We start from the raw sequence: 57,671 nt of genomic DNA, 5'->3' as shown, positions 1-57,671 counted from the left end.
TACCTGTCACAGGGTCGACCACATTCACCCAGTCACTATTAGCAAGTGGCGATTCCCCAGTCCCAGATGGTTTTATTTCCGTCATAACAGGAAGCTCTAGAGGCAATTCCTCTTCTGGAACGGTAGTTATTGTTCCATCTTCCCAATGAATAACTGGAATTGGTTCACCCCAATAACGTTGTCTAGAGAATAACCAATCACGAAGGCGGTATGTTACTTTCTTTTCCCCTACCCTCTTCTCTTCAAGCCATTCAATCATTTTAGAAATTGCTTCTTCTTTATTTAGATCATTTAGAAAATCTGAGTTTACGTGCTTTCCATCTCCTGTATAGGCTTCCTTCGAAATATCGCCACCTGCTACTACTTCTCTAATCGGTAACTTAAATTTAGTAGCAAATTCGTAATCTCGTTCATCATGTGCAGGAACAGCCATGATTGCACCAGTACCATAGGACATTAGCACATAATCTGCGATCCAAATAGGCATTTTCTCTTGATTCACAGGATTAATAGCATATGCACCACTAAATACACCAGTTTTATCCTTTGCTAAATCTGTTCTTTCAAGGTCCGACTTCGTTTGAACATTCTCCAAATATTGTTGAACTGCTTGTTCTTGATCAGGAGAAGTAATTTTCGCTACTAGTGGGTGTTCTGGTGCAAGAACAGCATAGGTTGCGCCAAACAACGTATCAGGTCTTGTAGTAAACACTGTAAATGTCCCGTCATGTCCTTCTATATGAAACGTTACTTCTGCACCTTCCGAGCGACCAATCCAATTACGTTGCATGTCTTTAATGCTTTCTGGCCAATCCACCTCATCTAAATCTTCTAGAAGTCTATCGGCATATGCTGTAATTTTCAACATCCATTGTTTCATTGGCTTACGAATTACGGGGTGTCCACCACGTTCACTTTTCCCATCAATAACCTCTTCATTAGCAAGAACGGTCCCAAGAGCCGGACACCAATTCACTGCTACTTCATCGATATAAGCCAGACCTTTTTCATAAAGTTTTGTAAAGATCCATTGAGTCCACTTGTAATAATAAGGGTCTGTTGTACTAATTTCTCGATCCCAATCATAAGAGAAACCAAGTTCTTGAATCTGTCTTTTGAAGGTATTGATATTCTGTTGTGTAAATTCTGCTGGGCTATTTCCGGTATCTAGTGCATATTGTTCAGCAGGAAGCCCGAATGCATCCCACCCCATTGGATGAAGAACCTCGTAGCCTTGCATACGCTTCATTCGAGAAATAATGTCTGTAGCAGTGTATCCTTCTGGATGACCAACGTGAAGGCCCGCTCCAGATGGATATGGGAACATGTCTAATGCATAAAATTTCTTCTTGTCTGTATTCGTGTTCGTCTTAAAAGTTTTGTTCTCTAGCCAATATTTCTGCCATTTCTTTTCAATTTCATGATGATGAAAACTCATTACTTTTCCTCCTTTTATTGTGGGTTTTTCGTACTTTCCTTCAGTTACTATCTTAGAAAATGCAAATACAACATCATCTAATAAACCGAAAAAATAAAAAAAGCCCCTCATCCCTATAAAGGGACGAGAAGCTGTATTTCCCGCGGTACCACCCAAATTAACGAATTCATTCGTTCACTCGTATCCTTAACGCGGATTAACGGCAGGAACTACTTGGGTTCACTCCTGCAGCATTAAAGGCGAGTTCGCAACTTCTCAGGGACAATTCACACCAACCATTGTCTCTCTTAGCCTGAGTACCATTACTACTACTCCTTCGCATCGCATTTCCATATTTACATAAAATTTTAATGAATACTATTAGCTTTGTCAAGATATTCCTTTTTTATTATAGTATTAGATGAACTATTACAAACTAATTACATGGCATATAAGTTTTTAAAAGTGTTTTTACGTGCTATTCTAAACACAGACTCAATTTATGCATAAGGGGACCCGAGGATGAAAAGCATTTTAAACTACTCACATCATTTATTAGAAGAAATCATTTCTCCTGGAGAGACCGTTATTGATGCAACATGTGGTAACGGAAATGATACATTATTTTTAAGTAAGCTAGTAGGAGACACCGGAGAAGTTATTGCCTTAGATATTCAAGAACAAGCTATTGATAATACCGATCGATTATTAATGGAGCACAACTGCTCCAATGTATCACTTGTATTAGACAGTCATGAGAATATTGGCGATTATTTATTTCATGATATTGAAATAGGTGGTGCTATCTTTAACTTAGGCTACTTACCGAAAAGTGATAAGTCTATCATTACAAAAGGGGAGTCCACCGTAAAAGCTATTGATACCATATTAAAGTACCTTAAAAAAAATGGTCGAATTATTTTAGTAGTATACTATGGACACGAAGGCGGGCAAGATGAAAAAAATACGATATTAAAGCACGTCATTTCCCTGGATCAAAAACAATATAGTGTACTGCAATATGGATTTATTAATCAAAAGAATAATCCACCATTTATCATAGCAATACAGAAAAAATAGTCAAGGAGGGATATTGAGTGATTCATCATTATCAAAATATCGCACCTAAGATACATCCGACCGTTTTTATTGCAAAAGACGCAGTAGTAATTGGAGATGTCACAATTGAAGAAGAAACTAGTATTTGGTTTAAAACTGTTATCCGAGGAGACGTTGCTCCAACTAGAATCGGTAAACGAGTTAGTATTCAAGATTTATCTATGCTACATCAAAGTCCTAATAATCCTCTTATCATTGAAGATGATGTTACTGTAGGACACCAAGTTACCCTTCATTCTTCTATTATACGAAAAAATGCTTTAATCGGTATGGGGTCGATTATCTTAGACGGGGCAGAAATTGGGGAACATGCTTTTGTTGGTGCGGGAAGTCTAATTCCACCTGGCAAAAAAATTCCACCTCATACATTAGTTATGGGACGCCCTGCCAAAGTAGTTCGCGAATTAACGGACACGGATTATCAAGAGATGGAACGAGTTCGCAAATCCTATGTCGAAAAAGGACATTATTATAAGTACCATACTGATTTAGGGCTTGATTTTTCCTAATAGCAAAGGCTTAGAACACTGGGTTCTAAGCCTTTTAAATACATTATTTAACTTGTGCTAATAACGCGTCTACTTTATCGGTTTTTTCCCAAGGAAATTCTACATCTGTTCTACCGAAATGACCATATGCTGCAGTTTGCTTATAGATAGGTCTTTGTAAATCTAGCATGCGGATAATTCCAGCTGGACGTAAATCAAATATATCGCGAACAGCATTAACTAATACCTCTTCGCTTACTACTCCGGTACCAAACGTATTAATGGAAATGGAAACCGGTTCTGCAACACCGATTGCATATGCAAGCTGAACTTCACATGAATCAGCTAATTTAGCAGCTACAATATTTTTCGCCACATAACGAGCAGCATAAGCAGCTGAACGGTCTACTTTTGTAGGATCCTTCCCACTAAAAGCACCCCCACCATGGCGTGCATAGCCACCATACGTATCGACAATTATTTTTCTACCAGTTAAACCTGCATCCCCTTGTGGACCTCCAATAACGAATCTTCCAGTCGGGTTAATAAAGTATTTCGTTTCATCATCTAATAATTCTGCAGGTACTACTGGCTTAATGACGTGCTCGATCAAGTCTTTTTCAATCTGTTCTAAAGTAACACTTTGTGAATGCTGTGTAGAAATGACAATCGTATCAACTCTTACTGGATGATCCTCTTCATCATATTCAATGGTTACTTGTGTTTTTCCATCTGGACGAAGATAAGCTAGCGTACTGTCTTTTCTAACATCACTTAGCCGTTTAGAAAGTTGATGCGCTAAAGAAATTGGTAACGGCATTAATTCTTTTGTTTCGTTACAAGCAAAACCAAACATCAATCCTTGGTCTCCTGCTCCGATTGCATCAATTTCACTCTCTGTCATTTTTCCAAGACGTGCTTCTAACGCTTGGTTTACCCCGCTTGCGATATCTGGTGATTGCTCATCAATAGCAGTTAGAACTGCACAAGTATCAGCATCAAATCCATATTTCGCACGAGTGTAACCGATATCTTTAACGGTTTGTCTAACAACCTGTGGGATATCAACATAGGTAGATGTGGTAATCTCTCCAGCAACAAGTACTAATCCTGTTGTTACGGTCGTTTCACACGCAACCCTAGCTAGCGGGTCCTTTTTTAAAATTTCATCTAAAATTGCATCGGAAATTTGGTCACATATTTTATCTGGGTGACCTTCTGTTACTGACTCAGAAGTAAATAATCGACGATTCTTAGCCATTTGGCTAAATCCTCCCTCTATTTCTTTGTTACGGAACTCAAATATCTATCAGATAGTATATCCTTAATCAATAAAAAAAGCCTTTCCTTCTTACATGAGGAAAGGGTTTACTAGCCTTTCGCTCTTATTGTTCAAGGAATTTTCCTTGCTTCAGGTTAGCACCTTTTCACAAATGTGATGGTTGCCGGGTTTCATCGGGTCTGTCCCTCCACCAACTCTGAATAAGAGAGTATCCGCTCTATTGTAGATTAACTGAAGCAATTGTCCTATGTCAACTGTATAATACACTGTCACGTAATTTTAATAAAATAATACAATAAAAACAACGAATAGTATGGACTATTAATTTAAATGTGTTATACTAATAATTAATTTCAGGAAATAAATGTATTGAATCTCATAAATAAAGGTAGGTAATTTTAATGAATACAGTAATGAAAACCTCATTATTGGAAGAACTTCTGTCCCAGCAAACTACAAAGAAAAACTTATCTGTTGCTAGATTAGTTGAAAAAGTCCTTTCACGAAATGAAGGGGTCTTATCAAATACAGGAGCTGTGCTCGCTACTACCGGTAAATATACTGGCCGTTCCCCAGAGGATAAGTTCATTGTAAAGGATTCCATATCCGAAAGTAAAGTAGACTGGGGTACTGTAAATCAACCTATTGAAGAAAAAGTATTTGAATCCTTATATACAAAAGTAATGGAGCACCTAAAGCAAAAAGATGAAGTTTTTGTATTTAATGGATTTGCTGGAGCTGATCACAACTATCAATTACCAATTCAAGTAATCAACGAATTTGCTTGGCATAATTTATTTGCGAAACAATTATTCATTCGTCCAACAGAGGAGCAATTAGCAAATCATCAAGCAGAATTTACTGTAATCTCTGCCCCAACCTTTAAGGCTGATCCGAGTATTGATGGTACTAACTCAGAGGCATTTATCATTGTATCGTTCAAGCACAAAGTCATCTTAATCGGTGGAACAGAGTATGCAGGTGAAATCAAAAAGTCCATCTTCTCTATCATGAACTTTTTATTACCAGAGCAAAACATATTATCCATGCACTGCTCAGCAAACGTAGGTAATGAGGGGGATGTTGCTTTATTCTTCGGTTTATCTGGAACTGGAAAAACAACATTATCAGCTGATCCTTACCGCAAGCTAATCGGTGATGATGAGCATGCCTGGAGTTCTAGTGGTGTGTTTAATATAGAAGGTGGCTGTTATGCAAAGTGTATCAACCTATCGGAAGAAAAGGAACCACAAATATACAACGCCATTAAGTTTGGTTCTGTATTAGAGAATGTAGTATTAGATGAAGAAACACGTATCCCTAATTTCGATAATACTTCCTTAACAGAAAATACTAGAGCTGCATATCCATTAGAACATATAGATAATATTGTAAATCCAAGCATTGCAGGACATCCGAATACCATTGTATTCCTAACTGCTGATGCATCTGGTACGTTACCACCTATTAGTAAACTAACAAAAGAACAAGCAATGTATCATTTCTTAAGTGGGTATACTAGTAAACTAGCTGGAACAGAACGTGGTGTAACAGAACCGCAAGCAACATTTTCAGCCTGCTTTGGAGCACCTTTCCTTCCATTATCGCCTGCAACATATGCAACGATGCTAGGTGAAAAAATTGATTTATATAATACAAATGTATTCCTAATTAATACTGGATGGACTGGTGGATCCTATGGTGTAGGAAATCGAATTAGGCTCTCTTATACTCGTGCAATGGTTCATGCTGCATTAGAAGGAGAACTAAATAACGTCGAAACAATTAAAGATGAAATCTTTGGCTTGGAAATCCCTGCTCATGTTGCTGGTGTTCCTGATGAACTACTTATTCCAAGAAATACATGGGAAGACAAAGAGGCATATGACGAAACAGCAAGAAATCTGGCTAAGAAGTTCCATGATAATTTCAAAAAATTTACTCATGTTAGCCCAGAAATCGCTGCAGCAGGACCTAATTTTAAATAACACTATCCTGTCCTCATCCCAAGAGGGTTTATATACTATATTCTTATACAGGCAGGAAAGACTTTTTGCCTACTGTAAAACCGACCTTACTTTTAGAGGTCGGTTTTCTACTTAGTTGATGATTCCCCCCTACTCCCGCGCGCGAGGTTCCTTCTGTCGCGCGAGTTCTTCTTATTGCCGCGCGAAATTTCTTATAGTTCGCGCGATTTTTCCCCTTTCTCGCGCGAAACTTACTCCAGCCTCGCGCGAAGTCTACTCCGACGACTAGGAGCGAGAATCACTCCTCTCGCGTCAAAACCCTCCCTGCAAGACGTAAAATATAACATATAAAAACTAGGCATTCACACATTTTTCATTCAAAGCATACTATGTGGTTGAAGTAATTTTGGTATTCTCATACTCTACTTGAGAACGACTATTCAAACTTTATTACAAATCGGGAAGATATACTTTCCTTTTTGCATAAAAAATTTTCGAAATGGAAAGGGTCGTAAAGAATGAGAAAAATGAAAATTTTTGGGGTTATATTATGTTTTACACTTCTTTTCCTTTCTGCTTGTGGTTCTAATGAAAATACAACTATTAAATTAGGAGAGGTTACCCGCTCTCTCTTCTATGCACCTCAATATGTAGCAATTGAGAAAGGATTCTTTGAAGAGGAAGGATTAGATGTAGAGCTTCAAACACTTTGGGGTGGAGATAAAACGATGACAGGCTTATTATCAGATGGAATTGATGTTGCATTAGTAGGATCAGAAACATCGATCTATGTTTATGCGCAGGATTCCAATGATTACGCAGTTAACTTTGCTCAGCTTACCCAAACAGATGGGACATTCTTAGTAGCAAAAGAAGCACATTCTGATTTTAAATGGGAAGATTTAAAGGGTTCTAATTTTCTTGGACAACGTAAAGGTGGAATGCCGCAGATGGTTGGCGAATTTGTACTAAAGCAGCACGGAATAGATCCACATAACGATTTAAGCTTACACCAGAATATTGATTTTGCGAATATTCCAGGTGCCTTCCTATCAGGAGACTATGAATATGTACAGCTATTTGAACCAACTGCCAGTGTTATGGAAAAAGAAGGGAATGGCCATGTCATCGCTTCCTTTGGTGAAGAATCGGGTCATGTACCATACACTGTTTTTATGGCTAAGCAGAGTTATCTAGTAGATAACAAAGAAAACATTGAAAAATTCACTAGAGCGATATATAAAGCACAACAATGGGTACAGGAAACAGATTCTGCAGAAATTGCTGAGACTATTCAATCCTATTTTGAAGATGTAGATTTAGATATATTAACTTCCTCGATTGAGCGCTATAAGAGCCAAGGATCGTTCGCAACAGACCCAATCTTAGATGAGGAAGAATGGAATAACTTAACGAACATCATAGAAGAGGCAGGGGAAATACCAGATGGCGAGATTTCTTATGAAGAGCTAGTAAATACAGAGATTGCAGAGGAAGTCATCAATCAATAAGGAGGGAAAACATGTCCTTTCTAACCTTAGAAAATGTCACCCACCACTATTTCACAAAAAATGATTATACCAAAGCATTGGACGACATTTCTTTTTCAGTAAAAGAGGGAGAGTTTATCTCCTTACTAGGGCCAAGTGGCTGTGGTAAATCAACGATTCTTTCTATCGTTTCAGGGATATTGAAACATACGTCAGGTAAAGTCCTTTTAAATAATAAAGCAATTGATGAATCTGAATTAGCTATTGGTTATATGTTACAGCAAGATTATTTATTTCCTTGGAAAACGATTTTAGATAACGTATTAATCGGTCCGACCATTCAGAGAAAGGCAAATGAATACGTAAAAGAAAAAGCAATCGAGCTTTTACATGAGGTTGGTTTAAATAATGTGGAAAATCAATACCCCTCATCCCTTTCTGGTGGAATGAGGCAGCGCGTTGCACTCGTCAGAACATTAATTACGGATCCAAAAATTCTACTATTAGACGAACCCTTTTCAGCTCTAGATTTCCAAACGAAGCTAAAATTAGAAGACCTTGTTTACAAACTGTTACACGCCTACCATAAGACAGCAATATTAGTAACCCACGATATCGGGGAAGCGATTGCGATGAGTGATCGCATAATCGTTATGAGTGCAAATCCAGGTAAAATAGCTAAAAGCTTTGAAGTACCAATAGAACTTCGAAATGAATTGCCATTTTTAGTTCGTAGACACCCTAAGTACCAATCTATATTCGATAAAGTTTGGGAGGAGTTAAACAAAAATGAAACGAAAACCGTTTAACCCTTCGATAGAAAGGGGATATCACCATGTCCCATCATGAAGACCAGCAATTATTTGAAACGCATAAGCAAAAACTCATACGTGAGAAACGGATTGTATTCATTTGGCAAGCTCTTATTTTAATTGGATTTTTTGGCCTTTGGGAGCTTGCTAGTAGAATGAGATGGATTGACCCGTTATTATTCAGCTCACCAACTAGAGTATTCAATCTATTAGTCGAAAAATTCTCAGATGGCTCGATGATTTCTCATACGTATGTCACATTATTTGAAACGTTACTAGGCTTTATGATTGGTACAATACTCGGTATTATACTCGCATCATTGTTATGGTCTTCTACCCGATTTTCAAAAATTATGGATCCTTATTTAGTAATTTTAAATGCAATGCCTAAAGTCGCCTTAGGGCCAATCATTATTGTCGCTTTAGGACCAGGTTATGTATCGATTATTGCCATGGGAGCTATCATTTCCGTTATTATTACAACAATTGTTGTCTACACAGGATTTAGAGAAGTTGATCCAAACTATGAGAAGGTACTAAAAAGCTTCGGTGCAACCCGCTGGCAATGCTTTAAATCAGCTGTATTTCCAGCAAATCTCCCTGTCATGATTTCAACGTTAAAAGTAAATGTCGGGTTATCTTGGGTCGGGGTTATCGTAGGAGAGTTTCTTGTTTCCAAAGAAGGATTAGGCTATTTGATTGTATATGGCTTCCAGGTCTTTGACTTTACTTTAGTTATGGCAGCATTAATTCTAATTGCTATCTTTGCTGCAATCATGTATAAGGTCGTTGAAAGAATGGAACGTTGGTTGATTAAGCATACGACATAGTAGAAATATTTTATAAAATAACGTTTCTCCTAATAAGTCTCAGCATCTCTTTATTTATGGGAATGACTACTTGAACTAAACATCTCCCATCCGATGGCTGGTGAGACTCCTCGCTTATTAAGGTGAGGTCTCACCGAAGCTATCTCCAATAAGGGTACGTATATTTTCTCGGTTGAATTGTACAATTCACTATATGCAGTACATTTAACTATGAGCTAATCTTTTTAAATAAGCCTTTCAACGTTCTCGAGTTACCTGGACTATTATAGTTTACGTACAATAGTCTTGAACAATCTGTAATAATCTACTCGAATCTTCTGTCGGTACAAATTCTGCTAATCTCGCTCCCGCTATAATCGGGGCCCATTCTAATATATCTTCTTTGCTGATGCCGCTTTTTTCAGTATAAAGATTTAAATATTCCTCAGCAATTTCTGGGTAATGCTGTGCGTAAAGTAGATAAGTACGGTAGACATCCGCACGAACATCGCCAACACTAGCATCCACCCAATCTATAATTGCAACATGACGACCCGTCTGAATAAGATTAAAGACATGTAAATCCCCGTGACACAATCTATTTTCAAAAGTGATTTGATTCATTTTTTCGATAAGACACGCTTTTTGCTTTTCATTTAACTTCTCAGCAAATTCGATTTGGCGCTTTAATTTTAACGTCATTGGTTCTATGGAGTCTGTTTTAACTAAGTGTATCTTCCGTTGTATATCAACTGCTATATTCAAATAATACCTAGCCTCATGTATATTATCTAACATTAGCTCCCCTAATGTAGAGCCATTTACATACTCCATTATAATGGCTGGGTTCCCATCTAATGAAGTAACTTCTATGATCTTAGGTACCGGTAATCCACTAGAATATGCGACTTCTTGCTTAGCCGCTTCATATCTCGCTTCACTTTTCGGAAAGTACGCATGAAAGACTTTAACTACTTGATTATTTCGTAAATAAATCGTAGCGGTATTACCTTCTGCAATCTTGGTAAGCTGTTCGATCTTCCTCACTCCTCTAATAATGATACTTCTATCTTTATTGGTACACATTATGTTGGAACGAAAACATTTTGTTATACAATTATCCAACATATTCACCTATGTACAATTCAATGAAAGCTTCATCTTGAACAGAATTATATTATACTCCGGTTTCTCTTGTGCCACTTTTTTTCACTCTTACTTCTCACTTCATCTAGTAAGATTTGCTGTCTCTTATATACTCTTCCGTTAAACTAAAGTGATGTTGTTCATGAATTGCCAGTAAATGAACACTTTGAATAACGTTTGGATAATATGCAACTGGATCTGGAAAGCGAATGAGACCTGCTACTGGTTCCTCTAATTCGGCTACTAAATTCTTAAATTTTTTCGTCTCGTTTACAAGTAACTGTTGAATATCGAGAAGCGTGTATGTTTGATTAAGATTCTTTGGTGGTGTTAATACACAAGGGGCTTTCATAGGACCTTTTTTCTTCTGATTATATTCCACATAAATATTATGTATCGAAGTTTGATAGTGGTGATGTTTACGTATTCTAGCAATCGGTTTTGCAAGGGGAAAATAAATGGTGGAAAACCTTCTAACTAACCTCACCATTAGATATAAATGATATAACGTTTCTCCAACCGACCATTTATCTGGTAAAGGACGATTCCATAATCCAATATGAGACTTAGAAACCAATTGATAAAAAACCGCTCTTTGCTTTTCTACTAGATTAAAGTAGTTTTCTATGTAAGTACTTTTCAAAAATCACACACACCTTTTCGGTTTTTTCAATTATATACTAACAAAACAGGCACGAATAGTCATACTTTTCAAGCAAAAAACACCTCCCATGCAGGAGGTGTCGTACGGCTATTAGAATTTATCAATTCCTGGAAATTCTCTTTAAACAATACGTTAAAACATCATCCTTCATAATAAAGCTATATTTCTTATTTGTTTTCACTTTTTTAGGAATTTCCGATAGGAGGACAGGGCCTTCTGTTTCATAATAGGTATCTTGCTCTACTAAGGTATCAACTTCAGCATAATAAACATTCTTAATCACATGCTCCGCTTTTCCTGCAACATGGTATTGTCCAACATACTGTAGTTGCTTTATAATTCCCCCAGTCTCTTCCATTACCTCTCGATATGCCGCTTCTTCAGCACTTTCTCCTTCTTCTACCTTTCCACCTGGAAACTCCAAGCCTCGGTCCTTATGTTTGGTTAATAGCCATTTACCCTCAAAACGGCAAATGACCCATACATGCTTTGGTTCCTTCGAAAAGGGGTGATCAAGAAAAGACAATCGTATCTCATTATGATAAAAATCTCGAAATGTTAACATATGTCAGCTACCTTTTACTATTCATCATAGATGTGTTATTTTTGTGATTTTCCATTCTTGGTCTAGATACGTAAACTCTAATTCAATTCCGTATTCACCGTAAAATTCGGATTGATTGTCCTGCTTAACCAAGAACGTGTTCTTATCTAATTGTACCACATCGTATGCATTCTGTTTATCGAACCATGGTGGTGTTTCTGTTGGAACAAGATATAATGCCCCATTTTCTTCATAAAAATAGTAATCGACATATCCTTTCACAACATTTTCCGTCGTAATATGCTTAAAAGCATCCACAATAGATTGCTTATCAGGATATTCTAGTACCCGATAATTCTCACCCGTTTCTTGTACAAGTGTATGCATAAACAGATCGGTCAATTGAACAATGTCATCATGTTTAATCGCTTTCGCTTGTTTCGCATTCTGTTGGCTAACTGGTACTGCTTGATTATTTGTAGTAGACACGGTTGATAGAACAAGGGCAATACCGATACTAATTCCAATAGCTACGAATCGTATTCTCATCACATATCCTCCGACTAGTTTCTCTAGTATTACTATTCCCGATAATCTACTGATACTAAACAAAGAAAAAGGAATAAGATAGTATATCCTATTCCTAACTTTGTTTACATATGTTTTTCATCCAATATTCCGATACTTTCAATATGTTTTTTGGTTGTATGATCACCAAGATCATGTAACAATTGATATGCCTCCACCATTTCCGAATCATAGCTATCATTTGATTTATCATTATGATAGGGCATTATTGGTACATGTGCTCTCCAGAAACTATTATAGGAAGCATCATGCATATTGGCTAACTTAGCACGTAGTATTGCAACCTCTTCATCTGTAGCATAAATCGTGAAACTATCGTTATTATGGTACTTTATCTGTGATATTTCACCACTACCTATTTCCACATAATATTTCTTTTTCTCCATTCACACCCACCTCCTGTTTTTTAATCTGTCTTAAAAGAGGAAAAGCATGTATCGAGAATAGAGATATTTTATAGTAAATCTAATAATTGATTTCGAACTAATTTATTGGAAGCATTTCGTGGTAGTCGTTCGACAAAGTGAATTTCTTTCGGTAGTTTATATTTGGCCAAATGCTTTTTAGCATAGCCCAATATAGCTTCTTCACTAACTTCATGCTTGTCTGATACAACAAAGGCGATTGGTACCTGCCCCCAATAGTCATCTGGTTTACCAGTCACTCCCACTTCTCGTATGCCATCATATGCAGACAAAACACTCTCAATTTCAGATGGATAGATATTTTCCCCTCCGGAAATAATTAAATCTTTTCTCCGATCTACTACATATAGAAAACCTTCTTCATCTAGGTAACCTAAGTCACCTGTAGAAAGCCAGCCATCTTGGAAACTCTTCTCATTTGCTTCTGAGTTATTGTAATAACCCTTGGTTACCATTGGCCCCTTTACATATATCTCCCCAATTTCCATAGGAATTCCTGTATCAATTCTGATTTGTGCAGGAAATAAGGCCTTTCCAGCTGATCCAATTTTCCGAAACGCATCCTTTGGACTCAATGTTACGATTTGGGATGAAGTTTCTGTCATACCGAATGACTGAAAGACTGGGATGTTTCGGTTGGTTGCTTTTTCTAATAATGGAACAGGAGCTGGTCCACCCCCTAATAGCATACAGCGAAAATGACTAGGAAATGGTCGATCCCCTTGTACATCCATAATCCGTTGTACCATTACTGTGACCACAGAAGCTATCGTTACACCATGATGATAAATCGCGTCAAGAACTACTTGTTCATGAAACTTCTCAACCAAATATACCGGCATTCCATAAATAACACTCTTAAAGAAAATAGATAATCCGCCAACATGAAAAAACGGAAGAACAGCTAGCCATTTATCTTTTTCTGATAACCCCAGATTTAATGCAGAGCCAATTGCGCTCCACCAGTGATTACCATACGTATGAATAACACCTTTTGGAAATCCTGTCGTTCCCGACGTATAGATGATGGTGAATGGATCATCAAGGTTAATTTCAGTAACAAGCGTAATATTTAATGGGTTCTCCCTTTCTAATGCAGTAAATCCTATTAATTGATTTACGTTTAATTGGTTAGCCTTTTCCAATAAGTCATCTTGACTAATGACTGTCTTAATCATGGCATCGTTTACTTGATAATTTAACTCTTCCTTAGTTAATCGTGTATTTAATAATACAGCGACGGCTCCTAAGTAGCTTAGGGCATGTACTAGCCGTATCATTGTTGGGTTATTATTGGATAAAATGCCTACATGGCTTCCTTTTTCAATTCCATAATTGGCTATTTTTTTTGCTAATTCCTTACTTTGCTGCATTAATTCATAGAATGTAATCACTGAACCGTCGACCATTTCGATAGCGGGTCGATTGGGTGAAAGGGTTGCCTGCTTGGTAAGCCAGTGCGGCATAATTTCCGCCATAAAATCACCTCTTGAAAGAAGAACCTTTGCCATATAGCAAAGGTTCTTCTATGCTTCATTGCTTATTATCCATCGTTACTTGCAAACTAATGTACCATCCTCCACTTTATTAAGGGAAACGTGGGAATTGATCGAAGTCTGGTTTTCTTTTTTCTTTGAATGCATCTCGACCCTCTTTTGCTTCATCTGTTGTATAGTAAAGAAGGGTTGCATCCCCAGCAAATTGCTGTAAACCAGCTAAGCCATCTGTAGCAGCATTAAATGATGCTTTTAAGAAACGTAGTGCTGTTGGTGACTTCTCAAGAATTTCTTCACACCACTGTAAAGTCTCTTCTTCTAATTTCTCTAAAGGTACTACTTTATTTACTAATCCCATTTCATATGCTTCTTCTGCATTGTATTGGCGACATAGGTACCAAATTTCACGAGCTCGCTTTTGGCCGACCATTTCTGCCAATAATCCGGCACCATAACCAGCATCAAAGCTTCCTACTTTTGGTCCAGTTTGTCCAAATTTAGCATTATCTGCCGCAATTGTTAAGTCACACACAATGTGAAGAACATGTCCACCACCAATAGCGTAACCAGCAACCATTGCAATAACAGGCTTTGGAATTGTGCGGATTAAACGCTGTAAGTCAAGAACGTTTAAGCGAGGGATTTGATCTTCTCCTACATATCCACCATGTCCACGAACAGACTGGTCACCGCCAGAACAAAATGCTAAGTCTCCTGCTCCAGTAAGAATAATTACACCTACAGATGAATCATCACGTGCATCGGCAAATGCATCAATCATTTCATTTACCGTTAGTGGCGTAAAGGCATTACGCTTTTCTGGCCGGTTAATGGTGATTTTGGCAACACCATTATATTTTTCATAAATTATTTCTTCGTAATCACGAGCTTTTTCCCATTGTACAGCCATGATACTCCTCCTTAAAATACTATGTAATAAAGTTAAAAACCATCATGTAACGAATGAATTTTTCTTATGCAGATGTATAAGTTAGCTATTCTATCTTATCTGCTAAAATAAACTCCTTTACTATTGTACCAAAAATAAAGGGTTCTTCCACATGAATTGCATGTCCAACTTTTTTCACAATCCGCATTTCGCTATTAGGTAAGTATTCACACATCTTCTGGTTAATCCGTATAAACTTATCATCTAGCTCCCCAACTATCAATAGTACAGGTTTTTGAAAGGTAGCTAAATTCGTCCACCAGCTCGGTTGACTTCCAGTTCCCATTCCTCTTAGCGATAACGCTAAACCTTCCTTAGACTGTCCAAGTCTTTCCTGTCGAATCGCCTCTTTGACCTTAGGAGGTAGCGCTTTTTGTGATTGAAATAAAGGTATGTTTTCCCAAAAATCAACAAAAGCTCTTACACCTTCTCGCTCGATTTTCTGTACCAGATTCTCATCGTTCGCCTTCCGGTTGTTGCGTTCTTCTTCCGACGAAAGACCAGGTGAGGCACTCTCTAGAATGAGTGATGTTAGCTGCTCTGGATAAAACATCGAATACGATAATGCTGTTCGCCCTCCCATCGAATACCCCAATAAGTGGAATTGCTGTATACCGATTTCATTTAATAGTACATGAATGTCATGACAGCACTGCTCCATTGAGGTGATGGATGGTGTTAAAGTTTGTCCATGGCCGGGTAAATCAATCACAATAATTTTAAACTGGTGCTGATACGTTTCTATAAATTGGTTCCAGGTATTTGTACTACCAGTAAATCCATGCAATAGTACAATAGCCTCCCCCTCCCCGTATACTTCATACCAATAACTAGCATCTCTTATTCGTACTCTCACTCCATCACCGTCTTCAGAATTTCATGCTCAATTCCACTCCACAGTTTTTTATGCCAATGAAAATTATCTGTTCTATCCGTTTTCACTTCTACAACCGATAATCCTTTCTCTTTATAGCTAGACTGTAATGCTTCTTTTAGTTCCATAGCAGTTGTAGGATTATAATAGGAACCCCCATACATATCTATAGCCTTTTGAAATTCAATATGTAATGGCGTACCAAACAATGCCTCAAAATGCTTTTCATTAGACGCCTGTGGCAAAAATGAGAAGATACCTCCACCATTATTATTTACGACTAAAATGGTTATATTGAGATTATAATGTTTAGCTGTTAATAAGCCGTTCATATCATGATAGAAGGATAGATCGCCTAATAATAAGGTGACGGGTTGTCCTGAGGCTGCTGCTCCAACTCCACTAGACACCATTCCATCGATACCATTTGCCCCTCGATTCGCTAAAAGCGTGAGTTTTTTCTTACTTGTCATTAAGAATGTATCAACATCACGAATCGCCATACTATTCCCTACGTATAAACTGCTATTATCCGGGATTATCTCCACAAGCGTCTTGACTGCTTCACCCTCGGTTAGTGATCCATCCGCTACCTTTGCTATATGCTTTTTCACAACCTCATTCATCTGCTTCCATTGTGCTAACCACTCATTATCTTCAGCAATAATCGTGGGAGCTTCTTCTAGAAGATCTGAACAGAACGAAACTGAATCCGCAAGAATAAATTCAGTTGGATTCCCTACTGGTTCTCTGTAACCTTCATGATGTTCTACCACGTATTGATTAACATCGATATGGTCTTTTACATAAAAAAGGTATGCTTTGGAAACAGGCATTGCTCCAAAACGGAGAATATAATCTGGCTTTAATGCATTCCTTACTTTCTCATTACGTAAAAATGCATCATATCCTTCGATTATATTATTAGTAGCATGTTCACCTGTCCTTACTTGTGAAAGCGGGTCCGCTATAATTGGTAATCCAAACGATTCAGCAAGGAGAGATACTGCTTCTGCTAATTCTTCCTTAACTTGGGGACCACAGACAATCACCCCTTTTTTAAAGGAGGATAATTTGGCTGCAAATTGTTTCATAAAGCTGTCAGACAGCCGCTTTTGTCCCTCGTGCCATATCGTATACGGCTCCTGTAAAGGTTCACCCCAGAGATTTTCTAATGAAAAGTCAGGAATTAATGGCTCACGGAATGGGAAATTCAAATGAACTGGACCTGCATTACCTGTTAATGCTTCATTTGCCGCTCGAGCTGCTCTTGTCCTAGCATACTGTAGCATAGAAGGAATTGATTCTGGTAGTGCCATTTCATGGAAACTCTTAACATAATCGCCAAACAGTTTGATTTGATCAATTGCTTGTGGAGCACCAACATCTCGCAGTTCATGTGGCCTGTCAGCAGTTAATGCTAGTAATGGAACCCTGCTTTGATGTGCTTCCACTATGGCTGGAAAATAATTAGCTGCAGCTGTTCCTGATGAACAAACAAGTGCCACTGGACGTTTCGTTTGCTTTGCTAATCCTAGTCCAAAATAGGCCGCAGAGCGTTCATCCAGTACAATCCATTCTTTAATGTCTGGGTGTTCTGCAAAGGTCATCGCAAGCGGTGTTGATCGTGATCCAGGAGAAATAACGACGTCGGTCAAACCACTTTTAGAAAGCTCATCTACAAAGTTAGCTATATATCTAGTTAAGTTTTCAATATGATTCATGTATGTTACCCTCCTAGGACATTCAGCATCGGTAAAAATTTAATACCTGTTTCTTCCAATTCGGCTTCCGGATCCGACTCTTTTACTACACCACAACCCGCAAATAAAGAAGCCTTGTCTCCTTTAAGAAGACCGGAACGTATAGCAACCGCAAATTCTCCATTTTGATTACTATCCACCCAGCCAATAGGCGCTCCATACCATCCTCGATCTAGTAACTCATGCTCTCGAATGAACTGTAGAGCTGCTTCTCGAGGCTCTCCTCCTAAGGCAGGTGTAGGGTGTAATTTTTCAACCACATCAAAGACACTATTTCCTTCTTTAAAAATCCCTTTAACCGGTGTATATAAATGCTGCAAATTTTTTAGTTTATATAGTACTGGTTTATCTGGGACTTGCATTTCCTTACAAAATTCCTTTAATGATTTTTTAATCATTTGAACTACAAAATCATGCTCTTCACGATTTTTTGGATCATACAGCAGCTGCTCCCCAATCGCTTGGTCCTCTTCATCTGTCTTACCTCGAGGTGCTGTTCCAGCCAAACAAGTAGACAATAACGCATCCTTCTCCACTTTCACTAATCGCTCTGGTGTGGCACCTATAAAACAGTCACCCGCTTTTTCAAAGGCAAAGATGTAACTTGTCGGTTGCGATACAATTAGGTCCTGTATGACCGTAGTAACATGAATAGGCTCTTTAAATTCTAGCTTTAGCTCTCGAGCTAATACTACTTTATTAGCATGACCAGAGGATATAAATTCCGTACCTTTACGAACAGTCTGTTTCCAATTGGTCCGATTTACTTCTTCTTTCGAGACAAGACTTGGTTTACACAATCCATCCCCTCGATAGGACGTGAGGAACCTTTCTTTTTCACCTAGCTGCTTTGCAATTACTTCAGGATTATCTTCTCCATTGACATATACCGTTATAGTTAAATAAACACTGTCTTCTTTCTCCATTAATAGGAAAGTTGGAATACACAGTTCGTTGGTCGCAAATTTATCCCATAAAACGGTTCTCGGCTTTAATGGATCAAAATCCATTCCGCCGATTGCAGTTATACCTGTTCCTGGTACGTGATAAGGATTATTAATAATGGCCATTTGTACCAAAGCATCCCATTTCTCCTTCAATTTATGGGAATGATTTGCTTGAATTGCATATGCAGTCCCAATTCCGACTAGTGTAAACTTATCTAATGTACTTTTCCAGAAAGAACGATCCATATGTAAATTTGTACCCGCTTCAAAAAAATGAAGGGGATCAATATATTTTATTCTCTTTGTGAAACTTACTAGTCTTGATTCAGAGGGAAGCAAGTCTTGTATTACTTTTCTTAAAGTAGATTCAATTGTTTCCTCTTTAACCTCTATCATTTGATTGCCCTCCGTTAGTACGTAATAGTCCCATTTTATTCTATTCCTTTTTTTCTCGTTTCTCAAGAAATCAAGTGCCAAACTACTATATTGGTTCTGAAAGGTAGTAGATATGGATTACTTCCATATTATATTGTGACACTTTATTCGATAAGACTTTTCCTTTATTGTTATCCGATTAGACCACATTCACTACTTATTTCTATTATAAGACTCTTAACTTCGTTGACACTCCCTCGCTTTTTGCCTAAACTTATAGTGATATTGAAAGATAAGGGGATTACAATTATGGCAACCAACAAAGATCATATCAAGAAAGCCTTAAATGAGCGTGATGGCTTTCAGGTATGGTGGAGACTACTTAGACCACACACATTAACAGCTTCTTTCGTACCTGTATTTATCGGTACAATGATTGCATTAAATACAGATGGTATTCAAATTCTAGTATTTCTAGCAATGTTATTAGCCTCTATCTTAATTCAGGCTGCTACTAATATGTTTAATGAGTACTATGATTATGTTCGGGGATTAGACTCCGAAGAATCAGTTGGTATTGGTGGTACTATTGTCCGTGACGGAATTAATCCAAAAACTGTACTACGCTTAGCTTTAGTATTTTATGGTATTGCACTTTTATTAGGAATTTATATTTGTATGGTATCGAGCTGGTGGATTGCTGTTATTGGTCTTGTTTGTATGCTATTCGGCTATCTATATACAGGTGGGCCGCTACCAATTTCGACTACACCGTTTGGAGAGTTGTTTTCTGGACTATTAATGGGTACCGTAATTATTGGAATCAGTTACTTCATTCAAACTGGAGAAATAAATAGTCTTGTTATTTTTATCTCCTTTCCAGTCGCTATCTTTATTGGCTGTATTATGCTAGCTAATAATATTCGTGATTTAGATGGGGATGAAAAAGGAGGACGTAAAACACTTGCCATTCTACTAGGTCGAAAGAATGCAGTGCGCTTTTTAGGATTACTATTTTTTGTTGCATTTTATTTTACCGCATATTTAATTATCGTAGGATTTTTACCTTTATGGTCACTCCTAACCTTAATCGCTGTTATACCTGCGATTAAAGTATTGAAAGGATTTAAAGGGAAAACAGAGCCTCTAGAAATGATGCCTGCTATGCAGTTAACTGCTAAGACAAATACGATATACGGGTTCTTACTAGGTTTATCTTTATTAATACATTATTTCATCTAAGAACTACTTAAAATTAAGATAAGGGGGAGAGTTCAGATGGAATTAACGAATACATTAATGGAGTCACTTGGCATTGAAACAGTGTCGATGGAGAAGGAACTAGTCGTCATGACGATGCCAGTCGATAAACGAACACATCAGCCATTAGGTTTTCTTCATGGAGGGGCTAGTGTTGCACTAGCGGAATCTGCAGCAAGCCTAGGGGCGTGTTTACATGTTGACTTGGAGAAATATCATGTATTTGGTATTGAAATAAATGCCAACCATGTTAAAAGTAAGCGTGACGGAATCGTAACGGCAAAAGCAAAACCCTTGCATGTAGGTAGATCCTATATGGTATGGGAGGTTAATATTGTTGATGAAGAAGAAAATTTAATCTGTGTATCTAGATGTACGGTAGGAGTAGTACCAAAGAAAGGCTGATCCAAGAGGATCAGCCTTTTTAGATTATGCAAATTTAGCTTGTTGTTGTTCTATCCAACGTCGCATTTTAATAAATACGGGCACAAATAATGCACCGATAATAATTCCTTTTATTACATTGAACGGTAGGATACCAACTAACACCATACCTAACTTCACAGAATGGGTCATCTCTCCCCACCCCATCATTAATCCATACACCGGTAAAAGTATAAAGTAATTAAACACACTTAAACCAATCGCCATAATAATAGTTCCTGTAATTAAGCCAGATACAACGCTCTTTACATTTTTAAACTTATGATAAAGAATACCAATCGGTAATACGAGTAACACACCTGCTAAAAAGTTAGCTGTGACTCCTACAATTTCTCCCCCACCTATTGCTAGGTATAATACATTTTTTATCGCAACAACGATTACTCCTGCAAGTGGCGAGAAGATAAGGGATGCCATAATAGCTGGCACATCACTAAAATCAATCTTTAAATAACTTGGTAATAGCGGAAGTGGGAAATTAAGAAAGAATAATAATAAGGACACCGCTCCAAGTAAGGATAAAATAATAAGTCTTGCTAAGTTGGATGATTGCATCGTTGTTTTTTGCATCATCAATACCTCCTTCATCTAGTTATCGATTCCAATCGTGATGAAGGATAGCCTAATCCTAAATATTAAAAACCCTAAAGCCAGACCTAATCGGGGCTTTAGGGTTCATCATAATCAATAGGAAATAAAGGCACATAAACTGTACCATGATTCGGCTCGACCTCTTCTCCCATCCAGACTTTAACTGTCGGTCCTGGATTTTCACCAGGTCAACCATTTAAAAAAACACAAACGGCTCACGGACTTAGAACATTTGTTCATTACCGTCGGTCGGGAATTACACCCTGCCCCGAAGTGGAATCGATATGAAATTTATATAACCATATTAACGTAACAGTGGCAAATTGGCAACACTTCTGCTTCAATTAACTCGTTCTATTTTACGGTAATTAATAATAGCAGTCTAAATGGTCACGTAAAACCATCAGACTGCTATAAGAGTATATCATATTCCTAGGTGAGCATCCTTCAAAGCAAGTGGCCTAGATTAACTTAATCTAGAGGGTTTAAACTTTCTTCACCGGTTAAATCCGCAATCATCTCTACTAATAATGCAATTTCCTGATCCATATCTTGTAGACTTGCTGTTTCTACTGGTGAATGCATGTACCTAAGTGGTAAGGATACTAATGATACTGGTACACCCTTACCAGTATAACGCATCTTGTCTGCATCTGTTCCAGTATGACGAGGTGTTAATTCATATTGAACATCCATCTTTAGCTTTTTAGCTGCCCTTTCTAATAATTCGTTCATTTTACGGTTTATCGGGGCTCCTTTTGCTAATACTGGCCCTTTTTCTAGGCGAATATCCCCATATTTATTCGTATTGACACCAGGATAGTCTGTAGCAAATGTCACATCACATGCAATAGCCATCGTTGGTTCTATTCCTGCTGCAGCGAAATATGCACCACCCATATTAGTTTCCTCATTTACAGTGCTTGCAGCATATACTCCAACCTGACATCCTTTTTTCTTTAGTTGTCTTAACACTTCTGCCACAATAAAAGCACCAGTTCGATTATCTAAGCCTCTTCCAGAAACATAGCGATCCATTAGAATTTCAGGTTCGGTTTTATAAACAACTAAATCCCCTATTTGGACTAATTGCTCCGCTTCCTCTTTTGTGCTGAAGCCACAATCGATGAATAAATCCCCTAAGCCAAAATCGCTTTTCAATCCGCCATGGTGTTGAGCATTCACTCCTATAACTCCTGTCACCGTTTTACCGTAGCCTAATACTGTCGTCTTCATACCAACAGCTGCATTGGGATTAATCCCTCCCATTTTATCAAAATGTAAAAAACCATTTTCATCAATGCGATTAATAACTAAAGCTATTTCATCACAATGACCAGCTAACAAGACTTTAAAAGGCGCGTCCGGATTCAAGACTCCAATAACATTGCCAGCATTATCTGTCAACACTTCATCTGCAAATGACTGATAATAATCACGCATCTTCCGTTGAATTACCACTTCATCACTAGATGGTGATGGTGTTTTTAATAATTCTAGTAAAAATTCTTGGTTCGTTTTTTCCAAACCTATCTCAACTCCTCTTCTATGTATCGATACTACAATCATAACAAAATTGTCCGATGTCGAGCACTTTTATTTACGGAAACGATCAATTATTATTAAAATCGAATTATCAAAAAGAAATTGGAGGTCGTTATATGAGCTTAAATAATTGGTTTAATAAAGCCATCCCTCATCAAGAATATATCGATACAATGGAATCACATAAGGAAAATCTTCTACATATCTATAATAGGTTTACACTACCTGAGGACGAAGAATTCTTTTCAACTTTAACGATTCAACACCTTCGTGTAATTGTAATTACCGAGGATTGGTGCGGGGATGCTATGTTAAATACCCCTATACTACTTCATTTAGCAGAGAAGACTAATATGGAGGTACGTATGATTCTGAGAGACCAAAATCTTGAATTAATGGATCAATATTTAACGAATGGAAAATCTCGTTCTTTCCCTATTTTCATCTTTATCGATGAGTCTGGAAATGAGGTGGCTAAATGGGGCCCACGTGCAGAATCTGTCCAACAATTTGTGAATACTATTCGCACAGAGCTTCCAGATAAAGAAGCGGCTGAATTTAAAGAAAAGTTTAATGAAATGATTCAAACAATGACACAACAATTCGTATCAGACGAAAAAATATGGAACGAAGTGTATAAAAGCTTGAAAAATAAGTTAGCTAATTTATCGTAAGAATGAAACGAAACTTGTTTTTGAAAAAGCCGAATGATTTGCTAAGTTTTTCTGATATATATGTAAACTCCAAGGTGTGTAATCCCCACGTGGATTTTCACTATTCTTCTAGTTTGTATAGAAAGTGTGATGTTTTAACACAAATATGTCTATACGGAACGGAACCATTGGTATATTTTCAGAATGTGCCTGGATGTACAATCATTCGCTTTTTCTTTACTCCAAACATTATTCTCCCATTTCTTTTCTCTATAGTTCTCCAAAATTAGCACATACTAATGAGACACAGAATTAATTAGGTGAGCATATGAACACTGAACTGTTTAAGCATATTTACTTTCGTCTTCCAATACTAGTTAGGCTATTTCTAACCATCTTATTGGTCATGCTCTTTTTCGGCACAGTTATTCACTTCATTGAACCGAAGCAATTTCCAACTATTTTTGACGGGATTTGGTGGGCAGTTGTAACGGGAGCAACCGTCGGATACGGCGATTATGTACCATTAACACAATTGGGCCGAATCATTGGGATTGTCCTTATCTTAACTGGTGGTGGACTTCTCACCTTTTATATCACCCAGTTTGCAGCTGCCACAGTTCAACATGAATCAGATTTATCCCGAGGCAAAGTTGCCTATAAAGGAAACCATCACATTATTATCGTAGGATGGAACGAACGATCGCGAATTTTGATGAACAGAATTTTAAAGCATGATCCGAAAAAAGAAATCGTCCTCATTGATCAAACGGTTTCACAAATGTCCTATCGGGATTTTCCAATCCACTTCATCCACGGCGACCCGACGGATGATTACTTCTTACAAAAAGCGAATATTAAGGAAGCAGAAAGAGTCGTCATTACGGCCGATGATCATAAAAGCGAAAAACAAGCCGATAATCAGTCTATCTTAACTGTTGTTGCAGTGAGAGGGAATCATGACAAAGTCCCTATAATCGTAGAGGTTATGACATATAATCAAATTGATAATGCTAAAAGAGCTGGAGCAAGCACCATTCTTCGCCCAAATGATTTCATGAGTGCACTATTGTATCAAGAAGTATTCAAAGCCCACTCTAAACCCTTCGAGACGATTATTCACTTTTTAGATGCACAACAGTTTCATCATTATGAAGTGCCGGAAGAATGGGTTGGTTACCCCTTCCATGAAATCATAAATCCATTACAAAAGAATGGCCGTCTTCTACTTGGCATTCAGCGAGATGGTGAATGGATATTTAATCCTCAACGGGAATTGTTACTAGTTAAGGGAGACATATTAATTACTTCCATACCATGGGAAAGATAATATTTTGCCCTAATCCAATATGTATGGTATAATATTTTATTGTGTGAAAAGAAACGAAGGTATAGGAGATGTTCAGCATGACAGATAAGATTGAAGTAGGTCAGATTATTACTGGTAAAGTAACAGGTATTCAACCATATGGTGCATTTGTTGCACTTAACGATGAAGTACAAGGATTAGTTCATATCTCAGAAGTAACACATGGTTTCGTGAAAGATATTAATGATCATCTTTCTGTTGGTGATGAAGTTAACGTTAAAGTTCTAAATATTGATGAGGAGAAAAATAAAGTATCCTTATCTATCCGTGCAACGGAAGAACCACCAAAGAAACAAGCTAAGCCTCAAGCTCCAGCTAAACAATCAGTAAAACTTGAAGAAAACACTTCTGGGTTCAATACACTAAAAGAAAAACTTGAAGAATGGATTGAACAATCCGAATTTAAAAACTAATACTTGATAGCTAGAGGCTTCTCCCATCAACATTACCTGCATTTCGTTAATATTGATGGCAGGAGCCTCTTCCTATGTATTTTGATTTTCTATATGATGAAACTACTTTATAATAATATCTAAAAGGAGGATACCATGTCACATATACAATTTTCATATCAACATGCACTAGATTTCATTAATAAGGAAGAGCTAGACAATTTAGCTGAATTTGTTACCGTTGCACACGAAGCAATACATAACAAGACTGGTCCTGGAAATGACTTTTTAGGATGGGTTGATTTACCGCAAAATTACGACAAAGAAGAATACACAAGAATAAAGGCCGCTGCTAAAAAAATTCAAAATGACTCTGATATTTTACTTGTTATCGGGATTGGTGGTTCCTATTTAGGGGCAAAAGCTGCTCTTGAAATGCTAAACCATTCATTCCAAAACTTATTATCTAAAGAGCAGCGTAATGTTCCACAAATCATTTTCGTAGGGCATCATATGAGCTCCACTTATATGAAGGAATTATTTGATGTTCTTGAAGGTAAAGACTTCTCCATTAATGTTATTTCTAAGAGTGGCACAACTACAGAGCCTGCTATTGCTTTTCGTATTTTCAAGCAATATCTAGAAGAGAAATATGGAAAAGAAGAAGCTAAATCACGTATTTTTGCTACAACAGATAAAGCAAAAGGTGCACTTAAAGGGGTAGCCGATGACGCTGGATATGAAACTTTCGTAATTCCAGATGATGTTGGCGGACGTTTCTCCGTATTAACTGCAGTCGGTTTATTACCAATTGCTGTTAGCGGGATTCATGTAGATGACATCATGCAAGGTGCACTTGATGCAATGAATGATTTCAACGAGTCTTCTCTTGAGAAAAACATCGCTTATCAATACGCAGCAGTCAGAAATGTTCTATATAATAAAGGTAAAACGATCGAAATGCTAGTAAATTATGAGCCAGGACTACAATACTTCTCTGAATGGTGGAAGCAGCTTTATGGTGAAAGTGAAGGTAAAGATCAAAAAGGTATCTTCCCAACATCTGCAAACTTCTCAACAGACCTCCATTCATTAGGACAATACATCCAAGAAGGTCGTCGTGATCTATTTGAAACCGTCCTTCATGTGAATCATGCAAAATTAGAGATGACACTTGAAGAGGAAGAAAACAACTCTGATGGGCTTAATTATCTAGCTGGTAAAACGATTCATGAAATTAATGACAAAGCATACCAAGGTACATTACTAGCTCATACTGATGGAGGGGTACCTAATCTTGTTATTGATTTACCGGCACTAGACGCATACACATTTGGATATCTTGTGTATTTCTTTGAAAAAGCTTGTGCTTTGAGTGGGTACTTATTAGGAGTAAATCCATTTAATCAACCTGGTGTAGAGGCATATAAAAAGAATATGTTTGCATTACTTGGAAAACCGGGTTTTGAAGCTGAAAAAGCAGAACTTGAAAAACGTTTAAAATAATCGAAAAGAAGTAGGAAAAATTAATTAGCATTTTAAGAAAAACCGAATGATTAGCACAAGACTCTAATCATTCGGTTTTTATACATAATTTTATTCTTACATCTTTATTTATGTATTTGCGTTATTACCCAAACCCCGTTATCTTTATCGAGATTTATTGTAAAATAAGGATCTCCTTCCCAGTTTACAATAAATAAAACTGCAGAATGTTCCGTTTGATATTCGGTTAATGCATAAGCACCTGAATTTCTTAATTCGAACCATTCTAACGATTCTTCTTCACTATCTAATAATTCTTCTGAGTAGATTAAGGAAGACATTGTATCTGTATCTTTTCTCACACTAGCGTACGCATATAATGATACGATTTCCATAGGATTTTCTTCCGATAACATGTCTTGATTTAATTCTTCTGAATAACTTTCATATGTGGTAGACGTTGTTGGAGTAAATGGCCAGCTATCCAGAATTAAGGTATCCTCATAATTAATATGTTGATATCTTTTATCAAAAAGTAATCTCATGTCATATATACGAATAGCATCTTCCGTTCTCTTCCAATCATTCTCTTCCCAATTCCTCATCGTAGTCTTTACTACCTGTGAGAGAATAGAGTCCGGGTGGTTTGCAAGTAATTGATTATATTCTTCTTTTTCTACTTCTGTTACGATCGTATTCTCCCAAAATCTAAGATAGTTATGTAGATAACTTTCTATATCCTCTATAATACTATCCCGGATAAACGCCGAATACGAATCCTCATACGTACTCAAAAGCTCTTCTGCTTCTAACGCATATGCAGCGAAACTCTCCCATCTATTCCAATCTTGGTCTTCCTTGTTCGAAATATATTTCACATAAGCAATATAAGCATCAGAATATCCAACATGCTCCATGTATTGGATTAGATTTTCAATAGAGAACTTTACCGTAAGCGTTAGTGCATCTTGTTCTGATGTTGTAGTTAAGATATAGCCTTGTTTACCTAGAACATCAATAAATTCTATTATTTTTTCAGACCCTTTATAACTCGATGCACCTTCTTGTAATGACACAATAGATTCATAGTCATCTTTTGATATATCATAATCCCATAGTAATTGATTTAAATATTCTTGAAACGCATACTCATAATTTGATACTAAATAAAAATATTGATATAAATAATCCACACTGTCTATAGCGTTTGGATCCAATTTAGCCTTTAGCGATGAAGGTGATTGAAGAAGCATTTCAATATAAGACTTAGTATCATCATGATAATACGTAGGATCACTTTTCAGCTCATTTAATAAACCTTCAACCATTGTTACTGTTGGAAATGTATCAATATCTTCTATCCCGAGTTCCTCTGCAAGCCTCTCTTTAGCCTCTTCGAAGTATGCTTCTAATTCTGGATCTAATCCTTGGTTATCTTCCTCGTTGTCCAAATCATCCATTTCACTATCAACGGATGCCGAAGCCTCCTCCTCTTTTAAAACCTGGCGCTGCCTTTCGCCTTGTATATAATTAACGGAAAGAAAAGAAAAAAGGATTAAACCAACTATTCCAACTAGAATAGGAATGCTTTTTCTCCATTTCTGTTTTTGCCCGACCATTTCTACTTGATTAAGCAACTCCTGAATCTGTGTGAACTCTGGTAAACGTTCATAGGAATATACCATTTCATCAAGCATGTCTGATAGTTTTACATGATGAAAATCTATTGATGTTTCCTTAGCATCCATTTTCTCTATATTCACATGAAGTAATTGCATTCCTTGTGGTATCAACTTCTTTAACATGTCTGAATTCGCTTTAATAATGAATGATATTTCCTCCAAGGTCATTTGATGAAAGTGATGTAATATAATTGGGATTTTATACTTATCATCTAATTTAGTTAAAGCATGCTGAATAACCATATGATCTAAATTTTCAAAGTAATAGCCGTACATCTTATAAGAATTATTATTAGTAATAGTAGTTTGTATCCTACGATAATCTTTCAAACTATCCATAGTAGCCCGATAAAGAGAGCCCGATAAGTCATGTCGTTCTACTCGATCTATTCCTCTGTGCAACTTAACAAACGTTTCCTGAACAACACTGACTATGTTCTCTTGATCCAATCCGTACTGAAAAGCAATCTGTTCGACAGTGGATTTATAGTGGGTAACCAACTGCTTGAAGCCTTCTTGTTTATTTTCCTTTATTGATTGATATATTAGTTCATCAGACATACTCATCCCCCAATTCTTATCTCTATATAAGTAAACGATATGTTTACTAAAAGGTTTCAAAAGACTTAAAAAAAATGATGAAACATGTTTATATTTAATGAAAACGGGTATAACTATTACCGTAAGACTTTCTCGTATTCCCCCTGTAAGCAAGGCGTATTCAAACGCTTTGCTCTTTTTTTTCTTTTTTGCGTTATAATAACAGTAATACATACTATAGGGGGTAATTTGGATGAAAATTTTTGAAACGATACATGACCGTAAAAATACTCGCTCTGTCAAATGGGATATGGTTAAAAATCTATTTCAATCAGAGGATGTCTTACCAATGTGGGTTGCAGATATGGATTTTCAAGCGCCAGATGCAGTTAACCAAGCATTGATTGCCCGTGCAGAGCATGGTATATATGGTTATACAATTGTTGATGATATGGTAAAATCATCCATCATCAATTGGATTTCTAAAAGGCTTCACTGGAATATTCAATCTGAATGGCTTTCATTTAGTCCTGGTGTTGTAACAACTTTACATATGGCAGTACAAGCCTTAACGGAACCTGAGGATAAAATAGTAATTCAGACACCGGTATATACACCTTTCTATAAAGTAATTGAAGCACATAACCGAGTAATTGTAAAAAATCAACTCTTATATTCTGAAAATAAGTATCATATTGACTTTGAAGACTTAGAAGAGCAATTCAAACAAGGGGTTAAGGCCTTTATTCTATGCAGCCCACATAATCCTGTTGGAAGAGTTTGGACAAGAGATGAATTGGAAGAAATTGCTAAGCTTTGTGAAAAATATGATGTGTTAATCCTTTCTGATGAAATTCATGCTGATTTAGCCTTCCCGAATGTACAGCATATCTCTATTGCATCACTATCTGAATCGATAGCCAATAGAACCGTTACTTGCATGGCTCCTTCTAAAACGTTTAATTTAGCTGGACTACAAGCGTCTTATGCAATCACCCCTAACCAAGAAATGCGGAGGAAACTGGAAAAGCAATTTGCAATTCAAGGATTTCATGGTCTAAATACGATGGGCAATACTGCGCTAGAAGCAGCTTACAATCATGGAGAAGAATGGCTTGATCAACTTCGCGAACTTTTACAGAGCCATTATCAATACGTAAAAGAAACACTAGAAACTCAAACTGATTTAACAGTATCTAAGGCGGATGGGACTTATTTAGTATGGATTGATTGTAGTTCCCTAAATTTAGACGCTAAAGGGTTACGAAAGTTCTTTAACGAAGAAGCTAAAGTCGGCTTAAATGCTGGATTTGAATACGGAACAGAAGGCGAGAAGTTTATGAGAATGAATATCGCCTGCCCACGAACAATACTAGAGGAAGGCGTTCATCGTATCATTGCAGCAATAAATAAATAAATAAATTGGCCGAGTCTTGGGCTTCAGTATATAAAAGCAAAGAAAAATCCGAATGAGTAGCATCGACCCCGTTCTGGCAATCGAGCATCATTCGGTTTTATCTTATTCTTATCAATGTATCTCACCCACTAATCGTCTTGGGTATCATTCAATTCAGTCGGGTCTGTTGGAGATTCTGTCGGTTCTTCTCCCTTTCCTGACTTTATTTCTCCACAAATTATTCTAGTACCTGCATTTCCACCTGGCTGTGATACCCCATCATCTTGTAACTCCATCACAACTAAGGAGGTCCCTTCACCTCGTAATAACGAATCTTTCCCTTCCTTTAAGGTTCCCCCAGAAAGCATTAATTCTGCATCTACAAGGCCATCACTATCCGCTTCCACATTCGGTAAATCACCTAAATGTGGTCCTTCAGGATGCATGAGTCCATGCTCTGTCCCTTCTGGATTTAAATGGTTTCCTGCTGACTTAAAATCTGGCCCCTCACATTTTGCAAACTCATGAACAGCAACTCCATGAAAGCCAGGCGTTAACCCTTCAAGCTTTAATTTAACTTCTACACCATCAGGAGACTCTGTCAGTTGCGCCGTTCCAACCATATCTCCTGATGCATTATACATCTCCACGCTTTTCGTTGTATCAACAGTACTCTGGCAACCTGCTACTAACAAAAGCATGAAAAGGACTAAACGTACATACTGCATATCCACTACTCCCTTTTTGCATGATAAAAATAGTATTCGCAAAAAAAGAGTGTGTAAACATAGAATCAGCACAGTCTTTTATGTATGGATTATAAAAAAACAGAGCAAGTTACTTCGCTGCTCTGTTAGTTTGGTTTCTTATTCTCATCTAATTGACTTTCGTATTCTGAGTTAAACTTTTGTTCTTGCTTTTTAGAATGCTTATAGAAAAAATAAAATGCTACAGCTGCTGCAATCATAAAAATAATTAAGGTAATGACTGCAGGGATATATTCTGATTTGTCCTCAGGAAAATATAAAAACGGCATCATATGTATCACGTCCTTCTTCTTATCAGTATATCAAATTTGCAGAAGGCATATAAAGCAAATTAAAATGTTCGCCAATTTGTTAAAAATTTGGCACAATGAGTCTTAGAAAGGGGTTGTTTTTAGTTGAGTGATTTTTCTTTAGGCGATATGGTCCAAATTCCATATAAATCAGGAATTTACATAGGAGAAATAATCGAAGATCGAAACGAAAAATTTTTAGTCAAAACATTAGCAGTTGTAAAGCATCCAATGCAAGGAGACCTGCATCATCCGAAGCAAGTAGAAAATGTGCTGTTTCACGAACGGAAAGCCCTTAGCCAATTTGAAAAGGTAAACGTCCTTAAGGATGTTGTTACCCGTTATGCAGGTCCAGATTTAGATTATGGTGAGTCTCTAAAAAATGCGGTGGAACAATATAGCGATAAACTTAAGCGGAAAGATACAGCCTATAACCAAGAAGCTTTACGAGCATTAGCGTCTGTCGAGAAAAGTTATTATCATGGAAAATATTACGAGAACGGAACACATCATAACAAATAAGGTTATGATTTCAAGGAATATGTCCCATCTTGTATGATAACCATAACCAGTAAACATACAATTTATGAAATCAAAAAGGCTGCCTTTATGAAGACAGCCTTTTTTTAATTACTCACCTAAGTTTTCTTTAATTACTTCTGCAATCCCTTGAATTGCTTCTTCTTCATCGCTACCATTAGCAGTGATTTTGATTTCAGCATCTTTAGGAATTCCTAATGACATAACGCCCATAATAGACTTTAAGTTAACAGTCTTATCATTGTACGAAAGCTCGATATCTGATTGATATTGACCAGCTTTATTTACTAATAAAGTAGCAGGGCGAGCGTGTACACCTGTATCTGCAGTAATTTTAAAAGATTGTTCTTTCATGCTATTCATCCTTCCAACATATATATTAGCTTGTACAAATTTTATGTACTTTTTTATCAATTATACGAAATTACTTCGTGAATAATTGAACTTATATTTATTATATACAATTTTATTTCGTATGGAAACTAAAAAGTCTATCATAAATAGATTGTTTTTAAGGAACGGTTATGATAACTTTATTTTTGACTAGTCAATATAGGAGGAAATGACATGAGTGTACATATAGGAGCAAAAAAAGGGGAAATCGCTGATAAAATATTACTTCCTGGTGACCCGTTAAGAGCAAAATATATTGCAGAAACCTTTTTAGAAGACGTTACGCAATATAATCAAGTCCGTGGTATGTATGGATATACCGGTTCATATAAGGGAGAAAAGGTATCTGTCCAAGGTACTGGAATGGGAGTCCCATCTATTTCTATATACGTGAATGAATTAATTCAAAGCTATGATGTTCAGAAATTAATCCGTGTTGGTACATGTGGTGCTATCCAAAAGGATGTTAAAGTGAGAGATGTCATTTTAGCACAAGGCTCTACGACAGATTCCCGAATGAATCAGCTTATTTTTAATGGAATTGATTATGCACCACTAGCAGATTTTGATCTATTACGTACGGCATTTGAGGTAGGAACGGCAAAAGGGATGAATCTTCGTGTCGGTAACGTATTTACAAGTGATACGTTCTATCGTGATAATGCTAAGGAAGTGAACGAGCTGCTTGCAAAATACAAGGTGCTTGCTATTGAGATGGAAACAACAGCACTATACACCCTTGCTGCTAAATACGATCGTCAAGCACTGTCTGTCTTAACCGTTTCAGACCACATTATTACTGGTGAAGAAACAACTGCAGAAGAACGACAAACAACCTTTAATGAAATGATGGAAATCGCCTTAGAAGCAGCAATTAAATAAGGTACCATTCATTATCATAAGCGGTAGTAACATAATAGGGAGAATTAGAATAATCCTTTTTCACTTATAGAGTGATAAGGATTATTTTTTCACACTACTAATTGTTAACCATTTAAAATATAAGTTGACAATCTCCCCTCTTCTCTTTATTCTAGTTATAGGAGAGGTGTTAACGATGAGGAATATTAAACCAATAGAAATAACTGTTGGAGCATTATTTGTCTGTTTGATGGCCATCGGGGCTAATATTGCTGTATGGTTTCCATTTCTAGCAATACCGATTGGTGGAACTTCAGTACCATTATCACTACAAACGTTTTTCTCTATCTTAGCAGGATTAATGTTAGGTAAAAAATTAGGTAGCTTAGCAATGGTTACATATGTATTAGTTGGGACTGCGGGTGTACCCATTTTTGCTGGAATGGAAGCAGGTCCGATGCAACTAATAACTCCTACTGGCGGTTTCTTACTATCGTTCATTATTGTCGCTTTTGTTGCAGGTTGGATAACAGAACGTTCTAACCAACCATCTGTTCCAAAATATGTAATAGCTTCCTTAATAGGATTAACCATTAATTATTTGATAGGTGTTACATTTATGTACTTTTCCATGAATTTATGGTTAAACTTGTCAATTAGCTATAAATTCGCCTGGATTGGTATGGTTCCATTTTTGATTAAGGATGTTGCTTTATCTTGTTTAGCCGCCGTTTTTACAGTTCGTATAGCTAATCGTATTCCGATGAAATGGAAAACAGCAAGATTATCATAACCTGTCAAAAGAAGAGGTCACTTTAACCTCTTCTTTTTATTTTTCCGCATAAATTATATCTACTTAAGCGCAGACTATGATAAAATAACAATCATAAAAATATGTCTGAAAGGAACTCATCATGGATTTTTTTTCTAGCTTCCCAATCATAGCAGCATTATCTGCGATAGTATTTGCCCAAGTTATTAAAATTCCTATTCATTTTATGGCAACAAGAGAATTTGTTCCAGGTCTCGCTTTTAGCACTGGGGGCATGCCAAGTAGTCATTCTGCTGCAGTTACGTCTTTATCTACCGCTATCGGGATCATAGAAGGATTTGATTCAACATTATTTGCTGTAGCTGCTGTATTTAGTGTTATCACGATGTACGATGCCTCAGGTGTACGTCGACACGCAGGGAAACATGCAACATTACTTAATCAACTTGTAAAAGATTTTCAAGTACTAGTTGAAGGTGCTAAGAACTGGGAAAATAAAGGGACATATGAAAAACGAGAGGATTTAAAGGAATTACTAGGTCATAAACCAATAGAAGTATTTTTTGGGGCTATTACCGGTATATTCGTCGCACTTATTCTTAATAATTTTTATTAATACATGAGAAAAGGAGGCATTCCAGTTGCCTCCTTTTCTCATATCTAGCTTTTATTAATTTGTTCCCTGAATACTTGAAGCGCTTTATTTTCATTAAGACTCTGTAATACCTCTTCCGATAATTCTCCAGAGCCCTTTTCAATAATATAGACCTCAACTTCACGTTTACCCCATTCGGAGTAAACATCCTCTACAGTGTGAAAATACAAGTCGATTTTATTACCATTGATGGCAGCACCCTTATCCGCAACAACACCAAATCCATAATCTGGAATCCACATAATCGTACCAATTGGATATATCGATAAATCTGCTGCAATTGTAGAATATAAGTCCCGCTTAACTTTAACACCTGAATACGTAATTCCATATTGTGGATGGTCAGGATGCTTTCCTGTTGATTCCACTCCTGCTGTATATCCTGTGGCGATTACGGTTGCTTTTGGGTAATTATTTATGTTGATTGCTTCTTCAACTGTTTTTGGTCCTTCGATTTGTTCACTTGAAATATAATGCTGTTGTTTTGACAGCACCTTTAACGTTTTTTCCTGTAAAGCTATCTTTCTATGTTCAGCAGGTTTTGCTTCATAATTACTTGCAGAAGCTACCTGGTCTTGATGTAGCATGATTGCTATATCTGCATAAGTCACATTGGAAATACTCGATAATGTTGTCCAAAATGCCAGCAGAAATAAAGCTGTCATGCCAATTCTTCTCATCATTTTACTGATTTTCAATAATAACACCTCTCTGGATGTCATCATGTCCAATCTAGTAAGATTTTATTCATTTGAATAGAACGCTAACATTTCGGAAAACACTATTAAAACATCTGATAACCATTCTTACGTAAGAATTTAATAACAAATCCAGATACAATGGTACCTAAAAAGCCAGCAGATAATATGATTACATCCCATGTGTTGATGGAGAATAATTCACTAAATGCCTTAGAAAATGCTTGTCCTGGAGAAGAAAAATAATCCCCAATAGGTATATTATCGACAATTAGTAAGACAATAAATGGGTAAATAAATGCCATTAGCCATGTTCTTCTAAGTAGCATATTTAAAATAAATGCTATTCCGAAAAATATAACAAAAAATAAGATAACCGATACAATTAATTGGATCAATTTATGTAAACCCCTCTTCCTTAGTTACATACAAATTAATTCTATAAGCAATTCATAAAAAAAGCAAAGACGAAATACGAACGCCTTTGCTCCTTTTGAATTACAATATTGAATTAATAGAAGAAATTAAACTTACCTTTTTTCAGTAATAATCCAATTCCACCTAATTTCAATAGGTAACGATTATCACTCATTTTCTTCATGAAGGTAGCTTTCCAACCGAATAGCTTCTTATCACCGAATACTACACCCATGCCATCATTATGACCTAGAGATGCTAATGTACCAAGTGATTTGAATTCGAAGCCTTCAAGCTCTCCGTGTCCTTTAACTAGTGATACTAAATTATGAGCAACTGTAGCAGATTGTTGAATAGCAATCTGTGCAGTTGGTGGGAATGGTCTACCACTTTCTTCGTTCATAATTAATGCGCAATCTCCAATAACAAATACATTGTCAAATTCAGGTGCACGCATATCAGGACGTACTTGAATCTTTCCACGATTTGTTTCAAAGCCTGATTTTTCAACGATTGTATTAGCTTTAACCCCAGCTGCCCAAACCGTTGTAAGTGTTGGAATTTCATTAAGCTTGCCGTCTTTTTCATAAACAACGGCATCTGGCTTGCTTTCTTTAAGTAGTGCACCGGTAATGAATTCAACTCCACGTGCTTCAAGTGAATTCATCGCGTATTCTACTAGCTCTGGATCAAATCCCGGTAACACTGTAGGAGCACCCTCTACATTGATAATTCGAACTTGTGATTTATCAATATCATACTCTTTACATAACTCAGGAACTTTGTTCGCTAATTCTCCTACAAATTCAATTCCGGTAAAACCGCCACCACCAACAACAATGTTCAAGCGAGCAGGGTTTTGGTCTTTGTGATATTCAGCAAAGTTAAACTCAAGATGTTCTCTGATTAAGCGAGAAGAGTTAATATCGTTAATCATTAACGCATTCTCTTCTAGTCCAGGAATACCGAAAGTAGCTGATTCAAATCCTAAACCAATTACAAGATAATCGTAATCTAATTCGCCATTTTCAAGTTTTACTATGTTTTCATTCGGCTTAATTTCAACAACCGTATCTTGAACAAAGTTAACTTTATGTTCATTAATAACGTCTTTGATCGTTATTCTAGCTTGATCTTGATGAACTGTCCCAGCTGATACTTCATGCAACCATGTAGTTTGATAATGGTAGTCATTTTTGTTTACTAGAGTAATATTAGCTTCACTAGCATTTAATGACTTCTGTAATTTTACAGTAGTCATCATTCCGCCATAACCTGCACCTAAAACGACAATGTTAGGCTTTTTCATACATCATCACATCCAATTTTATTATTTATCTATTACTTTTGTATGTGACAAATTTCACTTAATAGAATAATAACAGATGAGAACAGTAATTATAGTGGGTTGTCACATAAACGTAATATATTGTCCACCCTATATAATAGACCTTTTCCTAATAATTTTCAAGCCTTATTTTTATTTGCTAATCTTTACTAAAAGAAGTCAGTTCAATTACAAGTAAAGTAAATTTGTGTTACTATGTTATTGGTATTTTCCAAAAAGGAGGTTATGGGATGTCTGACAAAGTATTTGATGTTACCATTATCGGCGCAGGCCCAGCAGGTTTATTTACAGCTTTTTATGGTGGGATGCGTCAAGCAAGTGTAAAGATTATTGAAAGTTTACCCCATACTGGTGGGCAGTTAACTGCACTATATCCAGAGAAATATATATATGATATCGCTGGTTTCCCTAAGGTTCGTGCTCAAGAACTAGTGGATAATTTAGAGAAACAAGCACAGATGTTTGACCCTACCATCGTACTTGGTCAATCGATTGAAACAGTGGAGCGGCTTGAGGATGAATCGTTCAAGCTAACTTCCAACACGGGTGAAATTCACTATACGAAAACAATCATCATAACAGCAGGGAATGGTGCGTTCCAACCACGTCGTTTGAATATAAATAATTCCGAGGATTATGAAGGAATCAATTTACACTACTATGTAAAAGACATGAATCGCTTCAAAGATAAGAAAGTCGCTATTCTTGGCGGCGGGGACTCCGCTGTAGACTGGGCATTAATGCTTGAACCAATAGCCGAAAAAGTATCGTTAGTCCATCGCCGCAACGAGTTTAGAGCACATGAACATAGTGTAGAGCAATTGAAAAGCGGAAACGTAGACATACTAACGCCATTTGCTCCAACTAATATTAATACTTCTGATAAAATTGAAGCAATCCTTTTAGAAGAAGTAAAAGGTGATCGTCAAATCGAACTTGAAGTGGATGATGTCATTTGTAATTATGGTTTCATTTCAACGTTAGGACCGATTAAAGATTGGGGCCTTAAAATTGAAAAAAATAGTATCGTCGTTAACACCAAAATGGAAACCAATATCCCAGGTATTTATGCAGCAGGCGATATTTGTACATACCCTGGAAAAATCAAATTAATTGCAACTGGATTCGGTGAAGGTCCAACTGCAATTAACAACGCAAAACAATATATTGATCCAAAAGCAAGGGTACAGCCAAAGCATTCAACAAGTATGTTTGAATAACGTACTAATTTTTTGTAATAAATAAGAAAAGCATGGAAAGGACTTTTGACCTTTTCATGCTTTTTACTGTACCATTTTTAGCTTTTTATTACCCAACCTTCTAGATATAACAATTGGAAGATTATATAACTTAGAACAACCGTTACTCTAACTAGAACGGTTATTCAAGATTCTATTAGTAATTTATGTGATGTAAACCCTAATCGTCGTCACATAATAACAACCCCTCCATCTAATAAATTTCCAGCTCCAACAAATGGCGGTTTATTTAGGGTAAGCCAGCCTAGAGCTACGTTCAACTCTATATTATGGATGTAAACCAGCCCTTACCGAATGGTAAGGGCTTTTATAATTCGAGTAACTTATCATAAAACCTTCTGTCTCCTCCATCGAATAATAACCAATTAGATAAAATATGTTCAGCACCATACGTGCTCCCTAAACATTATGTATTAACTTGTTATCGTTCTATGGTTATAGAATATTACAATCAAAGATAAAAAGCCTGATTGGTAAAACTCTATACCAATTAGGCTGTCTAAAACTTTTATCGAATAAAATAGGTTAAACATTGTTATATGTTATTTTCCAGTTAAGCTTAATGGTTTTTCTAACATTTCTCAGGAGCGCCTACTGTTTCCTTCGTGCGGAAAGAGGATCCACAGCCACAAGAAAGAATCGCATTTGGATTATCAATGCTAAACCCGCCACCCATCATATTCTGCTTATAATCGATAGTTGTCCCTTCTATAATAGGAATATCTAGTTTCGATATCACAACTGGAATACCATTTATTTCTTCCACAAGATCTAACTCATCATTAAGTTCCTGATCAAAACCGAGTGAATAAGATAATCCGCTGCAGCCGCCACCCTTTACACCAAAGCGAAGACGTACATTGCCTGTTTCACTTTTCATCATTTCTTTAATTTGGAGACTTGCACTATCTGTTAGCGTTAAAACCATCTTTATTCCTCCTATCAAAATCCATGTATCAAGTATACCTACTTGTTTAGCTAGTTTTCAAATAATAAGATTAACCATTAACGATAATGGTAAACACCCGAAGCTATAATATCTGCTCCTCCATTCATCCAAACATCATCATTCTCATCCCAAGTAATAAATAAATCTCCTCCGTCCAGGTGTACGGTTATGGTCTTATGTTTAGGAATCAGCTGATTTAGAGTTGCAGCCACTACAGCCGCACACGCTCCCGTACCACAAGCCTGTGTGACCCCTGAGCCTCTTTCCCAAACTCGAAAATTCAATTCTGATTCATTTAGTACTTCAACAAATTCTACATTTACCCCTTCTGGAAAACGCGGATCTTTTTCGATTGTTTCTCCTAGCTCATATAAGGGAGCTTTGTTAATATCCTCAACCATAAACACCGCATGGGGATTCCCCATAGAAACTGCTGTAACCTTTAATTCCTCTCCAGCGACAATAAAGGTCTCATTTACTACCTTTTCCCGCTCCTTGCCTGCCATCGGAATCAAAGAACGTCTCAAAATAGGCTTACCCATATTAATCGTAACCTCTTCTACTTCATCCCCCATCAGCTTAACTTCTGCTTCCACATTTCCAGCTCTTGTTTCAATTTGAAATCTAGTATCCTGAACAAGCCCAGCTTCAAATGCATATTTTGCTGTACATCGTAATCCATTGCCACAGCTCATCCCTTCAGAGCCATCCTTATTAAAAATGCGCATCCCTATTGGCGCAACATTACTGGGGTGAATCAAGATCAAGCCATCAGAACCAATCCCTGTATTAACATTCGAAACTTTTTGGGCAATATCAGATAATCGCTCTTCTGCTATTTCAAATTTAAATAAATCTAGATAAATGTAATTATTACCTAATCCATGCATTTTAATATATGGTATTTCCATCGGTAAGCCCTCATTTCATTTCGTCTAGCATTTTCACGTGGCATTGATCCAATGCTTCATAAATTGTTTTCAGTCTTGGGATACCTTCTGCTACCATCTGATTGTTCACGAAAACAATCGGATAGAATAAATCTTCCTCCAAAATCCGTTCAACAAATTGTTGATGTTTCTCATCCTCCTGTGGAGAATTTATATCGACATATTCATAGCGAATTTGATCCGCTTCATATTTTCTTGTAATTGCTGCTTGCAACCATTCATATGTGTCTTTAGAGCCCGGAGCACCAACACAACTAGCACATATCTGTTCTGCTCCATATACGGTAATTACTACATTGTTCTTATCCAATAGTTCCTCCCCTTCCCCAAGTTACATAGTTTCTTTTATTTTACAAAACCTTACTATAAAGATAAAATAATAATAACTAATATATGTAATTTGTAACGTTTAGAGAAAGAACCTTCTTGTTTTTTGACACAAAATACAGGAAACTTTGTCTGGTGGAAGTCAGCGGATAATAGCATTCCATAGCGTGTCTACTTTGAGGAGAACATTAGATTCTCCGATACATTCGCTCTATAAAAAAAATAGATTTTTTGTCTAAACAGCTATATAATGAAGGATAGGAAAGGAGAAGATGGATAATGCGTGAACAAGTTCAAGAAGTATTAAACAAATTGCGCCCATTCTTACTACGTGACGGTGGAGATGTGGAATTAATTGATGTTGATGATGATGGCATTGTACTTCTTCGTCTCATGGGTGCATGTGGCAACTGCCCAAGCTCAACCATTACATTAAAAGCAGGTATCGAGCGTGCATTAATGGCTGAAGTACCAGGTGTAAAGGAAATCGAACAAGTATTTTAAATATATCTTTAAAGCAGACAACATAGGTTGCCTGCTTTTTTATTGCTAGAGGCTAATTACCAGTGATTTCTCTCTAATCTCTGATATTAACAAACGTAGCGAAGCTCATTAGATACCTCTTCTCAAGATTTCTATGGATTTAACCATTTTATAACAGGCAACTCATACTTTCTATAATCAAAATTCAAATACTCAAAAAGCCTCGCTAATCGTTTTTCATATTGTGCTTGTTTCTTTATCAATCTCTTTAATTCTATATAATACCGCTCGTAATCTTCTCCCTTAAAGCTCGCTTCGACAAAATCATATAAATGAATGGGGTAAACCAGTCTTGCATATAATAATCTCCAACTAAAAATAGATAATGCTCGATTCTCTTGATAATCCGTGATAAAGGTAAGAATTTCTTCCTCATTAAAGTCATTCTCCATCAATTTATAACGAATATATTCAGCTAAATCTCGTGTTGGATGATCATACACTAATTCGTCCGTCCAAATTACTGGTTGAGCCAAATGATCCTTGTATCTGCGAAATGCAAATACTCCTTGATCACCTTGATGAAACCGTTTATCACTTTCACTCTCCTGTAAGTATTGAATAGCATTCTCACTTATTCCAATTATATAAGGAAAGACATCCACTAATAAGCGATAATATTTATTATGCATAGAATCTGCATCTTGCTTAATTTTCTGTTCATAGGCTGTTAATTTTTTGATCCATAATTCCTTCCATTGGCCATAACTAGAAATTTCTTGTGGTTCATAACTGTATGTAGCCGTTTGGTTATGAAACTCCGCTAATAACGTTCCAGGTGATTTCACAATTTTCTCTTGGACTGCTGGTACACGTAGCACCAAATATGGATGATGATCTTTTTCAACAAACCAGCTTTTTCCCATTGTTGGTATTGGAACTGCTGTATGATTATAACCAATTTCGGAAAGATAATAGGCAAGTGCTGCTTGCTCTAAATGAATCATTTCCTTGTTTCTTGCGGAAATGATAAAATAAAAGTAATCATGATCCCTAAATCCTTCTCTACCATTAATTATTACTTGTTCTGTTGTATGAACATTATAATTAACTAACAATATTTCTTTCATCAAGATTCCCTCCCACACACCATTACTATAAATGTATGAGAAACTTAGCTAATCTTAACCATTAAAAGGAGAATCAGTACTATCATGGATAAAAAAATTAACCAAAGCGTGCTTGAACAAAAAGCTAGAGAGTTATTAAAAGAAAGAGGTGTTACATTAAAAGACATTGCTGAGCTAGTGTATTATTTACAGTCAAAATATCATGAAGACTTAAGTATGGAGGATTGTCTATATAATGTAGATCGTGTATTAGAAAAACGAGAGGTACAAAATGCCATCCTTACCGGTATTCAACTCGATAAGCTTGCTGAGCAGAAGATGTTAGAAGAACCACTGCAGACAACAATCGAAATTGATGAAGGATTATATGGAGTAGATGAAATAATAGCATTTTCCATTGTTAATGTTTATGGTTCAATCGGTTTTACGAATTACGGTTATATCGATAAACAAAAGCCTGGAATCTTACAAAAACTTAATGACAAATCTACCGGTGAATGTCATACCTTTCTTGATGATATAGTTGGAGCGATAGCAGCTGCTGCTTCCAGTAGACTAGCCCACGCTGCAGAGGATGCTAAGTAATCGTTCATTTCGGAAATATGCCCAACCGCTAGCGGTAAAAAACATCTGCGGGGCCTTCCGCGAAGCTTTCAAATTATAAACTGAGTACATTAATCGTTATTTGGTTCAACCTTACTAGAGGAAAGCGACTGGAACAAAAGAATTTATATTAAAGGAAAAACCGAATGATGAGCTAGTATCGTGTATCATTCGGTTTTTCCTTTAATTCTTTTAGTTATGTTCCAGCCTCGTATAATTCTAGACAGAAAACGATACACTCTACACCCTTTTCCTCTATCATTTAAACCATTCACTTAAATCTCGGATAAAGTAAGTAGGCTTAACGGGTAAAGATTCATACGCTTCAAATGGTGTAACTCCAGTAAATACCATCAATGTATCAATTCCAGAATTAATGCCAGCCTTGATATCTGTATTGTAATTATCGCCAACCAAAATCGTATTTTTCTGCGTTGTTCCAAGAACCTCTAATGCCTGTTCCACAATAATTGTCTCTGGTTTACCAATAAATTGCGGTTCTACACCTGTACTAACCGACACGACAGAGGTAAGTGCACCATTTCCTGGCATGAGACCCCGTTCTGTTGGTAAGGCATTATCACTATTAGTAGATATAAAGGCCGCACCATTACGAACTGCAAGTGACGCTTTCGCTAACTTTTCATAGCTTATATTGCGATCTATCCCCATAACGACTACATCGCAATCACTATCATCTATTACAGTTAGCCCTTCCCGTTCTATCGCATTAAATAACCCTACCTCGCCAATACAATAACAACGCCCATTGGGATAATGTTGTTTAATGTATTTAGCAGTAGCCATACTGGTGGTAAATACATTATCTGGATTTGATTCAATCCCAAGCTGATTTAATTTTTCCGATACTTGAGCCTGGGTTTTGGATGAGTTATTTGTTAAAAATAAATAATCGATGTTCCGTTTGTTTAACTCTTGTATAAATGCTGGTGCCTCATCAATTACTTCATTTCCACGATACATTGTTCCGTCTAGATCAATTAAATAGCCTTGATAATCCTTCACTACAATTCTCCTTACTCTTTCGTAAATGCATTTGCCACGTCAAGTTCATTTTTTAAATAGTCGCGAATTCTGGCGGTGAATTGGTTAAGAACTGCAAGGTTAGTTGAGATGACCTCATTTAATTCCTCATGATTGACATGTAAATAATCTTTAACCAAGGTTTTCCTTAGTTCAATTACCGCTTTATAGGCACTGCTTTCTGATTGGGGAATTACTTTTTCATCCTCTAAAATATCAATAATATCCCCATAACTACCTGGATCTCGCATAATAAACCCATCTATCATCATATTTCCAACATCAATAATAGACTCGATTAATAATTGAACTAACCTTTCTAGTGCGAGTTTTTCCTGATAAGAATCGACCTTCAGTTCTTTATATTCAATCAAAAGATGCTCAATAAATTGTAAAGTATCCTCTACTTTTTTTCTATCTACAAAATACATTATACGACCCTCCAGCTTTGGTTTACCTATATATCATAGCATAAATTTTAAACGCTTATGTCTTTAATACTACCGCAAAATAGTGAAGAAACCAACAAATGGAAAAGTAATTTTTAAGTCCACGGAAATGATATAAAAAAGAAAGGGTTGAGAGGATAATGGGTAAAAAAGATAAAAAACAATTCTCTGATTTTTCTAATGTACGGGACCAAAAAAATTATCTAATACCAGAGGAATTTCCAGAAGGAGCATTTGGTTCCACCGTCAACAAGGATGAAGTAATCCATAGTAAATCAACACCGTGGGAGAATGGGCAGCGAAGATTAAGTGCATTTGTATATCCATATAAACAGTTACACGAAGATCTTCCTAGGCAAATAGAAGGATCACACCCTATTCATGATCACCCTGACGATGTCAATCCTGAACAAGAGGAGTGATCCTTTTCCTTATGGACAGGCCATTTATTTCTATTCATTAGTATAGTAAAATGGCCTGTCCTATGTATTAATCCTTTTTCTGAAGGACAAAGTATGCACAGCCGAAGTTACAGTATTCATATAGGTAATCGTCTAACGCACTGATTTTAGAGTCCTCGGAAGCCTTTGAATTATGGTTATGATAAAAACCTTTTAAGCGGAGTTGATCATAACCCCAATCTCCAACAATAAAATCATACTTTTTCAAGATGTCAGAATACCGATCTTCTAGTGCTTTTTGTTGAAATCCATCTTTTACATTTTCAATTAACTCGTAATTTTTTCCAAATAGTTCGATCAAGTAAACTCACCCCTCATGCATTGTATATAGTTTACCATACTTTTACTAGTTACATCTATTCTGTTTTTTATTGCATGAATTCTTATATTTACAACAAACTATGATTAGTTCTACTTGTAACGAATAGGAGGTATTAGACATGTTACGTTTATTAAGCATCTTAGCACTAGGAATTATCCTAACGGCTTGTGCACATACGGATAACTCTTCTGGTGAACGAGAGCAAATGTTAGATGAATTAGATCCCAACAGGGAAAACAAAACCCAAAACACGTCAAATGCTAATGATAAATTAGGCTATGTTAATTATACTAGGGATCAATTGAATATGGATACTGAAGAAGACCATATTGCAACGATTAATCGTGCACAAATGGCTGATATGATAGCCAGATTTATTCTTAGAAATGAAGCATTTAACCGAGTAGCTACTTTAGTAACAGATGAAGAGGTATTAATTGCATATGATCATGACGAAGGAATGGACCGAGCAATCGCAGCTGATATCGCGAGTAAAACAGCTATATCTATTCTTCCTGGTTTCTATGATGTGTATGTGTCTGATAATCAGGCACTAATCCAAGATATCCAAAGCCTGCATAATTCTTCTACGCAGAATAAAAACTATGATAACACCATTGATCAAATTATTACACAAATGGAAAAGTCACCACAAGGGAGACAAGATAGTGAGGAGACAACGGACTAACTAATCGTTAGTCCAATTCCTGTTCCAAAAAGAGGTGAAGAAATGAAAAATAAAACATACTATCCTGTCTTACTACTTTTTACTATCCTTTGTATTCTTCCAGCATCTGTTTTGGCTGATGAAAAAAAAGAGGAAACCATCTATGACCAGCGATTGGCTTTATATAAAAAAACTGAAACCATTACAGAAATACCATGGTATTTTATTGCTGCTGTAGACCAATATGAAAGGCAAATACACAAGGATATTGAGGAAGACCAAGTAATCTCTATAAGAATACCTGATGAAATATGGTATGGAGCTGGGAATAATTCCACGGACATCAATACCATTCAATTATTTCAGGGAATTGGTAAGGATGGAAATGGAGATCATAAGGCTGACCCTACTAATGGCGAAGATATTCTATATACAATGGCTTCCTATATTAAAAAATATGGTTATACAGAAGAGGATTTTAAAATTGCCTTATGGAATTATTATAATAGAGATTTAACGGTACAAACGATTAAGAATACAGCCAAAGTATTCAAAAAGTTTAATGGTATCCATCTTACTGACCGAGATTTTCCCGTTGCCACTAATTATAATTACAGTTACCGGAATACATGGGGAGATCGCAGAGGGTTTGGTGGAAATCGAATACATGAAGGTACAGATATATTCGCTGACTATGGAACACCTGTCCATTCCACTACGTATGGTGTTGTAGAGTTGAAGGGATGGAATTTATATGGTGGATGGAGAATTGGCATCCGAGATATTTTTAATATCTATCATTATTATGCCCATTTAAGCGGATATGAAGAAGAGCTTAAAGTTGGACAGATTGTTAAGCCTGGTGATGTAATAGGAAGCGTTGGATCAACAGGGTATGGACCTCCTGGCACATCTGGAAAATTCCCACCGCATTTGCATTATGGAATGTACAAAGATAATGGATATAGTGAGTGGTCCTTTGATCCTTATCCATATTTACGAAAATGGGAAAGAATGGCAAAGAATAAATAATAGTTAAAAAGTCCAAGGTAACCATTTCTAAACAACTAACTGGCAGTATGAAAAAGGAAGAGGCTGGGACAAAAGAATTTATCTTAAAGGAAAAACCAAATGATGAGCAATGTCCACGCTCCGGAGCTAGTATTGTATATCATTAGGTTTTACATTTAATTCTTTTAAGTTATGTCCCAGCCTTTTCCCTAAACACTTATTTCACATTATTTTGCTTGCTTCGCTGTTTTTACTGCCCACCAAATACTCGTTGCTAAACCTCCCCAAACAATGACAATAGATAGTATCATAAAAATAATCCAACTCATCTTATTGTGCCTCCTTTTTGAGAGATTCTTCTTCTACTGAGGGCTTTTTCCACTTCGTTATGGCCAGTATAATACCAATTACTAATGCCCCAATTGCTACGGCCCAACCACCCCAAAGGATGAATGCATTGGAATAACCTTCATAGTTGCCGGTAGGAGTATCGAATTCTCTTAATAAATTCTGCTTTAATAACCTAACCATCATAAAACCTAATACTAATGGTGTAATAATAGTTAGACTTATCGTCCACCAAGAGCCCAGCTTTATGTCAGAAATATCGTTTGCATGTTCTTTTATGCCTTTCAGTTGTCTTAGGATCCATGCAATTAACACCACTTCTACTAAACCAATTAAGGCAACACCAAATTGATTAATAAAGTAATCTGCAGCGTCTAGGAAATATAGCCCACCTTGTGTAGCAAATAGAAGAGAAATCAGTGCTGCTAATCCACCACCAAATGCCACTGCTTTCGTTCTCGATATTTTAAATTTATCAACTAATCCAGCTACATAAGTTTCGGTAATGGAGATTAATGATGATAAACCTGCTAATACAAGTGATGCAAAGAATAAGAATCCAAAAAGCGAATTCAGTCCAGGGAATTGGTTGATAATTTCAGGAAATACAACAAACGCTAACCCAATTCCAGCCGTTACCACCTCATCCACTCCTACTCCTTGTTGTGCTGCCATAAATCCAAGTATTCCAAATACACCAATACCAGCAAGAATTTCAAAACTAGAGTTACCAAATCCTGTGATAAATGCATTATTGGTTATATCTGATTTCTTTGGTAAATAACTTGAATAGGTAATCATGATCGCAAAGGCTATCGATAAACTAAAGAATATTTGCCCGTAGGCCGCTACCCATACATCTGCACTCATAATCTTACTAAAATCTGGTGTAAAGAACGCTTCTAATCCATCTAAAGCACCAGGTAGAGTAATTGCCCGAATAACGATAATTAGAAAGATAACAATCAATGCTGGAATAAAAATACGGTTAGCAATTTCAATACCTTTTTTAACACCTTTAAAAAGAATTCCTAATGTGATTACCCAAACAAGTAGCAATGGAATTAATACACCAGGGACCATACTACCTATTTCACCAGGTTCAACCGTACGCTTTAGGTATTCTCCCATTAAGAATCCACCTGTATCCTCCCCCCAATTTAAATTGAAAGAGAATACTGAATAAGACATTGCCCAGGCAATAATAACAGAATAGTATGTGGAGATTACAAAGGCAACTAAGACAGCCCACCAACCAATAACTTCTGTTTTCTTATTCATTCTTCTAAACGATAATGGAGCAGATCCACGATGTTTATGGCCAATTGTGAATTCCATAATAAGGATTGGAATCCCAGCAGTTAATAACGCAAACAAGTAAGGAATTAAGAAAGCTCCTCCACCATTTTCATAGGCTACAGCAGGGAAACGCCAAATGTTTCCTAGACCAATAGCAGATCCAACTGCAGCCAAAATAAACCCAGCTCTTGTCCCCCATTGAGAACGTGTTTCCATTCAAAGACCTCCTCATGTTATTTTTTCTCATTACACTATGTAAAGTGTTAATAAGTCAGGTGAATAGCTATTCTTATCATTTCAGTTGTGTTAGTTTTCTGAAATTACTGAACTTGTCTGTATTATAACGGTACTTTTTACTTATGTCAAAGTATTTTTTAAATTTTTTGTTTATTGAAAATTTGGGAATTTATGGATGAAAAAAGAGTTTAACTCTACCGTAAATAACACTACAAGAGGCCGGGACAAAGAATTTATCTTAAAGGAAAAACCGAATGATGAGCAAGGACCCCGCTCCAGAAATATACTTGCGGTTGCTTCCAGTACAGGGGCGACATCTGCTCGATAGAAACATCACAGCGTCTACCTTGCCGCCGGGCGGCTGCCTTAGCCTCCTCGTGCTACTTCTTTAGAGGTCTCAACCTTGCCCTATCCTGCCGCAGGAGTCTACGTATATTTCCGGAGCTAGTATCGCGTATCATTCGGTTTTACATTTAATTCTTTTCGTTATGTCCCAGGATTATGTGTCATTATAAAAGATAGTGTTAAACTCTAGATTATTTCTCGATTACATTATAATTACTGCTTCTTATTAAGTGTATGAACGATTAATCCTATTAGAATAATGATAACAATCGTAGCTAATAGTCCTACTAAAAGACTACCTGTTACCCCAATTAAGATATAACCGATAATGGAAGCGACCGCTACAATACATGCATATGGTAGTTGCGTAATCACGTGATCAATATGATTAGCGCCTGCTCCAGTTGAAGAAAGAACCGTTGTATCCGATATTGGTGAAACATGATCTCCAAATACTGCCCCAGCCAGCACTGCAGCTAATGATGGGATAATTAACTCCGTATCTGCAATGGCCATGACATTAGCGGCGATTGGCAGCATAATTCCGAATGTTCCCCAAGAAGTACCAGTGGACAACGCCATCAGACCTGAAATAACAAAGAAAATGACTGGTAAAATACTAGGACTAATACTAGCATTTTCGGCTACAGTTGCTAGAAATTCACCTGTTTCTAAAGTTGAAATAATCGAACCAATCATCCACGCTAATAATAGAATATAGATAGCTGGAAGCATTGCTTTAATCCCTTCGACTAATACAATCCCCGTCTTCGCCTCTTGTTTTCCCTGACCTAGATATAATAGACATGCAACGAGTACTGCAGCAATTCCACCAATAAATAAGGAGAAGTTAACATTCGTATTCTCAAAAATAGAAAGTAATGTGACCGTATCACCACTTCCTCTTGCTCCAGTTATTATCATGGAGCTTATCGTCGTAACTAATAAAACAATGATCGGAATTAATAAATGATAGACACTTCCCTTTTCACTTGGCTTGAATGCATTCGTTAAATCTCCTGGAACAGTTTTACCTTTAGGAATAACTTCACCAGTTGTTATGGCATGATTTTCGTGCTTTTTCATGGGTCCAATATTTAAGTTAAAGAAGGCCGTTATAAAGACAAGTAATAATGCACCAATTGCATAAAGATTATATGGAATCATTCTTATGAAAGCCTCTAATGGCTGTAATCCTGTCATCACTACTAATCCACCAACAACACCAATTAGATAAGCTCCCCAGCTAGAAATCGGTGATATAACTGTGATGGGTGCTGAAGTTGAATCGATATAATATGCTAGTTTTGCTCGAGAAATATTATGTCTATCTGTTAAAGGTCTTGCAATCTGTCCTACAGCTAAGGCATTAAAATAATCATCGATAAATATAATAATACCTAAAATCGGAGCCATAAGCTGTGCGCCTCTTCGTGTCTTAATTCTAGCCATCATCCAATTACCAAAGGCTCTACTGCCTCCTGATGCTTGTAGTAAAGCAGTCATCATTCCTAATAAGAGTAAGAATCCTATTAACTGAAGACCACCAGTATTAAGTGCTCCATCCGAGATGACTATCCCATAAAAAGCACTCCAGATTTCCTTTATACTACCCCACACATGAAAATCGTGAATCAATAATGCTCCTACTGCAATTCCTACTCCTAATGATATTAGTACCTTTCTAGTTAATAAAACTAAAACAAGCATGATAATTGCGGGAATAAGAGAATAAATTGTTCCTTCCATATTACTACCTCCATTGATGTAATTAGTATGTGCTGTGTGACCATGGAGATACGCTTGACAAAATTTCTTTTTCTACACAAAAAAGCAATGATAGAAAATAACCTATCATTGCTTATGCATATACGTTATCCTCCATTTCGATCTGTAGTTCTCCATGCCCATTTCCAGCATGACAGTGTGCCTCTTATTCAAAGACACCCCAGCAATAATAAGTTCGACCCTTATTACGCTTCGGCAAACGAGCCTTTCATCAATAATCATCGTTGTCATTCTCCTATTGATTACTCATCTTGTTCGCACCTCTACCTCACCGATCTGATAAGGTTTATTATGAAATTATGAATATACTATACTATGATTTTATTCATCTTGCAAGTCTTCTTTCGGAACTGCGATAGATGGATTCCCACTTGTACCTCCAAAAAATTCTGGTACTTCTCCCATTACTAAGTTTTTGTCAATCAATATTCTAGTACTTACTTTTGTCACTTCCGTTGTAAATGGTATAACAATTTGGACATCTGCCTCTACCTGAACATAGAGTGAAACAAAGACATTATTAATCCCTAACTGTTCTTTTTCCTCTATTAATTCTGTCTCAACACTACCTACTAGCTCTAAGTTAACCGGTAACCTTGGACCTAGATTAGCTAAAATAGAATTCCCAGTTGCTTGGCCGATTGGTATTTCGATAACAGTTGGATCACGATCAACTAGTTCTTCCACCGTGTTCCCATACACGTCTGGTTCTCCAAGAGGGTCGCTATATTGGGGAGGAGTTCCTCGATTCATACTATGAAAAAACTCTTCCACACGGTCTGTTGCAGCTCGATTGATCTTATTAACAACAGAGGAATCCCAACCGACTATCGAAATATAACCAGCCTCATTTTTTTCTGTTATAGCCACATCTTCAAACGTATATTCTTCAGCAAACTTTACAGCTGAGTTAATTCCTCTAGTAGCAAATTCCCTTGTTTTTGTCTCTGCAACTTCCATGATGGTCGGGGTTATCTTCTTATCAATAAATTCTAAGCTAAAATACGTTATCACAATAACTAATATAAATGAAACCATTAATATATATCGCGATGGAGGTGTTGTTCTTCCACCTTTAAAACCGATTCGATGCCTTCTCATAAAAATACCTCCTCAGTACAAATCTATGCTTGTTCTAAGGAGGGTAGGACAAAAATTTTAGACCAGGTTACATTTGGTAATCATAACATTCAGTAGCTTCGATAAATCAATCGTGTAAGGTTCAACCTCTCGCTCCTCTTCTTTCAGAATTCTAATGACAGGTCGATCACAAATATGTTTGTTCTGATGAACAACAACACCTTGTCGTTTATCATTTAATTCAACTGAAATTCCATTAGGATAAACAGCTACACTGTTTTTGAAGGCCTCAATAATTCGAATATCGAATTGATTAATGGCACTACTGTATAGGAGCTCAAGCCCCTCATGAGGAAGCATGGCCTTTCGATATACTCGATTACTTGTAACTGCATCAAAGACATCTGCTGCACCAATAATTTGTGCAAACAAATGAATTTCATTGCCTTTTAATCCACGTGGATATCCACTACCATCTATTCTTTCATGGTGCTGGTATGCACAATGTGCCACAACAGCGGAATAATTATAATTCTTTCTTAATAGCTCATACCCTAGCGTAGTATGGGTTTTCATGATGGCAAACTCTTCATCTGTAAGTCGTTCTGGCTTTTGGACAATATCAGGATCAATGAACACCTTTCCAATATCGTGAAGCATTGCCCCTTTACCAAGTTCACTTAACTCTTTTGCATTTAACTTTAACTCAGCACCAATTGCTAAGGAATAGATAGTAACATTTAAAGAATGTTGGAAAACATAGTCATCCGTTAGATAAATATCCGTTAACAGTGTAATCGATTCATCATGACTATCTATTTCAGCCATTATTCTACCAATTATATCCGTTAGATTCTTCCCCTCTTCATCTAACACAGAGGAATTTTTGTTTAGTTTATGTGCTTGAATACTACCAAAAAGCCTTTTCATAGAAGATGTAGCATCCTGTCGAAGTCGTTCCGATATCACTGGCTCAATCACAATATCTTTTGTTCTTTCATCTTCAATATAAACATATGTTATTCCTTGTTCCCCTAACCGCTCAATAAGCCTCTTTGTAAGTGGGACTCCATTATGGAGTAAAATGGTACCATTATCACGATATATCGTTTGTCCCAGAATATCTCCTGGTTGAGCTGATGCTGTAGCGACTAATCTCATTCATGTACTCCTAACCAGCCTTTGGTAAAAGCGGCATTTTTCGACATTATTATAACCATATAGTATCAAATCTGCTTTGAAAAAGCTATCTTAAGAATGAACATCTGTCTGCAGTTTCCTAGATATTTTACTAAAAAAAAATGCCTCACAACGGAGACATTTTACGCTATTCGTTTTAAGGCTTCTTTTCCACTCATTCCTACTTTCCAGCCAAATTGCTCTTTTGAAGCTTCGGTAACTTTTTCAAGAGGAGCCTCTAATAAATCTTCAATGGTACGTACTCCTACTGCTCTTGCAGCAATCACTTGACGATCTTTTAATTTTTCACTTAATAAATCTACATCCAGTGCCCCACACATGATATACCCAATTTCATTGGTTATCATTAACAGATTTGTTTTAGGAAGTTCCACCTTAATTGCAGTGAACATAATGCCGTTTACTTCAAGAGGATTTATCGTAATCATCCATGACGCCTCCTTTGCATGCTCCATATATTACTATGCAAATAGGAGGTCATGTGTCACGACTTTAACCCCGGAGCATATGAGCCCAAACCCGGTTTAACTATCAAAAATGCTCCATAAGCGTGTCTCTTAGATAATCTCTCATAAACTTTGGTAGCATATAGGATTTCTTATCTGATTTCGCAACTTCAGGTAATAATCGACCAAATGTAAAGGTATCAGCTACTACCACACTAAAGTTACGTTCAATATCGACTGGTTCCTCTCCCATAAGCACTTGGACTACATATTCCTGTCCATTCTGATGAAAGGCCGTCTCAACCTCTATCCCTGAGAAAACCATTCTTCCTAATACTTTCCCCCGGAAGCCAAACCCTTTTAAGGGAAACTCCATAAACTCTCTTGTAAGGGATGCTCGAACAACTTCAAGCAGCTCAGCACCAGTAAGTTCTACTATACAAGGATTAATGGGATGCGGGCATACTCGATGAATATCTCCAAGTGTTATTTCACCCTTTGGAAAACCTTCTAATAATAATCCAGTATTAAACATCGCACAATCGGCTTCCGTTATGTTCCTAATTTTATTCGTTAGAAGCTGCATAATTTCTGACTGCTGATACCAGTTAACCTCAATAGATTCTGTAAGTTCAACCACTTTTTCATCTAGAATCCGATCTGCTCGTGCTTGTAGATTATCTAATGTCTCTTTTGTAGCTTTATCAATAGAGAATTCCGAAATATCGGTTGTATGGGCTTGCTTGTTAATAAGCTTTTGCTGCTCATGATCCCAGGTCAACATTACCTCACCGATATAATGACAATGTTTCCCTGCTGCCGTAATTATTGCTTGATTAACCGCCTCACCAGTACGGAGCAGATGATGCGTATGGCCGCCCATGATGACATCAATATCCGGAAATCTTCTAGCGATTTCTTGATCCTCACTAATACCTAAGTGTGACAATAACACAATTATATCTGTCTTTTCTTTCAGCACATGAACCATAGTCTCTAACACGTCATATGGGTCAGAAACATGCCATCCTAATAACTCATAATAATCATTAAAAGGTGCCGTAAGCCCTATCACACCTATCCTCACACCGTGTAGGCTTTTTATAATTGCGGTGGATTGAAGCCAATCTGGTAATTGGTTTTGTAAACTCTCTAAATTAGCACAAACAACAGGAAAAGTTGCGTCATCATACAGATGAAACAACTCCTCATGCCCAAATGTTATCCCCTCATTGTTACCAATTGTTACCAAATCATAACCAAGATCATTTAATAATGATACATTTCCTTTCCCCAATAACGCTTCCGAAATCGGATGGACCCTATCCACATGATCTCCAATATCCACTAGCCAATATGATTCATTATTTCTTTCTCTTTTTGCTTTTGCTTCCTTCATAAAGGTTGCAACTCTAGGCCACTGTTCAAAATTACTATGTAAGTCATTTGTGTAATAGAAATATAAATTCTCTTGCATAAAAAATCTCCTTAACCTGTTAACCCATTTATAATCATGCGTATACCAATTAGCACTAATGTTATTCTTAAAATCCACTCCAATGTCTTACCTTTTAATATTTGGCTTACCTTAGCCCCCAGCTTGCCACCAATCCATGCTCCAGGGATGAAGAATAGTACATATTCCCAGACAATATGCCCGAGAGCAATATGTGTCGTAGCACCAATAATACTTACAAAAAAGATCATAAACATTGATGTAGCTGTTGCGATGTGTACTGGAAATCCGAATAGTAAAATCATCGCTGGGACCATAATCGATCCCCCACCTATTCCAAACAATCCAGACAATGTACCAACAATTAAAGAAAGGAAAAAAGCAAACCAAGTAGAAACAGTATAGTGATAAACCTTTCCATCAACATGAAATGTCCGTTGATTCTTGCCATTGGATACCGTTCTATTGTGTGGCTGTTGCTTTATAAAAAACAACATGGAAATCCCTATCACTAATACGCCAAAATACAATAAAAATGCTTCAGTCTCCATAAATTGATTCAGCCAAGATCCTAATATACTACCTGGAATACTTCCGAATAAGAAAAGTAATCCGGTTTTATAATCTACTCTACCATCTTTCAGATAAGCAAGTGTCGACGCTAAAGAAGTAAATATCATTGTGATTAAAGAAATACCAACTATTGCCTGTGGTGTTGCCCATTCAAATCCTGATACAAACTGGTAAAGCAGGATGAGAATTGGGATTAATATTACACCACCACCAAGCCCAACTAGACTACCAACAAATGCTGTTAAAATGCCAACTATTATACAAATTAAAAATACCAAATTAAAAACCTCTGTCCTTTATTCCTCTATAATGTTCATTTTAGCATTGTTTTGTAAAGATTCCTACCGAACTATTTAATGAAATCTTTACGATTGAATAACGGTCAGGTGCAATTGGATGCAGCAGATTATCTTATGATTACGAACATGTAGCTTCATATAGAAAAATAGAAGACGAACTTATATCGTTCGTCTTCTATACGCAAAGATAATTTCAAGGTCGGCACAAAGCAGGCACAACCGAATTGTTAGTAATTACTGCCTTAAACAGCACTACATAAATATTTTAAAGGTATTAACCGATTGAGCCTTCCATCTCGAATTTAATTAAACGGTTCATTTCTACCGCATATTCCATTGGAAGTTCTTTTGTAAATGGTTCAATGAAGCCCATTACGATCATTTCAGTAGCTTCTTCCTCGGTTAAACCTCTACTCATTAAGTAGAATAGTTGTTCTTCCGATACTTTAGAAACTTTTGCTTCGTGTTCAAGTGAGATATTATCATTTAAAATCTCATTGTAAGGAATCGTATCTGAAGTTGATTCATTATCAAGGATAAGGGTATCACACTCAATATTCGCACGTGCACCATCTGCTTTACGTCCAAAGTGAACGATACCACGGTAAGATACTTTACCACCTTGCTTAGAGAATGACTTCGACACAATTGTAGAAGATGTGTTTGGTGCTAAATGATGCATTTTTGCACCTGCATCTTGTACTTGCCCTTTACCTGCAATAGCAATAGAAATCGTGTTACCACGAGCCCCTTCACCTTTAAGAAGAACTGCAGGATATTTCATCGTTAATTTGGAACCGATATTACCATCAATCCATTCCATAGTTGCATTAGCGTCGCAAACAGCACGCTTTGTAACTAGATTATACACGTTATTTGCCCAGTTTTGGATGGTTGTATAACGGCAATACGCATCTTTCTTAACAATAATTTCAACAACCGCACTATGAAGTGAGTTGGTTGTATACACTGGAGCTGTACATCCTTCTACATAATGAACAGATGCACCTTCATCCACGATAATTAATGTTCTTTCAAACTGTCCCATATTTTCAGAGTTAATACGGAAATATGCTTGAAGTGGCGTATTTGTTTTTACACCTTTTGGAACATAAATAAATGATCCACCAGACCATACTGCAGAGTTTAACGCTGCAAATTTATTATCAGAATAAGGAATTACGGTACCAAAGTACTCCTTAAATAACTCTTCGTTTTCTTTAAGAGCCGTATCTGTATCTTTAAATACAATTCCTAACTCTTCTAAGTCCTCTTTTAAGCTATGGTATACAACTTCTGACTCATATTGAGCAGACACCCCTGCCAAGTATTTTTGCTCTGCTTCTGGTATACCTAAACGGTCGAATGTTTGCTTGATTTCAGCAGGTACCTCATCCCAAGTTCTACCTTGTTTTTCAGATGGCTTTACATAATAAACAATCTCATCGAAATCAAGTCCTGATAGATCTCCACCCCATTGTGGCATTGGACGCTCATAGAAATGCTCTAATGCTTTTAGGCGATAATCTAGCATCCATTCAGGTTCTTCTTTCATTTTAGAAATTTCTTCCACGACTCTTCGTGTTAAACCACGTTCTGTACGGAAAATGGAAACGTCTTTATCACGAAAGCCATATTTATACTCTTCTATTTCAGGCGCTTTCTTTGCCATTATAAACCCTCCTTATAGTA

Annotated in this window: 61 protein-coding genes, 3 riboswitches and 1 other annotated feature (1 of these 65 only partly in view); of the genes, 24 read left to right on the top strand and 37 right to left on the bottom strand. The window is 36.8% G+C overall.

Features of this window, described 5'->3' with window-relative positions:
* Positions 1-1,438 carry the 5' portion of a leucine--tRNA ligase gene (gene leuS, locus KGF86_RS18640; protein ID WP_186870880.1) on the bottom strand. It extends 974 nt beyond the left edge of the window, so only the first 1,438 of its 2,412 coding nucleotides appear in the window; it begins with the start codon at positions 1,436-1,438; its stop codon lies beyond the left edge, outside the window.
* 116 nt (positions 1,439-1,554) lie between these two features.
* Positions 1,555-1,769, bottom strand: a binding site (T-box leader).
* Between the two features lie 170 nt (positions 1,770-1,939).
* On the opposite strand from leuS, the gene mnmM reads away from it, so the two are divergent.
* Positions 1,940-2,497 (top strand): tRNA 5-(aminomethyl)-2-thiouridylate-methyltransferase MnmM, encoded by a 558-nt coding sequence (gene mnmM / locus KGF86_RS18635; RefSeq protein WP_186870881.1) that lies wholly within the window; start codon positions 1,940-1,942, stop codon positions 2,495-2,497.
* Positions 2,498-2,514: 17 nt separating this feature from the next.
* Positions 2,515-3,045: a gamma carbonic anhydrase gene (locus KGF86_RS18630; protein ID WP_186870882.1), complete on the top strand. Its 531-nt coding sequence runs from the start codon at positions 2,515-2,517 to the stop codon at positions 3,043-3,045.
* 43 nt (positions 3,046-3,088) lie between these two features.
* On the opposite strand, the gene metK is transcribed toward KGF86_RS18630, so the two are convergent.
* The gene (metK, locus tag KGF86_RS18625) at positions 3,089-4,285 is read right to left on the bottom strand and encodes a methionine adenosyltransferase (protein WP_186870883.1); all 1,197 of its coding nucleotides are present in this window, start codon (positions 4,283-4,285) and stop codon (positions 3,089-3,091) included.
* 121 nt (positions 4,286-4,406) lie between these two features.
* Positions 4,407-4,513: riboswitch (SAM riboswitch) on the bottom strand.
* Between the two features lie 194 nt (positions 4,514-4,707).
* Here metK and pckA point away from each other — a divergent pair.
* The 4 genes from pckA (at position 4,708) to KGF86_RS18605 (ending at position 9,405) form a co-directional block, all read left to right on the top strand.
* Positions 4,708-6,294: a phosphoenolpyruvate carboxykinase (ATP) gene (gene pckA, locus KGF86_RS18620; protein ID WP_186870884.1), complete on the top strand. Its 1,587-nt coding sequence runs from the start codon at positions 4,708-4,710 to the stop codon at positions 6,292-6,294.
* A gap of 497 nt (positions 6,295-6,791) precedes the next feature.
* The gene (locus tag KGF86_RS18615; protein WP_186870885.1) at positions 6,792-7,784 is read left to right on the top strand and encodes an ABC transporter substrate-binding protein; all 993 of its coding nucleotides are present in this window, start codon (positions 6,792-6,794) and stop codon (positions 7,782-7,784) included.
* Between the two features lie 11 nt (positions 7,785-7,795).
* The gene (locus tag KGF86_RS18610; protein ID WP_186870886.1) at positions 7,796-8,572 is read left to right on the top strand and encodes an ABC transporter ATP-binding protein; all 777 of its coding nucleotides are present in this window, start codon (positions 7,796-7,798) and stop codon (positions 8,570-8,572) included.
* Positions 8,573-8,598: 26 nt separating this feature from the next.
* The gene (locus KGF86_RS18605; RefSeq protein ID WP_186870887.1) at positions 8,599-9,405 is read left to right on the top strand and encodes an ABC transporter permease; all 807 of its coding nucleotides are present in this window, start codon (positions 8,599-8,601) and stop codon (positions 9,403-9,405) included.
* A gap of 270 nt (positions 9,406-9,675) precedes the next feature.
* On the opposite strand, the gene KGF86_RS18600 is transcribed toward KGF86_RS18605, so the two are convergent.
* The 10 genes from KGF86_RS18600 to KGF86_RS18555 all read right to left on the bottom strand — a co-directional run bounded on the left by KGF86_RS18600 (position 9,676) and on the right by KGF86_RS18555 (position 19,176).
* Positions 9,676-10,431 carry a phosphotransferase family protein gene (locus KGF86_RS18600; RefSeq protein ID WP_343221486.1) on the bottom strand — a complete coding sequence of 252 codons (756 nt, stop codon included), beginning with the start codon at positions 10,429-10,431 and terminating at the stop codon, positions 9,676-9,678.
* A 184-nt stretch (positions 10,432-10,615) separates the two neighbouring features.
* Complete coding sequence (locus KGF86_RS18595; protein ID WP_186870889.1) at positions 10,616-11,173, bottom strand: DinB family protein; 558 nt, start codon at positions 11,171-11,173, stop codon at positions 10,616-10,618.
* Between the two features lie 121 nt (positions 11,174-11,294).
* Entirely contained in the window at positions 11,295-11,759 is a 465-nt protein-coding gene (ytkD, locus tag KGF86_RS18590; protein WP_186870890.1) for an RNA deprotection pyrophosphohydrolase, read from the bottom strand.
* Between the two features lie 24 nt (positions 11,760-11,783).
* Positions 11,784-12,287, bottom strand: a complete 504-nt coding sequence (locus tag KGF86_RS18585) for a hypothetical protein (protein ID WP_186870891.1) — start codon at positions 12,285-12,287, stop codon at positions 11,784-11,786.
* Between the two features lie 104 nt (positions 12,288-12,391).
* Positions 12,392-12,712: a hydrolase gene (locus KGF86_RS18580; RefSeq protein WP_186870892.1), complete on the bottom strand. Its 321-nt coding sequence runs from the start codon at positions 12,710-12,712 to the stop codon at positions 12,392-12,394.
* A gap of 68 nt (positions 12,713-12,780) precedes the next feature.
* Complete coding sequence (locus tag KGF86_RS18575) at positions 12,781-14,229, bottom strand: o-succinylbenzoate--CoA ligase (RefSeq protein ID WP_211742676.1); 1,449 nt, start codon at positions 14,227-14,229, stop codon at positions 12,781-12,783.
* A 109-nt stretch (positions 14,230-14,338) separates the two neighbouring features.
* Complete coding sequence (gene menB, locus KGF86_RS18570) at positions 14,339-15,157, bottom strand: 1,4-dihydroxy-2-naphthoyl-CoA synthase (RefSeq protein ID WP_186870894.1); 819 nt, start codon at positions 15,155-15,157, stop codon at positions 14,339-14,341.
* Between the two features lie 85 nt (positions 15,158-15,242).
* On the bottom strand, positions 15,243-16,052 hold the full coding sequence (menH, locus tag KGF86_RS18565; protein WP_211742675.1) for a 2-succinyl-6-hydroxy-2,4-cyclohexadiene-1-carboxylate synthase: 810 nt from the start codon (positions 16,050-16,052) through the stop codon (positions 15,243-15,245).
* Positions 16,049-17,794: a 2-succinyl-5-enolpyruvyl-6-hydroxy-3-cyclohexene-1-carboxylic-acid synthase gene (gene menD / locus KGF86_RS18560; RefSeq protein WP_211742674.1), complete on the bottom strand. Its 1,746-nt coding sequence runs from the start codon at positions 17,792-17,794 to the stop codon at positions 16,049-16,051. The genes menH and menD overlap by 4 nt, the downstream gene beginning before the upstream one ends.
* 5 nt (positions 17,795-17,799) lie before the next feature.
* On the bottom strand, positions 17,800-19,176 hold the full coding sequence (locus KGF86_RS18555) for an isochorismate synthase (protein ID WP_211742673.1): 1,377 nt from the start codon (positions 19,174-19,176) through the stop codon (positions 17,800-17,802).
* A 288-nt stretch (positions 19,177-19,464) separates the two neighbouring features.
* On the opposite strand from KGF86_RS18555, the gene KGF86_RS18550 reads away from it, so the two are divergent.
* Both KGF86_RS18550 and KGF86_RS18545 read left to right on the top strand, forming a co-directional pair.
* On the top strand, positions 19,465-20,397 hold the full coding sequence (locus KGF86_RS18550) for a 1,4-dihydroxy-2-naphthoate polyprenyltransferase (RefSeq protein WP_211742672.1): 933 nt from the start codon (positions 19,465-19,467) through the stop codon (positions 20,395-20,397).
* Between the two features lie 36 nt (positions 20,398-20,433).
* The gene (locus tag KGF86_RS18545) at positions 20,434-20,820 is read left to right on the top strand and encodes a PaaI family thioesterase (protein WP_186870899.1); all 387 of its coding nucleotides are present in this window, start codon (positions 20,434-20,436) and stop codon (positions 20,818-20,820) included.
* A gap of 24 nt (positions 20,821-20,844) precedes the next feature.
* Here the strand turns inward: KGF86_RS18545 and KGF86_RS18540 are convergent, their stop codons facing one another.
* Both KGF86_RS18540 and KGF86_RS18535 read right to left on the bottom strand, forming a co-directional pair.
* A complete protein-coding gene (locus KGF86_RS18540; RefSeq protein WP_186870900.1) occupies positions 20,845-21,429 on the bottom strand; it encodes an ECF transporter S component in 585 nt (194 codons plus the stop codon).
* A gap of 157 nt (positions 21,430-21,586) precedes the next feature.
* A riboswitch (FMN riboswitch) is annotated at positions 21,587-21,730 on the bottom strand.
* A gap of 191 nt (positions 21,731-21,921) precedes the next feature.
* Positions 21,922-22,977, bottom strand: coding sequence for a M20/M25/M40 family metallo-hydrolase (locus KGF86_RS18535; protein ID WP_186870901.1), 1,056 nt, complete (start codon positions 22,975-22,977; stop codon positions 21,922-21,924).
* Between the two features lie 134 nt (positions 22,978-23,111).
* Here KGF86_RS18535 and KGF86_RS18530 point away from each other — a divergent pair, with 134 nt between their 5' ends.
* The 4 genes from KGF86_RS18530 to KGF86_RS18515 all read left to right on the top strand — a co-directional run bounded on the left by KGF86_RS18530 (position 23,112) and on the right by KGF86_RS18515 (position 26,915).
* Positions 23,112-23,669 (top strand): thioredoxin family protein, encoded by a 558-nt coding sequence (locus tag KGF86_RS18530; RefSeq protein WP_211742671.1) that lies wholly within the window; start codon positions 23,112-23,114, stop codon positions 23,667-23,669.
* 307 nt (positions 23,670-23,976) lie between these two features.
* A complete protein-coding gene (locus tag KGF86_RS18525) occupies positions 23,977-24,978 on the top strand; it encodes a potassium channel family protein (RefSeq protein ID WP_186870903.1) in 1,002 nt (333 codons plus the stop codon).
* A gap of 77 nt (positions 24,979-25,055) precedes the next feature.
* Complete coding sequence (yugI, locus tag KGF86_RS18520) at positions 25,056-25,430, top strand: S1 domain-containing post-transcriptional regulator GSP13 (RefSeq protein WP_186870904.1); 375 nt, start codon at positions 25,056-25,058, stop codon at positions 25,428-25,430.
* A 135-nt stretch (positions 25,431-25,565) separates the two neighbouring features.
* Entirely contained in the window at positions 25,566-26,915 is a 1,350-nt protein-coding gene (locus KGF86_RS18515) for a glucose-6-phosphate isomerase (RefSeq protein WP_211742670.1), read from the top strand.
* 104 nt (positions 26,916-27,019) lie between these two features.
* Here KGF86_RS18515 and KGF86_RS18510 read toward each other — a convergent pair whose 3' ends face one another.
* Positions 27,020-29,137 carry an RNA polymerase sigma factor gene (locus tag KGF86_RS18510; protein WP_211742669.1) on the bottom strand — a complete coding sequence of 706 codons (2,118 nt, stop codon included), beginning with the start codon at positions 29,135-29,137 and terminating at the stop codon, positions 27,020-27,022.
* 232 nt (positions 29,138-29,369) lie between these two features.
* Here KGF86_RS18510 and KGF86_RS18505 point away from each other — a divergent pair, with 232 nt between their 5' ends.
* On the top strand, positions 29,370-30,533 hold the full coding sequence (locus KGF86_RS18505) for a MalY/PatB family protein (protein WP_211742668.1): 1,164 nt from the start codon (positions 29,370-29,372) through the stop codon (positions 30,531-30,533).
* A 128-nt stretch (positions 30,534-30,661) separates the two neighbouring features.
* On the opposite strand, the gene KGF86_RS18500 is transcribed toward KGF86_RS18505, so the two are convergent.
* Positions 30,662-31,240 carry a superoxide dismutase family protein gene (locus KGF86_RS18500; protein ID WP_246521715.1) on the bottom strand — a complete coding sequence of 193 codons (579 nt, stop codon included), beginning with the start codon at positions 31,238-31,240 and terminating at the stop codon, positions 30,662-30,664.
* A 125-nt stretch (positions 31,241-31,365) separates the two neighbouring features.
* Positions 31,366-31,551, bottom strand: coding sequence for a hypothetical protein (locus KGF86_RS18495; protein ID WP_186870908.1), 186 nt, complete (start codon positions 31,549-31,551; stop codon positions 31,366-31,368).
* Positions 31,552-31,674: 123 nt separating this feature from the next.
* Here KGF86_RS18495 and kapB point away from each other — a divergent pair, with 123 nt between their 5' ends.
* On the top strand, positions 31,675-32,091 hold the full coding sequence (gene kapB, locus KGF86_RS18490; RefSeq protein ID WP_186870909.1) for a kinase-associated lipoprotein KapB: 417 nt from the start codon (positions 31,675-31,677) through the stop codon (positions 32,089-32,091).
* A 108-nt stretch (positions 32,092-32,199) separates the two neighbouring features.
* Here kapB and KGF86_RS18485 read toward each other — a convergent pair whose 3' ends face one another.
* On the bottom strand, positions 32,200-32,463 hold the full coding sequence (locus KGF86_RS18485; protein WP_186870910.1) for a phosphocarrier protein HPr: 264 nt from the start codon (positions 32,461-32,463) through the stop codon (positions 32,200-32,202).
* Positions 32,464-32,676: 213 nt separating this feature from the next.
* Here KGF86_RS18485 and deoD point away from each other — a divergent pair, with 213 nt between their 5' ends.
* The 3 genes from deoD (at position 32,677) to KGF86_RS18470 (ending at position 34,751) form a co-directional block, all read left to right on the top strand.
* Complete coding sequence (gene deoD / locus KGF86_RS18480; RefSeq protein WP_186870911.1) at positions 32,677-33,384, top strand: purine-nucleoside phosphorylase; 708 nt, start codon at positions 32,677-32,679, stop codon at positions 33,382-33,384.
* 175 nt (positions 33,385-33,559) lie between these two features.
* Positions 33,560-34,156, top strand: a complete 597-nt coding sequence (locus KGF86_RS18475; protein ID WP_186870912.1) for a biotin transporter BioY — start codon at positions 33,560-33,562, stop codon at positions 34,154-34,156.
* 121 nt (positions 34,157-34,277) lie between these two features.
* Positions 34,278-34,751 carry a divergent PAP2 family protein gene (locus tag KGF86_RS18470; protein ID WP_186870913.1) on the top strand — a complete coding sequence of 158 codons (474 nt, stop codon included), beginning with the start codon at positions 34,278-34,280 and terminating at the stop codon, positions 34,749-34,751.
* Positions 34,752-34,795: 44 nt separating this feature from the next.
* Here the strand turns inward: KGF86_RS18470 and KGF86_RS18465 are convergent, their stop codons facing one another.
* From KGF86_RS18465 to KGF86_RS18455, 3 genes are all read right to left on the bottom strand, one after another.
* Entirely contained in the window at positions 34,796-35,488 is a 693-nt protein-coding gene (locus tag KGF86_RS18465) for a 3D domain-containing protein (RefSeq protein ID WP_281413802.1), read from the bottom strand.
* Positions 35,489-35,574: 86 nt separating this feature from the next.
* Positions 35,575-35,886 carry a YuiB family protein gene (locus tag KGF86_RS18460; RefSeq protein WP_186870914.1) on the bottom strand — a complete coding sequence of 104 codons (312 nt, stop codon included), beginning with the start codon at positions 35,884-35,886 and terminating at the stop codon, positions 35,575-35,577.
* A 113-nt stretch (positions 35,887-35,999) separates the two neighbouring features.
* Positions 36,000-37,214 carry an NAD(P)/FAD-dependent oxidoreductase gene (locus KGF86_RS18455; protein ID WP_211742667.1) on the bottom strand — a complete coding sequence of 405 codons (1,215 nt, stop codon included), beginning with the start codon at positions 37,212-37,214 and terminating at the stop codon, positions 36,000-36,002.
* A 269-nt stretch (positions 37,215-37,483) separates the two neighbouring features.
* Here KGF86_RS18455 and KGF86_RS18450 point away from each other — a divergent pair, with 269 nt between their 5' ends.
* Positions 37,484-38,473, top strand: a complete 990-nt coding sequence (locus KGF86_RS18450) for an NAD(P)/FAD-dependent oxidoreductase (protein WP_186870916.1) — start codon at positions 37,484-37,486, stop codon at positions 38,471-38,473.
* A 610-nt stretch (positions 38,474-39,083) separates the two neighbouring features.
* Here KGF86_RS18450 and KGF86_RS18445 read toward each other — a convergent pair.
* The 3 genes from KGF86_RS18445 to KGF86_RS18435 form a co-directional block, all read right to left on the bottom strand.
* The gene (locus tag KGF86_RS18445) at positions 39,084-39,440 is read right to left on the bottom strand and encodes a HesB/IscA family protein (RefSeq protein ID WP_186870917.1); all 357 of its coding nucleotides are present in this window, start codon (positions 39,438-39,440) and stop codon (positions 39,084-39,086) included.
* A gap of 77 nt (positions 39,441-39,517) precedes the next feature.
* A complete protein-coding gene (gene dapF / locus KGF86_RS18440; RefSeq protein WP_211742666.1) occupies positions 39,518-40,372 on the bottom strand; it encodes a diaminopimelate epimerase in 855 nt (284 codons plus the stop codon).
* A 10-nt stretch (positions 40,373-40,382) separates the two neighbouring features.
* Positions 40,383-40,721 carry a YuzD family protein gene (locus tag KGF86_RS18435; RefSeq protein WP_186870919.1) on the bottom strand — a complete coding sequence of 113 codons (339 nt, stop codon included), beginning with the start codon at positions 40,719-40,721 and terminating at the stop codon, positions 40,383-40,385.
* A 296-nt stretch (positions 40,722-41,017) separates the two neighbouring features.
* On the opposite strand from KGF86_RS18435, the gene KGF86_RS18430 reads away from it, so the two are divergent.
* Positions 41,018-41,242: a NifU family protein gene (locus KGF86_RS18430; protein ID WP_010095023.1), complete on the top strand. Its 225-nt coding sequence runs from the start codon at positions 41,018-41,020 to the stop codon at positions 41,240-41,242.
* A 131-nt stretch (positions 41,243-41,373) separates the two neighbouring features.
* Here the strand turns inward: KGF86_RS18430 and KGF86_RS18425 are convergent, their stop codons facing one another.
* Positions 41,374-42,351, bottom strand: a complete 978-nt coding sequence (locus tag KGF86_RS18425) for a protein kinase family protein (protein ID WP_186870920.1) — start codon at positions 42,349-42,351, stop codon at positions 41,374-41,376.
* A gap of 84 nt (positions 42,352-42,435) precedes the next feature.
* On the opposite strand from KGF86_RS18425, the gene KGF86_RS18420 reads away from it, so the two are divergent.
* Positions 42,436-42,936 carry a phosphatidylglycerophosphatase A family protein gene (locus tag KGF86_RS18420; RefSeq protein ID WP_211742665.1) on the top strand — a complete coding sequence of 167 codons (501 nt, stop codon included), beginning with the start codon at positions 42,436-42,438 and terminating at the stop codon, positions 42,934-42,936.
* Between the two features lie 276 nt (positions 42,937-43,212).
* Here the strand turns inward: KGF86_RS18420 and KGF86_RS18415 are convergent, their stop codons facing one another.
* Both KGF86_RS18415 and hepT read right to left on the bottom strand, forming a co-directional pair.
* Entirely contained in the window at positions 43,213-43,980 is a 768-nt protein-coding gene (locus KGF86_RS18415) for a TIGR01457 family HAD-type hydrolase (RefSeq protein WP_211742664.1), read from the bottom strand.
* An 11-nt stretch (positions 43,981-43,991) separates the two neighbouring features.
* Positions 43,992-44,429 (bottom strand): type VII toxin-antitoxin system HepT family RNase toxin, encoded by a 438-nt coding sequence (hepT, locus tag KGF86_RS18410; RefSeq protein ID WP_211742663.1) that lies wholly within the window; start codon positions 44,427-44,429, stop codon positions 43,992-43,994.
* 158 nt (positions 44,430-44,587) lie between these two features.
* Between hepT and KGF86_RS18405 the strand changes: the two genes are divergently transcribed.
* Positions 44,588-44,869, top strand: a complete 282-nt coding sequence (locus KGF86_RS18405) for a hypothetical protein (RefSeq protein WP_186870924.1) — start codon at positions 44,588-44,590, stop codon at positions 44,867-44,869.
* Between the two features lie 67 nt (positions 44,870-44,936).
* On the opposite strand, the gene KGF86_RS18400 is transcribed toward KGF86_RS18405, so the two are convergent.
* Positions 44,937-45,209 carry a YutD family protein gene (locus tag KGF86_RS18400; protein ID WP_186870925.1) on the bottom strand — a complete coding sequence of 91 codons (273 nt, stop codon included), beginning with the start codon at positions 45,207-45,209 and terminating at the stop codon, positions 44,937-44,939.
* Between the two features lie 139 nt (positions 45,210-45,348).
* On the opposite strand from KGF86_RS18400, the gene KGF86_RS18395 reads away from it, so the two are divergent.
* The gene (locus KGF86_RS18395; protein WP_186870926.1) at positions 45,349-45,918 is read left to right on the top strand and encodes a YhcN/YlaJ family sporulation lipoprotein; all 570 of its coding nucleotides are present in this window, start codon (positions 45,349-45,351) and stop codon (positions 45,916-45,918) included.
* 42 nt (positions 45,919-45,960) lie between these two features.
* On the top strand, positions 45,961-46,929 hold the full coding sequence (locus tag KGF86_RS18390) for a M23 family metallopeptidase (RefSeq protein ID WP_211742662.1): 969 nt from the start codon (positions 45,961-45,963) through the stop codon (positions 46,927-46,929).
* Positions 46,930-47,135: 206 nt separating this feature from the next.
* On the opposite strand, the gene KGF86_RS18385 is transcribed toward KGF86_RS18390, so the two are convergent.
* Positions 47,136-47,237 carry a MetS family NSS transporter small subunit gene (locus KGF86_RS18385; protein WP_186870928.1) on the bottom strand — a complete coding sequence of 34 codons (102 nt, stop codon included), beginning with the start codon at positions 47,235-47,237 and terminating at the stop codon, positions 47,136-47,138.
* 1 nt (position 47,238) lies between these two features.
* The gene (locus KGF86_RS18380) at positions 47,239-48,771 is read right to left on the bottom strand and encodes a sodium-dependent transporter (RefSeq protein WP_186870929.1); all 1,533 of its coding nucleotides are present in this window, start codon (positions 48,769-48,771) and stop codon (positions 47,239-47,241) included.
* Positions 48,772-48,967: 196 nt separating this feature from the next.
* On the opposite strand from KGF86_RS18380, the gene KGF86_RS18375 reads away from it, so the two are divergent.
* Entirely contained in the window at positions 48,968-49,120 is a 153-nt protein-coding gene (locus KGF86_RS18375) for a hypothetical protein (protein WP_186870930.1), read from the top strand.
* 230 nt (positions 49,121-49,350) lie between these two features.
* On the opposite strand, the gene KGF86_RS18370 is transcribed toward KGF86_RS18375, so the two are convergent.
* From KGF86_RS18370 to sufB, 7 genes are all read right to left on the bottom strand, one after another.
* Positions 49,351-50,886: a Na+/H+ antiporter NhaC family protein gene (locus KGF86_RS18370; RefSeq protein WP_186870931.1), complete on the bottom strand. Its 1,536-nt coding sequence runs from the start codon at positions 50,884-50,886 to the stop codon at positions 49,351-49,353.
* Between the two features lie 137 nt (positions 50,887-51,023).
* Positions 51,024-51,199: riboswitch (Lysine riboswitch) on the bottom strand.
* Between the two features lie 47 nt (positions 51,200-51,246).
* Positions 51,247-52,026, bottom strand: coding sequence for a sporulation protein YunB (yunB, locus tag KGF86_RS18365; RefSeq protein WP_186870932.1), 780 nt, complete (start codon positions 52,024-52,026; stop codon positions 51,247-51,249).
* A gap of 57 nt (positions 52,027-52,083) precedes the next feature.
* Complete coding sequence (locus tag KGF86_RS18360; RefSeq protein ID WP_186870933.1) at positions 52,084-53,166, bottom strand: HD-GYP domain-containing protein; 1,083 nt, start codon at positions 53,164-53,166, stop codon at positions 52,084-52,086.
* 161 nt (positions 53,167-53,327) lie between these two features.
* On the bottom strand, positions 53,328-53,633 hold the full coding sequence (locus KGF86_RS18355; protein WP_186870934.1) for a YunC family protein: 306 nt from the start codon (positions 53,631-53,633) through the stop codon (positions 53,328-53,330).
* Positions 53,634-53,736: 103 nt separating this feature from the next.
* On the bottom strand, positions 53,737-55,128 hold the full coding sequence (locus KGF86_RS18350) for a bifunctional metallophosphatase/5'-nucleotidase (protein ID WP_186870935.1): 1,392 nt from the start codon (positions 55,126-55,128) through the stop codon (positions 53,737-53,739).
* 11 nt (positions 55,129-55,139) lie between these two features.
* Positions 55,140-55,958, bottom strand: a complete 819-nt coding sequence (locus KGF86_RS18345) for a sulfite exporter TauE/SafE family protein (RefSeq protein WP_211742661.1) — start codon at positions 55,956-55,958, stop codon at positions 55,140-55,142.
* 295 nt (positions 55,959-56,253) lie between these two features.
* Positions 56,254-57,651 (bottom strand): Fe-S cluster assembly protein SufB, encoded by a 1,398-nt coding sequence (gene sufB, locus KGF86_RS18340; protein WP_186870937.1) that lies wholly within the window; start codon positions 57,649-57,651, stop codon positions 56,254-56,256.
* Positions 57,652-57,671: the final 20 nt, after the last annotated feature.

Source organism: Ornithinibacillus massiliensis (assembly GCF_018310345.1).
Lineage (GTDB): Bacteria > Bacillota > Bacilli > Bacillales > Amphibacillaceae > Ornithinibacillus > Ornithinibacillus massiliensis.
The sequence above is the reverse complement of the archived record's forward strand: the minus strand, read 5'-3'. Positions and strand labels throughout refer to the sequence as shown.

Bases quoted from the DNA above. Each gene is read 5' to 3' on its own strand.
- mnmM (WP_186870881.1), top strand. From the start codon at position 1,940: ATGAAAAGCATTTTAAACTACTCACATCATTTATTAGAAGAAATCATT.
- metK (WP_186870883.1), bottom strand. From the start codon at position 4,285: ATGGCTAAGAATCGTCGATTATTTACTTCTGAGTCAGTAACAGAAGGT.
- pckA (WP_186870884.1), top strand. From the start codon at position 4,708: ATGAATACAGTAATGAAAACCTCATTATTGGAAGAACTTCTGTCCCAG.
- KGF86_RS18615 (WP_186870885.1), top strand. From the start codon at position 6,792: ATGAGAAAAATGAAAATTTTTGGGGTTATATTATGTTTTACACTTCTT.
- KGF86_RS18610 (WP_186870886.1), top strand. From the start codon at position 7,796: ATGTCCTTTCTAACCTTAGAAAATGTCACCCACCACTATTTCACAAAA.
- KGF86_RS18605 (WP_186870887.1), top strand. From the start codon at position 8,599: ATGTCCCATCATGAAGACCAGCAATTATTTGAAACGCATAAGCAAAAA.
- ytkD (WP_186870890.1), bottom strand. From the start codon at position 11,759: ATGTTAACATTTCGAGATTTTTATCATAATGAGATACGATTGTCTTTT.
- KGF86_RS18585 (WP_186870891.1), bottom strand. From the start codon at position 12,287: ATGAGAATACGATTCGTAGCTATTGGAATTAGTATCGGTATTGCCCTT.
- KGF86_RS18580 (WP_186870892.1), bottom strand. From the start codon at position 12,712: ATGGAGAAAAAGAAATATTATGTGGAAATAGGTAGTGGTGAAATATCA.
- KGF86_RS18575 (WP_211742676.1), bottom strand. From the start codon at position 14,229: ATGGCGGAAATTATGCCGCACTGGCTTACCAAGCAGGCAACCCTTTCA.
- menB (WP_186870894.1), bottom strand. From the start codon at position 15,157: ATGGCTGTACAATGGGAAAAAGCTCGTGATTACGAAGAAATAATTTAT.
- menD (WP_211742674.1), bottom strand. From the start codon at position 17,794: ATGAATCATATTGAAAACTTAACTAGATATATAGCTAACTTTGTAGAT.
- KGF86_RS18555 (WP_211742673.1), bottom strand. From the start codon at position 19,176: ATGATAGAGGTTAAAGAGGAAACAATTGAATCTACTTTAAGAAAAGTA.
- KGF86_RS18550 (WP_211742672.1), top strand. From the start codon at position 19,465: ATGGCAACCAACAAAGATCATATCAAGAAAGCCTTAAATGAGCGTGAT.
- KGF86_RS18545 (WP_186870899.1), top strand. From the start codon at position 20,434: ATGGAATTAACGAATACATTAATGGAGTCACTTGGCATTGAAACAGTG.
- KGF86_RS18540 (WP_186870900.1), bottom strand. From the start codon at position 21,429: ATGCAAAAAACAACGATGCAATCATCCAACTTAGCAAGACTTATTATT.
- KGF86_RS18530 (WP_211742671.1), top strand. From the start codon at position 23,112: ATGAGCTTAAATAATTGGTTTAATAAAGCCATCCCTCATCAAGAATAT.
- KGF86_RS18525 (WP_186870903.1), top strand. From the start codon at position 23,977: ATGAACACTGAACTGTTTAAGCATATTTACTTTCGTCTTCCAATACTA.
- yugI (WP_186870904.1), top strand. From the start codon at position 25,056: ATGACAGATAAGATTGAAGTAGGTCAGATTATTACTGGTAAAGTAACA.
- KGF86_RS18515 (WP_211742670.1), top strand. From the start codon at position 25,566: ATGTCACATATACAATTTTCATATCAACATGCACTAGATTTCATTAAT.
- KGF86_RS18510 (WP_211742669.1), bottom strand. From the start codon at position 29,137: ATGTCTGATGAACTAATATATCAATCAATAAAGGAAAATAAACAAGAA.
- KGF86_RS18505 (WP_211742668.1), top strand. From the start codon at position 29,370: ATGAAAATTTTTGAAACGATACATGACCGTAAAAATACTCGCTCTGTC.
- KGF86_RS18500 (WP_246521715.1), bottom strand. From the start codon at position 31,240: ATGCAGTATGTACGTTTAGTCCTTTTCATGCTTTTGTTAGTAGCAGGT.
- KGF86_RS18495 (WP_186870908.1), bottom strand. From the start codon at position 31,551: ATGATGCCGTTTTTATATTTTCCTGAGGACAAATCAGAATATATCCCT.
- KGF86_RS18485 (WP_186870910.1), bottom strand. From the start codon at position 32,463: ATGAAAGAACAATCTTTTAAAATTACTGCAGATACAGGTGTACACGCT.
- deoD (WP_186870911.1), top strand. From the start codon at position 32,677: ATGAGTGTACATATAGGAGCAAAAAAAGGGGAAATCGCTGATAAAATA.
- KGF86_RS18475 (WP_186870912.1), top strand. From the start codon at position 33,560: ATGAGGAATATTAAACCAATAGAAATAACTGTTGGAGCATTATTTGTC.
- KGF86_RS18470 (WP_186870913.1), top strand. From the start codon at position 34,278: ATGGATTTTTTTTCTAGCTTCCCAATCATAGCAGCATTATCTGCGATA.
- KGF86_RS18455 (WP_211742667.1), bottom strand. From the start codon at position 37,214: ATGAAAAAGCCTAACATTGTCGTTTTAGGTGCAGGTTATGGCGGAATG.
- KGF86_RS18450 (WP_186870916.1), top strand. From the start codon at position 37,484: ATGTCTGACAAAGTATTTGATGTTACCATTATCGGCGCAGGCCCAGCA.
- KGF86_RS18445 (WP_186870917.1), bottom strand. From the start codon at position 39,440: ATGGTTTTAACGCTAACAGATAGTGCAAGTCTCCAAATTAAAGAAATG.
- dapF (WP_211742666.1), bottom strand. From the start codon at position 40,372: ATGGAAATACCATATATTAAAATGCATGGATTAGGTAATAATTACATT.
- KGF86_RS18430 (WP_010095023.1), top strand. From the start codon at position 41,018: ATGCGTGAACAAGTTCAAGAAGTATTAAACAAATTGCGCCCATTCTTA.
- KGF86_RS18425 (WP_186870920.1), bottom strand. From the start codon at position 42,351: ATGAAAGAAATATTGTTAGTTAATTATAATGTTCATACAACAGAACAA.
- KGF86_RS18420 (WP_211742665.1), top strand. From the start codon at position 42,436: ATGGATAAAAAAATTAACCAAAGCGTGCTTGAACAAAAAGCTAGAGAG.
- hepT (WP_211742663.1), bottom strand. From the start codon at position 44,429: ATGTATTTTGTAGATAGAAAAAAAGTAGAGGATACTTTACAATTTATT.
- KGF86_RS18405 (WP_186870924.1), top strand. From the start codon at position 44,588: ATGGGTAAAAAAGATAAAAAACAATTCTCTGATTTTTCTAATGTACGG.
- KGF86_RS18395 (WP_186870926.1), top strand. From the start codon at position 45,349: ATGTTACGTTTATTAAGCATCTTAGCACTAGGAATTATCCTAACGGCT.
- KGF86_RS18390 (WP_211742662.1), top strand. From the start codon at position 45,961: ATGAAAAATAAAACATACTATCCTGTCTTACTACTTTTTACTATCCTT.
- KGF86_RS18385 (WP_186870928.1), bottom strand. From the start codon at position 47,237: ATGAGTTGGATTATTTTTATGATACTATCTATTGTCATTGTTTGGGGA.
- KGF86_RS18380 (WP_186870929.1), bottom strand. From the start codon at position 48,771: ATGGAAACACGTTCTCAATGGGGGACAAGAGCTGGGTTTATTTTGGCT.
- KGF86_RS18375 (WP_186870930.1), top strand. From the start codon at position 48,968: ATGAAAAAAGAGTTTAACTCTACCGTAAATAACACTACAAGAGGCCGG.
- KGF86_RS18370 (WP_186870931.1), bottom strand. From the start codon at position 50,886: ATGGAAGGAACAATTTATTCTCTTATTCCCGCAATTATCATGCTTGTT.
- yunB (WP_186870932.1), bottom strand. From the start codon at position 52,026: ATGAGAAGGCATCGAATCGGTTTTAAAGGTGGAAGAACAACACCTCCA.
- KGF86_RS18360 (WP_186870933.1), bottom strand. From the start codon at position 53,166: ATGAGATTAGTCGCTACAGCATCAGCTCAACCAGGAGATATTCTGGGA.
- KGF86_RS18355 (WP_186870934.1), bottom strand. From the start codon at position 53,633: ATGATTACGATAAATCCTCTTGAAGTAAACGGCATTATGTTCACTGCA.
- KGF86_RS18350 (WP_186870935.1), bottom strand. From the start codon at position 55,128: ATGCAAGAGAATTTATATTTCTATTACACAAATGACTTACATAGTAAT.
- sufB (WP_186870937.1), bottom strand. From the start codon at position 57,651: ATGGCAAAGAAAGCGCCTGAAATAGAAGAGTATAAATATGGCTTTCGT.